This is a genomic window from Nocardia sp. NPDC055050 (genome assembly GCF_053608345.1).
On the sequence record NZ_JBSGVG010000001.1, the window covers coordinates 287,218 to 338,634 of the forward strand.

The following is a 51,417-nucleotide window of genomic DNA, read 5'->3' on the forward strand; positions in this document are numbered from 1 at the left end:
TCCATTGACCACACCGAATCAGTCGAACGACGATCGGAACCAGACCAACGGCGTCACCGAGCGGATCGCCACGTCTCCGATCCCGCCGCGGCCGATCCCACGCCAGGGCGGTCCGGCCGAGGGCGCGGCGCCGGAATCCGGTGCGGCCGGGACCGATTCGTTCGACGGCAAGGGCAGCAAATCCTCGCCCTACCAGGACGGGTGGGCTCAGCTTCCGCAGCGTGAACCGCAGTCGAACCTGTACCGGCCCGGCGAATCGCCGAGTCAGGGGCGGCCTTCGTCCGGGGCACCGGGCGGCGGCGGTCTCAAGGGCAGTGGGGCGTCCAACGCCCGCACCACTGCCGACCTGGCGGCCAAGGCGGCTCGCAAGGAAGCGGCGATGGTGAAGTCCGTCGGGATCGACGGGCCGACCCGCAGCATCGCGCGTCCGGAGCTGGTCAAGGACATGCCAGACCTGTCCGACGTGCGCCACCCGGCACCCGAGGCGCCGGTGGCGCCGCCCGGGCTGCCGATGGCGCCGCAGCCCCAGCACAACATGGGGCCGAGCGCGCGGGCAGCCGCGGCGGGCAGCGTCTCGCCCGCGGTGCCGGTGGCCATCGCGGCTGCCGCGTCGGGTGAGCCACTACGCGCGACCGTGCAGATCCGCCGGATCGACCCGTGGTCGACCCTGAAGATCACCCTGGTGATCAGTGTCGCGCTGTTCTTCGTGTGGATGCTGGCCGTCGGCCTGCTCTACATCGTGCTGGCGGGCATGGGCGTGTGGGACAACCTGGACAACTCGCTGGGCGAGATGCTGAACCAGGAGGGCAGCTCGTCGAGCCTGATCGACGCAGGCACGGTGTTCGGCTACGCGGGTGTGATCGGCCTGATCAACGTGGTGCTGTTCACCGCGCTGGCCACGGTCGGCGTGTTCATCTACAACCAGTGCTGCGATCTGGTCGGCGGCATCCAGATAACCCTGGCCGATCCCGACTAGGAGCAGGTTTCCGGTACGGCCGGTCGGTCCCAGGAAACTGGGTCTGACCGGCCGTTTTGGTTATCGGCAGGCAGGTAAGGTAACCTCGTTTCTCGTTGCGGTTCACTGCTCCGGCGGGGATCGAAACGAGTTCGGGCCTATAGCTCAGGCGGTTAGAGCGCTTCGCTGATAACGAAGAGGTCGGAGGTTCAAGTCCTCCTAGGCCCACTCCCGAACAGCACAGTAGGGTGGGAATCATGAAGATTGTCCTCATGGTCGGTGTTGTGATCGCCGTTCTCATCGGTGTCAACAAATTCCGCAAGCGCGACGACGCAGACCTCTGGCGCGAGGTCACCACCCGCTGATTTCGGGTTGCCAACCGGTCGATGACCGGTAAGGGGCCTTAGCTCAATTGGCAGAGCACTGCCTTTGCAAGGCAGGGGTTAGGGGTTCGATTCCCCTAGGCTCCACAGGATTCGCGCAGGTCAGAGTATGTTTTCTCGGAAATGACCCGCCCGTCCACAGAACGCGGTCCACATCCACATGAATCTGAGGAGATTCGGTGCAACCGATCGAGAGATTGAGTTGCCATGTCTATCCGTGTCCGCACCCGCAAGGACGGCTCCCACTACTGCCAGGTCCGCTACCGCATCAGCCGCGGTGACCGTGACGTCGAAACCTCGCAGAGCTTCAACACCTGGGACGCCGCCGACCGATTCGAGAAGCTCGTCGCCCAGCTCGGCGCCGCCGAAGCCGAAGTCGTTCTGGGGATGCAGCGCGAAGCCGCTACCCGAGTAGTCCCCACCGTGGGCCAGGTGGTCCGCGCCCACATCGAAACCCTCACCAACACTGAGGAAGAAACCCGCCGCAAGTACGGCCGGATGGTCGACCTCGACATCGATCCGTTCTTCGGCGACCGGCCGTGCGACTCCGTCACTCGTGAGACCGACACCGCGTGGGTGGTGTGGCTCCAGGAGGTCCACGGCAACGGCCCGAAGACCGTGAAGAACAAACACGGCCTGCTGTCCGCCGCGATGGCCGATGCCGCCGCGCAGCAACCGAAGCCGCTGATTCCGTACAACCCCTGCGTCGGTACTCGGCTGCCGAAGCTGGAGCCGCGCGAGTTCGACTACCTCACTCCGGACGAGTACGAACTGATGCTCGCCGTCACGAGTGCCCGCTGGCATCCGATGATGGAGTTCGCCGTGATGTCGATGGCGCGGCCGTCGGAGATCGCCGCACTCAATGTCGCCGACATCGACCCGAAGGAAGGCGGCGTCCGGATCACCAAGGCGTTCAAGGACGCCAACGGCAAACTCAAGCTCGGCGCTCCGAAGTCCCGCCGAGGCACCCGCACCACATTCGTTCCGGGCGAGACCATCTCGCGCCTGGACCTGTCACGTCACCGCACTGATCCGCTGTTCCACACCTCCACGGGCCGCGTGGTCGATGTCCGCTACTGGTACGACAAGTGCTGGGTACCCGCGCGCAAGCGCCTGGAAGGCCTCGCAGCGGGCGACTACAGCGGATTCCGACCGGAGCCCACGAAGTGGCGTGGCGATCGCCCAGAGGTCATTCTGGACCGTTTCGGGCATCTCCTCGAGGGTGTTCTGGAAAAGCAGCTGAGCCCGTACATCTTGAGGCATACCGGAATCTCGTGGCGACTGCAGGACGGCGTGCCGATCTGGGTGGTCAGCCGCGACGCCGGGCACGAGAGCATCGTCACGACGGACAAGCAGTACGGCCACATCTCCTCGACGGCGAGCCAGGCCGCCGCGGCGACAGTGTCGGACCGGCTGCCCGCGCTCCGGAGCTCGATCGTGCGTATCGAGGACGCCGCCCGCCGACGCCTGGTGCGCCAGGGCCTGCTCGGCGAGATCGACCGCGTCGAGGACGGCTTCGAGGGCGTCTGGATGGACGCCGACGGCAACATCGAGTCCCGTGTTTTCAAGACCTTTGAGGGTGCCGTCTCCCATGTCGCCCTGCACGAAGCTGGCGACGTAGCGACCGAAAATGTCGCCTGACCTGCCCTGATTTTTAATTCACCCCTGCCGCGAACAGGACGAATTTCATGACAACTGTTGTTGCAAAATGCCCGATGCCCGTCGGCGACACCGTGTGCGGCGAACCCGTGCACGGTCAGCGAGGGCCTGGCCGGCCTCGCGTCTACTGCGCGAATCCGGACCACAACTCCACTGCTCGACGTCGCGCCGAAGACCGCGCGGCGCACCCGTCCGATTCACCGGTGGCCCGTGTGATGGCGATGCTGGACCGGGCGCTCGCCGCGGCTGCCCGGATCCACCGCGAGGCATATGCGGCCGTGTGGCTGTCGGAGACGCGCGCCATGGCAGCTGAGCGGGACGCACTGGCGGCCAGGCGGGAGCGTGACGCCGCGCTGGCGCTGAGGGACCTCGCAGTGCAGGAGGCGCGCGAACTCCGCGCAGCGATGGCGCGGGACCGGTGGAGGGTGGTGGCTTAGGAGGAGGTGCGCTTGCGCGGCCACAGGATCACTGTGGCCGCCACAGCGAGCAGCAGCAGAGCGGGTGCGGTCAGTGCCTGCACCAGTGGGAAGAAGCTGACACGAAGCTGGTCGGGATTGACCACCAGCAGCGTGCCGCTGATGGTGGCGAGCCCGGCGCCGCACAGCGCCGAGGCCGCCATCACGGCCAGCCAGAATCGCGGTGCGCCGTCTTCGTGCCATGCGGCAGCGCAGGCCGTCAGTCCGAGTAGCGATGTCATCGCGAGCATCGAGAGGTAGGCAGCGCCCAGAACGGTCGTGGCCGCATCGCTCTGTTCGAACATGTGGAGCACTTCGTGGCGCGACATCGCCCCGGACCTCCACGTCACCACTGCGACGCACAGAGCGATGGCAGCAACCCAAGTCCAGGCCCGTACGGCCCGTGCATAGCGTCCTCGGCGAGAGGACCGGTACGGGTCGTACGGGCCTTTTGCGCGTGGGTGCCGGCGGATGACACGCAGCCATACGATGCCTGCTAGCCACCAAGCGGTCACGATGAGTACCACGTGTGCGAGGTCCGAAACATTCGCGTATCCGAATGGTTGACGCTGATCGATTGCCTGGTCGACGATTGGTGCACCGAATGTGTACGCCACTGATGTCATCAGCATCGCGGCCGTGAGTAGTCGACTCCTAGGCCAGGCAGCGAGCCTGATTAGCGAGACAACGGCGAACACGGGTAACGCGATGAGCATGCTCGGATAGTAGGAGCATGGTCTGACAACACGCAGCAAATTTCAATCCATACCCAGAATCCCCCTCCACTCTTCTCCGCTGGTCGGCCGATGAAAGTTGCCCTCTTCCAAGCGGTTTAGTACAGCGTCGAACAGTTCCCGAGGGGTTGTATCCAGTGCAATCGCGACTTCTATCAGGTCAGCCAGGTAAGGCTCTCTTGCTCCGCTCTCCGTGCGTTTGTAGGTGTTCTTCTTCCAGTCGAGTAGTGACCACATCGTTTCCTGAAGTAGTCCGGCGAGTCTTCGGCGAACAAGCAGCTCCTCGCCAAAAGCTGCGGTTAGTGAGCCCCGATCCATGCCGCAAGGCTACGTCCCCGTATCACGGCCCCGTATCCATATCGTGACCTTCGAGGGCCTGCAGGACCCAAATTTGGGCCCTACATTGTGAGTACCCGGTAATTTGCCGGATAGCCGTACAAAGTAGTGCGGCTGCAGGGTTTGAGGGGTGTTGCGCGTGCAAACAGCAGGGGTGTTGCCAGATGACTGGTTCGACTACGTCGGCACGCGAGGGCACGACCTAGGCCACCTATCGGTGATCGACGTACTGATCGAGGCTCGACGGCGGGGCGTCGACGGCCACGCTCTACTCAACGCGGACTATCTCGCCAACGCGGGCTAGTCCGCGATCTCGTCTACAGCCTTCGTGAGGACTGCCGGCAGGATGCCGAGCGCTTTAGAAATCCGATGGAGCTGCACGATTGTCGCTGCGCGTTCGCCGCGCTCTAGCCGCCCGATCGTCTTCGGATCGTAACCGGACGCTTTGGCGAGTTGGGCCTGGCTCCACCTCTTGCGAGTGCGTTCCAGCACGAGCGTGTCGCCGAACGCCTTCATCATCGCAATCTCGACCCGGTCGGGGCCATCGCCATCGCCAGGTCTGACCTGTCTGCTGGCGTCTTCGGGCTGCCCGGTGCCCGGGTCCGCTGTGGGGTTCATGTGCCCAGTTTGAGGGCATAACGGGGCTTTTTGCAACCTATTCGGGGTCTGTTTTGGTCAATCGAACAACTGTTCGAAGATAGCTGGGTGATGACCGAAACGGGTTCGATTAGGACCGAAAGAGGTTGCTTGGGGACCGAAAAGGGTTTAATGTCCTTCTCATGGACCCGATCAACGCGGTAGCTGCTCAGGTGGTCCGGGACGCAATTCACGACGCCCGCTTGACACAGCGCAGCGTCCTGCAGGGCGCCCGCATCGCCCCCACTACCTGGCAACACCGGATGCGTGGCGACCGACCCTTCACCCTCCCCGAACTGGCACGCATCGCGAAGCAGCTCGGACTCCCCGGCAGCCGCCTCGCCACCGAGATCCTGGAGCGCGCCGCATGAGCGCCGAACCGGAACTCACGACCCACCCCCTTTCGTACGTCGTCCAGGCGGCAAACGTGCCGTCCGAGGACTGGCTGCGCCGTCGCCTCAACCGCGGCGAAATTCGCGGACGCCGTGCTGGCAAGAAATGGTCCATGACCACGTCCGACATCGCCGCGCTCATCGACTACATGGCCAAGGGCCCCGAGGTCGAGGCCGCCGCGCTGATCGACGACCTGACCCCCACATCCCGGCGCCGACTCAAGAGCGCCTGAAACCTCCCCGGCCAGGCGAGCACCGACGCCGAGCCGAGGACCGCGCCGCCCACGGGATGGACCGCCGAGGTGACCTCCTCACACCTCAGATCCCCACCGGCAGCGCAACCGTCACCAAACCGTCAGACCTCCAACCAGGGAGAACACCATGATGATCACGCCCGACGAAAAGGATTGTGTAGCGCGAGCATTCGGATTCAGCGGCGGCTGGGCCGCGCTGGAAAAGGCCTGCCGCGAAGGCGACCAGCGACGCAAGCTGCGCAAGCAGTATCCGACCGCGGATCCCGCGCTCGTGGCCACCGCGGCCGCCGAAGCTGACGCCGAAGAGCGCGCGATGGCCCTCACGATCGAGCAGCAGCACGCGGCGAAGGCGAAGCGCGACGCGGACCGCAAGGAGATCCAGCGCGCAGCTGGGCTCAAGGGCGTCAAGACCCGGCGCGCGAACGCCGCAGCTCGCGAGTCGGCCGGAGTCGACGCGTGATCACTGTCGTGTGGCTGCTGGTGTGGATCTGCGTAGCCATGATCGCGCTGCCGCACATCGCCAAGTTCTTCACCCGCGACTCCGAAGCGCTCAGCGTCATGGCCGAATTCGCGTTCCTCGCACTGATCGTGCTCGTCGCGATCCTGCTCGGCGTCGCCGCTACCGGGACCGCCCCCATTGCCTGAAACCGTCGACGCCCGGCGGACCAAAGGTCACACCGGGCGTCGTGCCAAACCGTCATCCGACCGAGCAGGCCGCGAACCCGCTCACCAGACAACGAAGGAAATGATACCGATGCCTTCTCTCACTGACCACCAAGCCCTCGCGGGCGTGCAGATCCGGGACGAGTCCATCGCCGAGCTGCGCCAGCTCGCCACCGAATACACGTGGGTCGGCGACCGCAAGCTGTCTGAACAGCTCACCCAGATCGCCGATGAGCTGGAGACCGCCGCTGGGCTGCTGGCCGGTGCGCGATGAGCACGTACATCACCACCTGGGTCCGCAACGACCCTGTCGCCACCTATGACGCGCATGTCGACAGGGTCTCGATCGGCGCCGATTCGGAGGGCGCGACCGTGGGTTTGCTGCTCGATCTGCCAGAGGCGATCGCGTTGCGCGACCAGATGACTGCCGCGATCGAGTTGGCACAGGAGGCCAAGGCCAGGTCAGCGCCGATTGCCGAACTCGGCGATCTGGAGCGACAGTTGCTGGGCGGTGTGCGATGACCGCGCTGAACACGGACGCCGTCGAGACCCTCGCATCTGCGGGACTCACCGTCACCGACTGGGCTCGCCACAACCACATGACCGGTGAGTGGATCGGCGACGCGTGCGGCTGCCCGGATAGCCGGTGCATCGGATTCCATCACGATGGACCCGACGATTGCGCCTGCCTGCCAGCACTTCTCAAAGACGCGGTAGTCACCCCGGCGCCTGCCGTCGAGGCCGGTCAGATCTGGCATGACACGCGAGATCGTTGGCTGCGCGTCGACGAGATCGTCAACGGCAAGGCGGTGATGGTCGTTGTCGCACAGAAGGTCGGCGACCGGGTCATGGCGCCGATGCGTGGTGTGTCTGTCGACGCGGCGAAGGTGCCGAAGCGGATGGTCCTCGTAGACGCGGCGCCCACTCCGACCGGTCCCGACCTCGCGAATCTGACGATCGACTACCGGGACCAGACGATCGTCCTCGGCAACGGGCCGGTGCCGTACTACGTCGGATCCTCCGGGCTCGTGACCGTCACGTTCTACGCCGGAGCAGTTCGCACCATCTACGGCGGTGCGTGATGACAACGACTGTGCCCACACCGACGTTCGTCGAATGCCAGCGCCAGGCCGACGAGATCGCCCGCCTGCGCAAACTGCTCAACAAAGCGAACGCCAAGCTCCGGGCCGCCGAGAGCGCTACCCGGAACGCCCGCGCGCGGGGCGAACGGATCGCGACCGAGCGTGACGAGCTCCGCGAGCAGCTCCACGGAAAGCGGGGTGCCTGATGTCGTGGGATTACTACGGCCAGGTCGTCGGCACCGAGTCGCGCACAATGCGGCTCGGCTACGACGAGGGAGTCCCCTTGGAAGCGCTGCGCGCCTTCGTTTCGGTGTGCGAGGGACTGCCGGGCGCGGCCGACATCAAGGTCGAGATCACGGACGCGCATGTGCGGCTGACCGCCGAGGTCCGCACCTCGCAGGGAATCCCGGTCGACGGGCCGCGGTTGTGCTCGGACTGCGACGGCAGCGGGCTCGCCGCGCACGCCGACGACCCGTGCCCGACCTGCGCGGGCACGGGGGGCCCGTTGCCCGCCGGCGACCCCAGCGACTACCCGACGGCGCGACTGCCGATCATCCCCTCGACCACGGGAGGCCCTCGTGGCTGACACCAAGATGCCCGAACTGGACCATGAGGCCTACTGCCAGAGCCTCGCGTCCGAAGCGGTGGAAATCGCCATTGCGCTGCGCGAAGTCGACCCGAACCGTACCGCGGCGCACCTGACCGCGATCTGTGCTCGTCACCCGCAGCGCGCTGCTCATCTGCTGATGACGCTCGCTGCGTGGGTCGACGTCGAGGGCTCCACGTCCGTGCTCAGCGAGCGGGCGGCGGGAATCGCCGAGGGCCACATCCAGGCGACGGCCCGCCGGTCCGTCCTCGGTACGGCGGTGGCGTGATGGAGGTCGGCACCGCCTTCGACAACCACCGCGGCCAGGTCCCCCTCGATGATCGGGAGAAAGCGCGCCGGACCATCGCCCGACACGCCACCGACGCTGCGGACGCGACCGTGCTGCTCGCGATGCTCGGCCTCGACTCCGACCCGGAGCCCGAAGTGATCGAGACGGGCGACGGACACGCCGGATCACCGTGCATCGACTGCGGCCAACCCACCGTCAGCGCCGCGAATTACGACCCTGAGGGCCCCGCGGCGAAGTACGGCGCCCTCGGCCGGTGCGTGGCCTGCTACAGCGCCCACCGACGCGGCAAGAAGAAGGGCGCATGACCGCGCCGACCGAGCCCGGCGTCTACGCGGGGGTACCCGAGTCGGTGTACCACGGCGATCGAGCCAGCATCTCCTCGTCGCAGGCGCGTCGCCTGCTCGAGGTGACCCCGCATCGGTGGAAGTGGGAGCGCGACAACCCGAAACCGGCGTCCGCCGCGTTCGATCTCGGGACCACCGTCCACACGATCGTCCTCGGTGTCGGCGCGCAACCGGTCGACACCGGTTACGACAGGTGGCAGTCCAACGACGCCAAGGCCGAAGTGAAGAGGATCCGCGACGAGGGCGGCATTCCGCTGCACCCGAAGGACTTCGACGCTGCGCACCAGGCCGCCGCGAACGTTCTCGCACACGAGGGTGCCGCGCAGATCCTCGCCGAGGGTGAGCCGGAACTCTCGGCGTGGGTCCGCGATCCGGAGACAGGCGTGATGCTGCGCTCACGCCCGGACTGGACACGCTGGCTCGACCCGGTCACCGCGATCTGCGACGACTTCAAGACGTCGAGCGAGCCCGGCCCGGACGAGTTCCTGTGGAGCGCGGCGAAGTACGGCTACCACCGGCAGCAGGCGTGGATCAAGCGCGTGATGCGGCTGCTCGGCATCAAGGTCATCGACTTCCGATTCCTCGTCGTGTGCACCGACCCGCCCTACGAGCCCTACATCGTCGACCTTCCCCAGCGCGCCGAAGACCTCGGCGACCGCGACAACCGGCGCGCCATCGACCTCTACGCCGAGTGCCTGCTCACCGACATCTGGCCGACGCACGCCGACGGCATCCACCACATCGACCTGCCCGAGAAGACATACCGCCAAGAGGAATGGATCTCATGACCACCGAAACCGCCATCGCGATGCTCGACGACGGCCCGGCCGCCCTCACGCTCGGCACCGTCGACCCGCTCGACAACCTCATGCGCTACGCCAACGCCATCGAGGTGTCGTACGGATTCGCCGAGAAGATCTGCCGCACGACGATCGTCCCGAAGATCTACCAGGGAAAACCCCAGGACGCCGCGGTCGCGATCCTGCACGGCGCCGAGCTGGGCCTGAATCCGTTGGCCGCGTTGCAGAACGTGTTCCCGGTGCATGGAATGCCGTCCATCTACGCCAAGACCATGGTCGCGCTGCTCAAGTCGAAGGGCTACAAGTTCAAGACCGTCGAGGCAGGACCGGAGAAGGTGACATTCACCGGCTGGTGGCCCGGCGAGGATCCCGAGAAGAGCACGTGGACCATCGAGCGCGCCACCAAGGCCGGGTTCGTGCCCACGATCGACGAGAAGACCGGCGAGTTCGCCCGCAACAAGTGGGACAAGCTCATCGGCAACGAGAAATACTTGCTCCAGCCGGAAGAAATGCTGTGGGCGAAGGCTGCCGCCACGGTCTGTAAGCGTCTCGCCCCGCATATCCTGCTCGGCCTCGCTGTCGCCGAGGACCAGGAGGACCGCGCCGACGAGCCCGAGCCGGTGCGCGTCACCTCCGAGCGGGTTACGCCGGTCGCCTCCGCGACCGCAGTGGCCGCAGGGCCGCCCGTCCAACAATGGCAGCCGCCCGCCGAGGAGCAGACGGCCGACGAATCGGCCTCGCAAGAGGGCGCAAAACCGGACACCGCGCAGGTAGACGAACCGCCCGCCAAGCCCGCGAAGGCATCGACCGGCATCCAGCAGAAGAAGGTCGCGAGGCTGCTCGACGAACGCGGCATCACCGAGGGCCCCGCCAAGCTGGCCACCCTCGGCCTGTTCTTCGAGCGCCCGTTCGCCTCGTCGGCCGAGATGACATGGGACGAGGCCATCCGCCTGCTCGCCCATTTCGACGGCGACCCGATCGCTACGGCCGAGCAGGTCGCCCGGCTCGGCGCGCTGCTCGACGAGAACGGATTGTCCGAGGATGGCGCGGCCGACGAGCGCGCCGAATTCCTCCACGCCAACGTCGACCGTCCGATCGGCAATCTCGGTCACCTCACCGGCCGCGAGGTCGAGGCCATCGAGGCACTCATCCGCAAAACGGGCGACGGTGCGGCCGCCGGTGATGCCCAGTGACCAGCCCGATCGACAACGAGGCGATCCGCGCGGCCTCGGTGCTGTGGGAGACCGGATTCGGGTACCTCACCGACTCCAGCCGGGAGAACACCACCTTTGCCCAGCAGGTCGACGCAGCGCAGCGAGCGGCCGGCCTGTCATCGCCGCCCAGGCGCAGGCATTGATCGGCATCGAGAAGCGCTTCGCCGAGTTCAACGACCTCCAGCGCCAGGCCCTCGCGGTCGCCGCGCTCGGCACCACCGGTGCGATCCGCGGCGAAGCCGAATGGCTCGCCGCCCGCGACATCGTCCAGTCCCTGCTCAACCTCACCCCTGAAACCCCGAAGGAGACATCTTGACCACCCCCGACACCGGTGACGACACAGTCGCCCGGCCGTTCATCGACCTGCTCGCCGAGGTGAAGCGCGGCGCGGTCGCCGCCGAGCTGACGACGAAGCTGCACGACCTGATCGCCGCCGTCACCGCGACCGGGAAGAAAGGCACGCTCACCCTCCAGATCGCGGTCAGCGTGCAGGCGAAGACGGACATGTTGGTCATCGCCGACAACGTCTCCGTCAAGATGCCCGCCCTGGAGCGCGCCCAGTCCCTGTGGTTCGTCGACAAGCAGGGCAACCCGACCAGGCGCGATCCCTCGCAGCTCGAGTTCGAGGGCATCCGCGTCGTTCCCAACACCACCCCCACCGCCGGAGAGGCCAAGAACGCATGAGCACCAACACCACCGAAGCCGCAGCGCTCGCCGATATCGCCCGCGACACCATCCGTTACGGCTCCCACGTCGAGCCGGTCGATGGCCGCGTGTACGTCACCGTCCTGCGTGACGACGAGAACCTCGACGCGCGGTCGCACGAGAAGTTCGCCGAGCTCCCGTACCGTCCGCGTGGCACCTCCCGCGTCACCGACATCGACAGCTTCGTTCGCCTGCTCGCCCGGCCGACCCATGATCCGTCGGTCATCTTCGCCCACGAATCCGCTGCGTCCCTGACCGCGGTTCTGAACTACGACGGCTGGCGCGACCACCGCATCGAGCTGGTGCTGTCCACCTCTGACCAGCTGCAGCGGTGGACCCAGCGCGACGGTCAGCTGTTCCCTCAGAGCACCTTCGCTGAGCTGATCGAGGACGGCCTGGCCGACATCATCGATCCGACCGCCGCCGAAATGCTGGAACTGGCGCAGACCTTCCACGCCACAAAGTCGGTCGCCTTCGAGTCCGGCGTCCGGATCGCCACCGGCGCAGTCCGATTCCAGTACCACGAAGAGATCGACGCGAAGGCCGGGCGAGGCGGCGAGCTGCAGGTGCCGTCCTCGTTCCTGCTCGGTATCCCGATCTACCGGGGCGGCGACCGCATCGAGGTCCGCGCGAACCTGCGCTACCGGATCGGCCGCGATGGACTCCAGCTCGGCTTCAAGCTCGTCGCCCTCGACGACATCATGCGCGCCTCCTTCACCGCCGTCGTCAACGAGGTCACCGGGCGCCTGACCGATACCGATCACGAGGTGGTGGTCGGCCCACAACCTGCGGTCATCTCGCCCCTGCCCTGACGTTCGACCCCGGGTGGGCACCGCGCTGGTGCCCACCCCGTAGTTCCACCCACACCACCGAGAAGGAGGCGGCGCGCACATGGTCCTCGACCCGCGGCTCCACATCCGCGTAACAGCCTCGATGCCAGAGCATCCGAAGGTGGAGACGTTGGGCGACAAGGCATTCCGATGCCTGATAGAGGCATGGTGCTACTGCCGCCGGTCCGGAAACGACGGTTTGATCCCGATGCGCGCGTGGAAGAAGAACTGGACGCCGAAGGCCCGCAACGAAGTGATTGCCGCAGGGCTGGCGCACGTCGAGGGCGACGTGGTCCGGATGCACGACTACCTCGACCATCAGCCGACAGCGGCGGCGCTGAACAGCAAGCTCGCTGCGCGCGCTGAGGCTGGCCGCAGGGGTGGGCAGAAGTCGGGCGAGTCCCGACGCGCGGCAGCTGCTGCGCGCGCGGCCGCGAAAGGCGAACCCCCAGCACCGGATCCGGCCGCGCCGGGCCCGGTGCCGGACGGGCCGCTTAGTCCGGCCGTCGAACCGAGCGCGTGGCGGATGGTGAAAGCCTCGCTCGGCGCTGGCCACAGCCAGGCCGTGATTACGGACCTGTCGCTGCGAGCAGGCGCACTCCTCAAGGAAGGCGTGCCCGAAGTCGATGTCCGTGCGGCGCTGGACATGTGGGCCGCGAAGTCAGGAATCGGCCCTGGCCTGCTGCCCTCCCTCGTCAGCGACGTCGTCAAAGCCCGCGCCCGACCCGCCCAACAGACCGGAAATTCCGGACGGTTGAGCGCTCGCGAGCAGCGCCTGGTCGACGCCGAGCTCCTCAAGGACAGCCCCGATCCCGCGATCCTGCGCAGCGCAGGAATCGAACCCCAACCCCATCTACGTGCCATTCCTGGAGGTGCACCGTGAGCATGACCCGCGACGACATCATCACCGTGCTCCAGACCGCCGGCGCCTACGACAACCGCAAGATCGACCGCGTCATGATCGCCGCCTGGTCCGAGTCCGCGCGCCGCGCAGGCTGGTCCGTAGGCGACGCCGTCGACGCCGTTCACGAGCACTTCGCCAACACCACCGCGTACCTGATGCCCGGACACATCACCGAACGGATCCGCGCCGAGCGTCGCCACGCCCCGCCGATCGCCGAGGTGCGCGCCATCGACCCGCCGCCCCCGGCGAGCGAGGAGAAGCGCGCCGCGGTGATGGAGATGGTGCGCAAGCTCGCCGACAAGAAAGCCGTCTGATGTCTGACGCCGAGGTGATCCCGCTGCGCGGCCGCGGCCCGCGCCCGATCCTGCTCAGCCAGGACGAGTCCGCGATCCGCACCCACGCACTCACCGCGGTCCCGTGCACCTGGTGCGACGCCGGGCCTGGCGAACCCTGCACCCGCACAGACCAACTCGGCAACGTCCACGAAACCCGACTACTCCACCAATGCCGCGTGACCACCGCCCGAAAAGACCTGGAGAACACCTGATGAGCCTCTCGCCACCGCCGTTCGCGCGCCGCAAATGGATCGACGGACGCCCCATCGCCACCGTGCACCTGCCCGACGATGGCACTACCGACCAGGCAGCCCGCATCACCGCCCTGCACGCTGCGGTCACCGGCATCACCGAGGACCGTGACAAGTTCCGTCTCCTCTACGGCAAGGCGGTGTTCGAGAAAGGACTCCTTGAGCGCCGCGAGGTCACCGACCTCGCCGAGCTTGATGCGTTGCCGCGCGGTTCTGCTGTACTCACGCCCAACGGGCGCGTCTGGCAGAAAGCCGTCACCGCGCCGACAGCATGGTGGCCTGCGCTGGGCGGCTGGGAACGGGCAGTCACGTCGGAGCAGCTGCTCGGACTGGGCATCGTCATCGTGCTGCACATCCCGGCAGACGACTGGCTGAGCTTCGCCCCCGCGCTGGCCACCACCTCCGAGGTGTCCGATGGCGAGTGACCGCGACACCCTGACCGACCTGATCTTCTGGGAGTTCGACGGCGGCGAGACCGAGCCCTACGAGCTCGCCGGCGCGCTGCTCGCGAAGGGCGTGCGAGTTCCCGCCCGCGTGGTCACCGATCCCACCGAGATGGACACCTGGCCACTCGGTGCAGTGGTCCGGGGCTACGGCGTCGCCCACCAGAACGTCCCCGGCTACATGCCTGGCGATGTCCCGTTGTGGCTCAAGCCGACCGGCCACCCGCAGACCAGCGCCGAACTGCTCGCCGACTGCCGGGGCGCGGGCGTCACCATCCTGTACCTGCCCGAGGAAGAGGCCGATGATGCAGACCAGTGACCGAGACGCCCTGTGGGATCTGATCGATGATCTGCTGCCCGAACGCGAAGTCAAGATGGTCGACACCGCCGGGCGGATGGTCGACGCCATCGAGGCCGAGGGCTGGCGTCCACCACTTGACGTGATTGACGATCCTGCCGTTCTGGACGCGCTGCCGGGCCGGTCGATCGTCGTCGGCCGAAACGAGGAGGCGTGGCAGCTCACCTCCCACAACGTGATCCCGCACCCCGGCGCGAACTGGGGGAGCCCTTACCTCTTCTCGGACCGGCTGACCTCGCGTCAGCTGCTCGACCATGTCGGCCCCGTAACCGTCGTATTCACCCCCACGAAGGAGGCCGATCGTGGCTGAACACACCGCCGCCGAACAGCTCGCCGCGATCGACATCGTCGCCGCGCTGCTCGATACCGGAGGCACTCACAACGCGCGGGTTGCCGCGAGCCTGAGCACGATTCGCAGACGCATCGAGCAGCGCAGCGAACAGGACCGCGCGGTTGGCGCAGCGTTCAACCCCGAACGATTCGTCGGCACGCCGCCCGAGACGATCGGCGCGGCCATCCGCGCAGCCGTCGAAAAGACCGGCGCAATCATCACCGAGCCGATCGTCGACGCCGAGCTCGCCGAGGATGCCCCCTCATGATCGACGTATTGATCCTGCCCGGAACGGGATTCCCGCGAGGTGACGGCGTCTCGACCGCGTTCGCCGACGCCCTCGACCCGTCCCGCTTCAATCCCCTGATCGTGACGTACCCGGCCGAGTACGGCACCCCGCGGTCGTATGCCGAGTCGCGGCGGATCGGTCGCCGAGCACTGCTCGCCGCGCGCCCGGTCCGCCGACCTTTCGTCCTCGCCGGATACTCGCAAGGCGCTGGGATCGCGGGTGACCTCGCTCGCGAGATCGTCGAGCACATGCCCGGCGCCGTCGCTGACCATCTCGTCGGCTGTGCGCTCATCGCCGACCCGCTGCGCCCGATCACCGGCGGGCAGCCTCACCGGACCCTGGCGGGCGGGTACGGCATCGCGGGGGAGCGACCCATCTACGGCGTGCCGACATGGTGGGCCGCCGCACCCGGCGACCCGATCACCGCGCTGCCCGTCGGCAACCCGCTGCGCAGCATCGCCGACCTGTCCGAGTGGTGGAGCCTCGCCGGGCCCGACGAGATCGCCCGATGGGGCGCTGATCTCGTCGAGAAGTGCCGCGCCGGTACCTATCAGCGGTGGTGGTCACTCGACAACTGGCGGACATGGGCGGGCGCGATGGCCTACGCCCGCGGATACCTGTGGGACGGCCGCCACACCACCGACTACCTCGTGCACGGGCACGTCCAGGCCCTCGCCGACACCGTCAACCGGGAGGTTGGCCGTGGCTGATCCCATCGAGCCTGGCCTGTTCCTGCAGTCCGGGATCTGCAGGGCCTGCGGTGCGTATGTCGCACTGACCGACGTCCACCAGCGATGGCACGAGGACCTGGCGAAGACCTTCGGGACCCATGTGAAGACCTTCGAAAAGATCATCGAGGCTGCCGGACTGCGACCGCGCCGATCGTCGAACCGTGCCGCGACCAAGGCGGCAGACGGTGGGTAGCCCAATCGATCCCGGCCTGTTCGACCCGCCCGAAGGTTGGACACCACCAGAAGACCGAGTGCCCGAAGCCATCTCGCGCGGCGAGAAGCGGCAACGCCTGGTGGAGCGGCGCATTCGCGACGGCATCCACCCGCTCGGCTACATCTCCCTGCACCCACACGCCGCCCGCGAACGCGAAGGCGAAGGCCTGCGCTGCGGCACCTGCCAGTTCCGCCAGCAGCAGGAACACCACAACCGCACCTACCCGAAATGCCTGTACGGCAACGGCAAACGCGTATCCGGGTGCGACTCGTCCGATATCCGCGCGTGGTGGCCCGCCTGCCGCGACTACCAGCCCACCAAGGAGAAGACCAATGCCTGACACCCTGCACACCCTCACGATCTACGGCGCATCAGACGACCTGCTGGAGCTGGAGGGCTACATCAACGAGGAGTACGGCGCCTACCGACGGGCCACGCTCGTACTCAGGGCACCGACCGGCGCCCAGCTCGCGATCACCGCTGAGTTCGAAGGCGCGACACCGATCCCCAGGGAGGGGTGGGTGCTGTCGATCCTGCACTCCGACCCTCAGTGGACCTGGCCGGTACGCCTCGCCGAGCGACCTGACGGCCCTGGCGATCCCGCGATCGTCCTGGAAGTGCCCGAGGGCACCACCATCGAGGAGACCACCCGCGATGCCTGAAACCCGATACACCGATGCCCAGCTGGCGAAGCTGGCCGAGACCCCGTTCACCGGGGGCAGGGGATTGGCAGGCGACCTCGCCGCCGAAATCCTGGAACTGCGCGCGTCCCTGGCTGCGATCAAGGCGGCCGACCCCGACCTGTTCGACCCCACCGGCGGCACCGACCGCGGCGCGGCACACGAGACCTACGGGTCGGCAGGTCACAACCTGCGCGAGAAGTACCTGGCTGCGATCGGGGTGGACCTCGACGCCATCGACGACGAGGAGAAGACCGATGCCTGACCTGATCCGACGTATCCAGGCCATCCGAGCGCGCAGATACCCCTGGTACGACTGGGGTCACCGGCTGATGATCCTCGTTGCACGCGAGGGCGACGACGGGCTGTTCGACGGCATACCGAGGGTGCGCGACCTGTGGTTCCACCAGCCGGACGACAGCCGCCATCTCGTCACCACCCGCGACTACGCGGACGTCCGCGCCAACCCGCGCGCGGCCTGGCGCGTGTTCGATTCGCAGAACGACGGACACGAGATCGTCATAGGCTGGTGGCCGACCGAGTCCGGCAACATCAGCCGAGATGGTCTCGACGGCCGGGCCGAACAGCGACTGTTCGCGCGCTGGTGGATCTGGGACGGCTGGGTCAAGGCCGAATGGTTCGGGCTGCGGCGGTGGCTCTACTTCAAGGCGCTGCACGCCGTCGTTCACGAGCGAATCCCGTTCACCTGCCAGGTGACTCCAGACCGGGACTCCGGCGGGTACGACCATTGGCACTGCCAGCTTCATCGTCGGCATGGCGGCGGCCACCGGTACCGGAACTACACATGGGAGGGACCAGGCACGAAGGTCTTTCACTCGCCCGTGGATTCGAGGGCCACCCGATGACCGACAACTGCGTGTTCTGCCAGATCGTCGCCGGTACGTCCCCGGCCACGATCGTCGCCGAATGGGATGACGCCATCGCGCTGGTCCCGCTCGGCCCGGTAGTCGACGGGCATGTCCTGGTGATCCCACGCCGGCACGTCCAGGATTTCACGTCCTCGCCAACGATCACCGCCGCGGTGATGCACCGTGCCGCCGAGTATGCCGAACATCTCGCCCGCCCAGCGAACGTCATCACCAGCAAAGGCCACGAGGCGACACAGAGCGTGTTCCACCTGCACGTGCATGTTGTCCCGCGTTCAGCCGACGACGGTCTGATGGTGCCGTGGGGGACCATCTACGGCGACGACCCCCAGGCCCCGCATTGGTGCCGAGTGGCGGCGGCCCAGGCTGACCGCATCGCCGAGCTGGAGAACGCGCCGCTCACGAAGCGACTCACGACGTCCGAGCTGGAGAAGGTCGGAGAGCTGGCGCTAGCGAGACTATCTGCTGAGCGTGAGCGCGACGAGGCTCGCACCCGACTCGCCGCGTTAGACGACTCTCGTTGTCAGGCGACAACGGTCGATCCGACCAACGTGTTCCGGCCCAGCTGCGCGTGGTGCGTACTCCCGGCCGGGCACCAAGGAATGCACCGCGCCGAACTGACGCAGGACGCGAAGCCCGCAACCCTCGAATGGCTCGACAGCGCGCCCGGCGCCAGCGAGGTGACCGATCGTGGCTGACGAGATCACCACCCCGACCGAGTTGGACGCGCTCCGCTCCGATTTGATCGCGCAGGCTACGGCCGCGATCGTCACACCCCAACCACCGGAACCACCAGAGCCGATTCCGGTGCGCTGGTGCCCGAATGCGTACACCTCGATCCTGGGCCACATCACGTTCAGCGAGGAGGTTCGCGACGGCGACATAACCCGCTACTCGATCAGCTTCACCGCGGGCCCGCTCCACGGCGAACCGCCGCGCTACGTCATCCGCCTCGACTTCCCGGAGAACGCCCATGCACAACGCAGCTGATTGCAGGCCGGACTTCGTCATCCTCGGCGCCCCCCATCCCGAAGGCGGCGTCATCGTGCTGGCATCGAAAGAGCTCACCCAGGCCGAGCTCAGAACCGAACTGAACGAAGACGAGCTGTTCGGCGGGTATGGATACGACCGGCGGATCGGGTCGGTGCTGCGGGACTACCGCACCACGTTGTCCACCGAACTGCGCGGCTACACCATGGTGCTCGCCGACACCTACGGGCAGGCCATGGCCAACCTGTTTGAGCAGTGGACACCACCGGAACCCGCTGGGCGCCAGTCGATCGGCGCCGCGGTGCGCCAGCTCGACGGCGAGCGCCTGGCCCTCGAAGGAGGCATCGAATGATCGCCCTCACCAGCTGGAACGACCGGCCGATCTACGTGGACCCCCACGAAATCGCCATCATCGAACCCGCCTCATCAGACCCCGTGTTCATCGCCAGCCCCGTGGAATTCCCCCTCGACGGATCGGTCATTACGTTCGCCGCGGGCAGGACCGTGATCGTCAAGGAGGAGACCGACGCGATCTACGCCCTGATCAGGCCAGTGATCGAGGCTTCCCCCGACCGCACTGGCAAGGCGTGACCAGCCGCAACTCTGCCGTTCCACCGCCGAGAATGCTCGGCCGCGAGATCGTCGATGTGGTCGCCGCCTTCGGCCGCCAGTTCCCCGACGTTTCCCTCCCGCTGTTCCACGCCGCAGACGTTCTGCCGCTACTCGCCGCCGATGACCGCGCCTTCGCCGCGGCGTCCGCGCTGCTCGACGCCGAACGCGTCTACTACCCGGAAGGAACACCGGAGTGATCCTGCCCCTGCCCTGGTCCTGCCCGCCGCTGTCAATGAACCAGCGTGGTGCGTCTCGCGGGGCAGCGTTCGCGCGCGCCCAGAAGATCCGCGAAGTCCGTGCCACCACAGTGCAGCTCGCCCGCGCCGCCCACCTCCCGAAGGACCTCGCCCACGTCACGGTCCAGCTGCACTACCGGCCACGCGACCGCGGCCGCCGCGACACCGACAACCTGATCGCGACGCTCAAACCGATCTGTGACGCCCTCACCCCTGGACGGCCCGCGCGGCTCACCCGCGCGGGCAAGCCCGCGCCCGCGCTGATCGGCTACGGCCTGGTGCCCGACGACACCCCGCAGTACATGGCGAAACCGGAGCCGATCATCCACCCCGCCGAAAAGGGCATACCCGGCTCGATGTGGATCGAACTCACATGGACAGGAGCCTGATCTGTGCCTACCGCACCCTGCTCGCGCTGCGCCCGCCCCGTCAGCGACGGCCTGGCACTGTGCACCGAATGCGTCGCCCAGCTCGTCGACGCGCTCAACTCAGTCCCCGCGCTCGTAGCCGAACTCGGCATCACGCGCGCCGGCCTTTCCCGTAGCAGCGCGGCCCGCGCCGGTGGACGCTCCAGCGAGACACCGATCCCGGTGCGCGCCAACCGGCGCGGCCGCGGCATCCACATCGCCGGAGACCGCGTCCTGGCCGCGCTCGACCTCGTCCTGATCGGGTGGGCCCGCGTACTTGCCGAAGACCTCGCCGTGTCCCCAGCGGTGCATGGCCCGCACCTGGTGCAGCTCGTCCAGGACCACCGCAAGGCCGCACCGGGTGATCCAACCGCCCTCGGCGATCCCGCCACCATCGGCGAGCAATGCGCGATCTGGCTCGCCCAACATCGCAGGCAGCTGCGCACCCACGCCGCCGTCGGAGACTTGCTCGACGAGCTCGAGGACGCGATGGGCCAAATACGCGCCATCATCGACCCGGGCCCGCGGCGACCGGTCGGATCCTGCACCGCCGAGATCAACGGTGTCGTCTGCGCTGCCGAACTATTCGCGAGCGAGGACAGCAACTGGATCCGGTGCCCGCAGTGCCGAACCCAGCACGACGTCCACGACATCGAACGGGCCGCGAAAGAGGGCGCCCAGGACATGCGATACACCCTCTACGAAGCCGTCCGCGTCACCGCCGAACTCGGCACCCCCATCGCGCAGTCCACGCTGTACCGGTGGGCAGCCGAAGGCCGCATCCGGCCCGGCGGATACCAGCACGTCGCCGAGACCGGTATCCGGATCACCGACCACAAGATCCACCCCGCCGACCGGCCCGTCTACCGGCTCGGCGACATCACCGCGGTCGCCGCAGCCGCGAAGCAACAGCAGAAGGAAGGATCGACAGCATGAGGAACCGAATCGGCGCGACCATGCGCCGGTGGGCAGACCGAATCGACCCCGACGGAGCACCGCGGTCAATCGGCTGGTCGTTCACCTTCGAAACGGGCAAAGGCCTCGTTTGGCGCGAAACCCGAAACCAGGGCTGTCCTGTGTGGGTCCTCGGCATGCGCGACTACGACCGTGCGCACGACGAAGCTGACTCGGCCGCCGAAGAGGAAGCGCAGCAGCGCCGTCGCGCACTACTCCACATCGCGATGACAGAACCCGATCCCCACGTGGCGGGCGCGGCCGCCGCCGAACTCCGAGCGGGGTGGACCCTGTGAACATCGAGGAGTTCATCGAGGCAACCATGCCCCCGGCATGACCCACCTGTGACAACACGTAGCACCGTTCTGTGACCGTAGGCACTGACAAGCACTATTCAGCACTGCTAGCCTGTTCCCAGGAGTTCCCACCCAGGAATCCGACTAGCCTTCGACCCCGCCCCGGCGGGGTCGTCGTGCATCTAGGGTCGCCACAAGTAGCGCGAGTACGTCAACGGCTGCACCGTGTCCCACAGCATCTCATTGGCCTTCTTGGCCCGCTCATCGGTGATCGGTACCCGGTTCATCCGATAGTGCAGGTACGACACCAGGTCGGCGGCCTGAACCAATCGGCTATCGCACGACGGCGCGAAGTGGATCGTGTCCGCTACGTGCGTCAGCTTCTTGCCCCAGTACCCGCCGGTGCCGAGGTGCTGGTACTCCCACAGGCTCTTGCGGTGCGTGTCCTGCCCACTCACCTCGTCCGCGATCACCATGACGGGTTTGCCCTGCTGCCCGGCGTAGGTGTTGATGCGCTGCAGGATGTGCTCCAGCACGACGGTGTGGGGATGGTTCGGGCTCGTGTATCGCCCCTCCAGCCGCTTGCGGTCGACTCCCTGATAGAAGGTCTTCACCCCCGGGGTCGCGGCAATCGCCTGCAACGACTGGTGATAGACGCCGATCCGAGCACGGATCATTGGCTTCATCCCGGACCAGCCGCGTTCTCCGTGAACCAGCTCCTTCCCATGCAATTCGGCGCGCGCGTCCACGGGATAGGCGGCGGCGGCATCGGACACCACAGCGTCTAGCGCGGCACCTAACTGCAGCAGCCCTTCGGATGGGCAGACCACAGCGGATATCCAGTATTGGTCCTTGTCATAGGACTCATCGAGGTATGCCAACAGCACTCGTCGAGTATCCCCCACGGTTCCGACCGAATTCCAACCTGCCATTGTGAATAGGCGGGTTTCCAAAGCCTTGTCTCGGCGTCGTTGACGTGTCGTACCGTCGGCGTACCCTGCCGCTGGGCAGGCTCATCGGTCTGAGGCTCCAGAGCACACTCTGTTAGGTCAGGGCCTGGAGAACGGTGGTTCGATTCCACCCCCGCCCCGGCGTACTTCCCACGCCGATACTGTGCCCGCCCCGGGTGTGATCGGGGCGGGCACAGTGCGTTTCAGCGTCCCTTCGGCTGGACCGCGCTGTGCGATTCCGTGCGAATTCTGATCGAAAACGGCACGATTTTTGTGCGACGATCCGCGCGCGAACCATCGCACGAAAAACGTGCAGAAATCGACCTGTTTCGAGCCGTCTGGATCGCTCCGGACGCGCCCGCCGGCGCTCATCCGAAACGCTCTGAGCTGCACTGATACTCCATTGGTACCCGTGACTGACCCACTTCAGACCCCGGTCACACGCGAACCAATTGCTTCGCCCTTTGCTTCGGTTTTGCTCAAGCAAAACGCGAACTCAAACGAACCAGACTAAGACTAAGAGATATACGTGCCCCGCCTATGGGGGCAGCTCACCTACGTAACGCGTGCGCGCGAACCGCGCCGTCGGACACGGTGGGCCACTAGCACTTCCAGGCCAGAACGTGGACGTCCGACACGAACCTAGTGGCTTCAACAGACCACCTGGTCGGTGTATGGTGGGAATACCTACCGCTGCTGACGACCCGACCCCAAAACCGGGAATCGCAGCGGTTTTCTTATGCCCGAGACCATTCCGGGCCCACCGACTCGCAGCGCGTCAAACCGGCGTCAGGTCCGGCAAGCCAGCCAAGATCCCGAACTCGCGCCGTCCTGCGGTCGACGCGAACCGGGGGAGTGATGCTGCGCGCTGCGTCTATCCACAAACCATCCCCAACCTCAACCGAAGTTGGGGATAACTCCCAAGGAGCCCACCATGATCAGCGTCATCCTCGACACCCTGTCCGCTGCTGCCAACGAAATCGACCTGGAGCGCCTCGCCCTGGCCGCCGTCGACGTCGTCGGCGCCATCGTCAGCGTCCTGCTGTGAACACCATCGTCGACGTCGTGGTCAACGCCATGGAGCAGCTGTGCCTGATGCTGGGAATCGGCCTCGATCGAGCCGCCATCGACAAACTCCTTGAGCCGCTGGCCGACGACATCCAGCTCGCCTACACCCACTGGGTGGCGTTCTCATGATCGAACTCCTCGTCCTGTTCTTCGGGTGCGGGCACCTCCAGCTCCGAACCCTTGAACTGCCGATGACCGTGCCGACGGGTCACTGGCCCCTCTAACCCACCAAGACACCCACCGCAGTGGGTCTGTGGCATCGGGGCACTGCGGAAGGCCCCGATGTCCGAACACCTGGAGGCCGGCGCATGGCGCACACACCCGACACCATCAAGGTCGACATCCTCATGCGCGCCCATGGTGGAGATCAGGTCCATCACCTTGCCACCGTCGACCTACCGGTCCAGATCGTCCACACAGGCCTAGGCCCGGTACGCGCATACGATCCCAGCCCCATCGGCGACGCAGGCAGGGCAATAGCCGAAGCCCTGCGCAAGCTGTCCGATGAACCTGCCTGACTGGCTCGACGAGCTCTTCGTCAAGACCATCCACTGGGTCATCGAGAAGACCGGAATAGGCCAACACTGGCCATGACCACCAGGGGTGAGCCCAATGCCTGCATGGGGCACTGAACGAGGCTCAGGACACCGCGCATGGGTGCGTGCAGTGCTCAAACGCGACGGCCACCAATGCGTCCAATGCCACTTCCAAGGCATCCCAGGACGCAAACAGGTCCACGCCGACCACATCATCCCGCTCTACCTCGACGGCAAAACCGTCCTCGAGAACGGCCAAACGCTCTGTGTGGACTGCCACGACCGCAAATCACGCGCCGAGGCAGCCGACGCACGCCGTCGGCGAGCCGCCCGCGGCCGCATCCCAGCCGAGAAGCATCCAGGCCTGATCTGAGCCCCCAGGGGGAGCCCCCTCCCCGGGGCCTGCGCCCCACCCAAGGGCATACGCGCTCAGGCTGGCTACGGGTCTGGGGCTCGAAACGCCCAGGTCAGGACATAGGCCCGATCGGACCGATCGGGCCTGGTTTGTATCGACCGATGAGCGCGATGCATTAGCCCAGTTAGAGGGCGAATAACGTAACGAATCGGGTATGCTGGTGGCATGCCTAGTCAGTGCGCCCGCTGCGGATCCCCGCTCGACCCGACCCGGTCGAAGCGCCCCGCCGTCTACTGCACCTCCGCCTGCCGTCAGGCCGCCTACCGCGCGCGAGCAACTCGTCGGCCGCCGGCCGCGCCTTCCCTGCCCGCTGAGCTGCTCGAGCTGGACCGCTGGGTGACGTGGATGCCGGTGTTGCGCAAGGACCGCTGGACCAAGATGCCGCTGTCGGCCCGCACGGGTCGCGCTGCCTCGTCCACCAACCCGGCCACCTGGTCCTCGCACGCGGACGTGAAGCAGTTCCTGCGTCGCGGTTTCGTCGTCGGCGAGGGCATCGGATGCATCGACCTTGACCACTGCCTTGTCGACGGCGTACCGACCTCGGCGGCCGCCGCGTACCTGGCGAAGCTGCCCGCCACCTACATCGAGGTGTCGCCGTCGGGCGATGGCTTGCATGTGTGGGGCCTGATGCCCGAACAGCACGGCCGCCGTCGTGTTCTCGACGGCCTGTCGGTGGAGACCTATAGCCGCGAGCGGTACATCACCGTGACCGGCAAGCCGTTCGCCGGTGCCGTCGCGCACCTGGCTGACCTGAGCGAGTTCGCAGCCTGACCACCGTTCTCCGGCGGGCTGCCGGAGGAGGTGGTCGGTGTGGCTGGTCGTGGCCCTGCTCCGAAGGACCCGAATCGTCGGGCGCGCACGAACAAGGACCCGGTTGCGCTGCGTGTGATCACCGCGGAGCCGGTGCCGCAGCCGGAGCTGCCGGAGTTCGACTTGCAGGTCAACGTCGACGGCAAGATGGTCTCCCAGCGGTTCGAATGGCCGGCGCGCACGCGCGACTGGTGGCAGATGTGGGCGGAGTCCCCGTTGTCTGCGGAGTTCACCAGCACTGACTGGTCTGAGCTTCTCGATACCGCGGTTCTGCACGCGCGCTACTGGAGTGGCGATGTGAAGCTCGCGGCCGAGATCCGGCTGCGCACGGCGAAGTTCGGCGCGACTCCTGAGGACCGCGCCCGGCTTCGGATCCAGTTCGCTGCGGCGGAAGAGGCCGAGGACAAGCGTGGCCGACCGCCGGGTGGGTCGGCGCGCGATCGCCGGGGACCGCTCAAGGCGCTGTAGTGCCGTGGAAACCGTCCACTGCTGGTGAGGTCCCGACGCTGGGGTACCAGGCGATCGACTGGATGGTCGAGAACCTGGCCGCCCCCGGCAAGGCTGACTACGAGCCGTTCACTCCGTACCTGGAGCAGGAAGACTTCATCCTGCGGTGGTACGAGATCGACCCGGTAACGGGACGATTTCGGCATCATCGAGGGCTGCTCGGCCGCCCGCGCGGGTGGGGCAAGTCCCCGCTGCTCGCGTCGCTGGCGATCTTCGAGGCGCTCGGCGATTGCCTGTTCGACGGGTGGGACGCCGACGGGCAGCCGGTGGGCCGCCCGTGGTCGACGATCCGGACACCGCTGGTCCACATCGCCGCGGTCAGCGAGGAGCAGACGAAGAACACCTGGCAGCCGCTGCTGGAGATGCTGCGCGAAGGCCCGGTGCTTGACAACTACGGCGTGGACGCACTGGACACGGTCGTGTTCCTGCCGCGCGGGAAGATCGAGCAGATCACCGCGAGCGCGCGCAGTACGAAGGGCGCGCCGATCGTGTTCGCGACGTTGGACCAGACCGAGGAATGGGTGCCGTCGAACGGTGGCCCGAAGCTCGCGCAGGCGATCCGGACGAACGCCGCCAAGAACGGCGGCCGCACGCTGGAGTCGCCGAACGCGTTCATTCCAGGCGAGATGTCGGTAGCCGAGTCCTCGGCCGCATACGCCTCGGCGATCCGAGAAGGCCGCTCGCGCAGCAAGGGCTTGCTGTGGGACCACCGCGAAGCTGCACCCGACACCGACATGTCCGACCGTGACTCGCTCGTCGCAGGCCTGCGCATGGCCTACGGCGACAGCTCCGGACACCCAGACGGGTGCGTCATCCACGATCCACCGTGCCCACCAGGGCACTCCGACCTCGACGCGCTGGTCGACCAGGTATGGGATCCGGCGTCCGATGTGCAGCAGCTGCGTAGCGACCTGCTGAACCAAATCACACACGCCAGCGACTCGTGGCTGACTCAGCCGCAGCTCAAGGCCTGCGAATCCACCGAATCGCCGCTGGTCGCCGGTGACACGATCGTGCTCGGCTTCGACGGCTCGATGGGTCGCAAGAAGGGCAAGGCCGACGCGACCGCGCTGATCGGTGTTCGGGTCCACGACGGACACATGTTCGAAGTGATCATCGAAGAAGCTGGGCCGACCGATGGCCAGTCCTGGACGCCGAGCACCGCGAAGGTCGACGCCGCGGTGCACGCCACCTTCGCCCACTTCCGGGTGATCGGCTTCTACGCGGACCCGACTGGCTGGACCGAATGGACCACGCAGTGGGCTGCCCGGTACAAACGCCGACTCAAGGTCAAGGGGTCGGGCACGAACCCGATCCATGCGTGGCCGCGAGGCAAGGACAGCCGCATCGAGCACTACGTGGAGCAGCTGCGCCTGGCCGTCGTCAATCGAGAGATGACCCACAACGGCTCGCCTGGGTTGTTTCGGCACATGCTCAACGCCCGGCGGCGGCCCACGAAGACCGGCTACCTGCTGTTCAAGCAGTACCCGGACAGCCCGAACAAGATCGACGGCGCATACGCGGGAACGCTCGCCTGGAAAGCCCGATCCGACGCTGTCGCACAAGGTTTCGGCAGACGCCGCCGTACCGCCAAGAAGGGGGTGATCGCGTGACCGCACCCGTGGCCGTGTCGTTGACCAAACTGACGCTGACCGACGACGAGCAGCGCGAGGTCGGCAAGCTGCGCGCCCAGCTCGCGAAGTACGAGAAGGTCAACGCCCTCAAATCGGCGTACTACGAAGGCGAATACCAGCCGCGGCAGTTGAACATCTCGGTGCCGCCGTCGCTGGCCGATATCGAGATCGCAAACGGCTGGCCGCAGGTGGTGGTCGACGCCAACGCCGAGCTGCACGCCTGCCACGGGTGGACGGCGGCGAAAAAGGACGACCTGATGGGCCTCGACGAGGTCTTCGAGGACGCCCAGCTCGAGTCCGAGCAGTCGATGACGGCCACCGAGTCGATCCTGACCGGTGTCGGCTGGAACATCGTCGGCCGTGGCGAAGACGACGAGCCCGACATCATCGTGACCTCGGAATCGTCGATGGACACCACTGGTGTCTGGGACCGGCGTCGGCGCCGGTGCTCCTCGGCGTACTCGCGCACCGTCGAGGACGGGAAGGTCGTCCTGGAGACTCTCTACCTCCCTGGTTCGACAATCTCGTTCGCAAAGTCGGCGCGTGGGGGCATGACGGTCGTCGACCGCGACGACCATGGTCTTGGTCGCGTGCCTGTCATCCGATTCCCGAACAGATCTCGCCCGTCTGATGTGCACGGGAAGTCCGAGATCACCAGAGCAGTCCGGTATTTGACCGATGCCGCCCTGCGCACCCTGCTCGGCATGGAGATCAACCGCGAGTTCTACACCGCGCCCTCGCGCGCGGTGCTCGGCGCTGACCCGGAGCAGCTGGGCTTCGACGACGACATGAACCGCGAGGAGCGCGTGCGCGCTGGCTGGTCGGTCATGATGGGCCGGCTGAATATCATCCCGCGCGACGATGACGGCGAGATCGCAACGCTCCACGAATACAAGCCCGCGCCGCCGACGCCATACGTCGAGCAGATGCGCGGGTACGCGCTCGCGTTGTCGACCGCAACCGCGATCCCTGCTGCCTCGCTGGGTGTGCACACCGACAATCCCGCGGCTGCGGACGCGATCGCGCGCGAGGAGAAGCGTCTGGTCGGCCGCGCTGAGCTGCGTAACCGGCAGTGGACGCGCGACATGATGGAGCTCGCCTATGTCGCGCTGCTGTGGCGTGACCAGAAGGTCGACACCGATCGCCTGCGCCGCGTAACAGTGGATTGGGCGAACCCAGCGACCCCGACGCGCTCGGCCGAAGCCGACTACGCCTCGAAGCTCGTGTCGACCAAGGTGCTGCCGCCCGATTCGTCGGTGACCTACAAGCGAATCGGCCTGTCCAAGGCCGAGATCGAGCAGATTACCGAGGACAAGCGCCGCGGTGGAATGTCTGAACTGCTGGCGCGCCTGCCTGGTAGCGCTGGTGCCGAGCAGTAGCGAAACCCGTGCGCTGCAGCAGATCCTGCAGGATCTGCGCGCCGCGGCGACGGGCGATCTGACGGCACTGTGGCGGTTGATGGTCGGAAAGGGCCCGATCGAGGCCGCTGAACTGATGGTTGAAGCGTTCGTGCAGATCATCGGCCAGTTCATGAGTTCAGCGGCTCAGGTCTCAGCCGTCTGGTACGACGACCTGTCGCCGGAATCTGAATACCGGGCGCGCCCGTCGACGGCTATCAGTGAAGAGCAACTGCGACGCAGTGCCCGGTGGGCGATGTCGCCGATGTTCACCCGCGCACCTCAACCTTCCGATGCCTTCGAGCGTGCCTTCGCCGCGGCTGAGGAATTCGAGCGTGGTGTCGCCGAATCCAGAGCCCGACAGGTGCAGGAAGCCGCCGATGCCGTCGACGCTGCCGTTGCCGAGCGGGCAGCGCGGGCCGCTGAGGCGTCCGAACAGGAGACCTTCGAGCCTGCATTCGCACCTGGCGACGAAGGCACCGGGTCGCCGCTGGAACGCTTGATCGGCGCGGGTGAACGGCACATCAACAACGCTTCTCGGCAGACGATCACGGAAAACGCTGACGAGGAAGGCGTCCGTTGGGCACGTCACGCCGAGCCGGACGCATGCGCGTTCTGCCGGATGCTGGCGACTCGCGGCGCAATCTACCTATCGGAGGCAGACGCCAGCCGGGTAACCGGTGGTGCCGATCAACGTGTGCGTGGAAATCAGAAACTGGGCGAGGCGTATCACGACCGCTGCAACTGTATGGCCGTGCCCGATCGTCCAGGCAGCCCATACGTGCCGCCGGACTACGTCGACGGCTGGATCGACGAGTACGAGCAGGCCGCGTCGTCGACCAACGGCACCACCGAAGCGATCCTGCGCGAGATGCGTCGCAATGACGTGGCGCGCAATGCCAACGACACAACCGAAGATGACGTGGAAACGCCTATCGAACCGGCCGTCGAAGACTCGGCGCCGAACGCCGACGTTGAGATCGACAACCAGGCTCCTGTGCCCGTCGATCCGTTTGACGGTCTGGCGTTCCCGAACATCTACTACTTCCCCAGCCAGGACAACTCGCTATTGTCCGACGAGGAACGGCGCGCTCTGTGGAGCTACGCATCCGGAGGGCATCGCCGTACCAACGAAGTGATGCGCGGAAACGCGGACGCGGCCGAGAACATCGAAGAGCACATCGGCCTCATCGACTCCGCGATGCAGCGGTACACCCTGCCCCAGACCTACCGTGTGACACGGTCTGTAGAAGCGTCAGACATCGGCCTGTCATCCTCGGCCGATGCGGAAAGTCTTCTGCAGGAATACCTTCACGACCGGGCATTTCTGTCGACCAGCGGATTCCGGAACCCGCCGTTCATCGCCCAGCGCAGCGACCCCGTTGTGCTGGACATCATCGTTCCTGAGGGGTCTCACGCCATCCTCATGAACGAAGGGCTGTCACCGGTCTTCGAACAGGAACGCGAACTGCTCTTACCAGGTCGGAGCCGCCTGCAGGTCATCGGAGTCCGATATGATGACTCTGACGGCGTCAAGGCATGGCGCCTGGCAGCGATCGTTCGGGCCGCAAGCGAGGACGAGGATGGTGACAATGGGCGCGCTACGTGACGGAGTGCAGATGACCCGCACCCCCGTTCCACCGCTGGAGATGACCGAAGGGCGCCGCGAAGCCGCCAAGCTGGCCGGCGTCAAGATCCCGCCTTCGGCGAAAGAGATCGACGCCTACAAGGCCGCGGGCCTGGAACCTCCGACCGAATAGATAAGACCACTACCGAAACCCCAAGTCCACGGCTTGGGGTTTCGTCGTATCTGGGCCCGCTGATCGGGCACTGAATCGTCCCGTCCACACAGTGGCGGGGTCGCGCCCACGTCCGGCGCTCAACGGACGGATGCCGACGGGCTACGGGAGAAAACCATGCAAGACACCACGATTCTGCCTGTCCACCCAGTCACCAGGCTGCAGGCAATCGGAATGACGCGCCGCGGGCCGATCTGGCCGGTATGGGGCGGATCCGGCGAAGGCGACAAGCCGCCGTCGGGAGACGACTCCGGAAAGACATTCACCCAGGCCGATCTCGATCGGATCGTGGGGGAACGGCTCACCCGGCAGAAGGAAACGCTGACTGCCGACTTCGCGGACTTCGACACCTACAAGGCGGCTGCCGAAGAGCTCTCGAAGCTCAAGGATGCCGAGAAGTCCGAGCTGGATCGTGCGAACGGCAAGGCCGACGAGCTCACCGGCCAGCTCACCCAGAAGGACGCCGAACTGGTTGCCGCGAATCTGCGTCTGCGCCAGCTCGACATCGCCGCCGAGGAACAGCTGACCGATCCGAAGCTCATCAAGCGGATCAAGGGCGGCACCGACGACGAGATCCGCGCCGACGTCAAGGAGCTCAAGGAGCTGCAAGACGCCGCCGGACCCGGACCTCGCGTGCCGCGCCCGAACGGTCAGCAGGGCACCACCTCCACGGGGACGCCCTCATCGATGGCCGCCGGTCGCGAGCGCTACGAAGCGCGCCACAACAAGAAGTAACCGCGCAGGCAGTTGCCTGCGCCGACACAAAGGAGATGACCATGCAGCTTTCGCCGCGGGTCGAAACCTGGAGCGCAGGCAATCTGTCCTGGCTCGGGTCCGCGCACGGCACCGATGCCGCGCGCACCATCACGATCAACGTCACGGCCGCCGCCGCGAAGATCGTCAACGGCTACATCAAGTCCGGTGAACCGCTGGCGATCGTGTCCGGCCTGGCTGTGCCGTACAACTCGGGCGGCTCGGGCGGCACGGAAATCCTCGCGGGCTTCCTGCTCAACGACGTCCCGGTGGTCGCCGGTGCGGGCAACGCCGTCGGCGCGCTGCAGGATCACGGCCGAATTGTCCTGTCCAAGCTGCCGTCGGCTGTCCTCGCTACCGCGACGACCACCGGCCAGTTCGTGTTCGTCTGAGAGGGGCTGACCAATGGCACTGTGGACTGATCTCATCACCCCCGCCGAGCTGACCGGCTACGCCCGTGCGTCGCTGGAAGCCTACGAGCGGGCCAAGGGCGGGTCGCTGGCACGCTGGCTGCCCAACCGCACCACGCCCGACATCGTCGTGCGCCTGGTCGTCGGCCAGGAAGGTCTCGTGCCTGCGGCCGAGTACCGCAGCTACGACGCCGAGACCCCGATCGGCGACCTGCCCGGCGGGCAGCGCAAGACCGTCGAGCTTCCCCCGCTCGGTCGCAAGATCCGCATCGGCGAGTACGAGCAGCTGCGTGCGCGCGGCAACGCCGACGCTCAGATGATCATCTCGGCCGAACGGGTCACCGACCGCGTGGTCAAGGCGGTCGCGAACCGGCTCGAGGTGGCTCGTGGGCAGGCGATCGAGACTGCCGCGCTGTCGATCTCGGAGAACGGGTTCGTGCAGACCGGCAGCTGGGCGCGCAGCGGTTCGCATACCGCGACGGCTGCGGTCCTGTGGTCGGTGTCGGCGACGGCCAAGCCGCTCGATGACCTGCTGGCCTACCGGTCTACCTACGTCGACTCCACTGGCGAGGAGCCGGGCGCCATCGCGATGAGTTCTCGCGTGATCGCTGCCCTGCAGCGCACCGCGGAGTTCCGCGCACTGGCGGCGTCGATCGCGGGCACCCCCAGCATCGTCTCCCTGGACGCGGTGCAGCAGGTGCTGCAGGTGCACAACCTGCCGCCGATCTACCCGTACGACCGGAAGATCAACGTTGCTGGCACTCCCACCAAGGTGCTGTCGGACAACAAGATCTTCCTGCTTCCCGCGCCGGTCGATCCCGACGACGCCGAGGGCACTGACCTCGGGTCCACCGTCTGGGGCCAGACCCTGGAGTCCTCGGAGCCCGGCTGGGACATCGCCGAGGAAGACCGTCCCGGCATCGTGGTCGGCCTGACCAAGACCGACGACCCGATCGCCGCGTGGGTTCGCTCGGCCGCGATCGGCCTGCCGGTCCTGGCCAACGCCGACCTGTCGTTCGTGGGCACGGTGCTCTGATGGCAGCGACTCCGCAGCGGATCCGCAGGGATCTCGAAGGTGTTGTGTACCTGCAGCATCGCGGTAAGACCGTGATGCTGCAGGCGGGTGACCGCGTGCCCACTGGCGCGCAGGTGGGCGACCACCTGATCGACACCGGCAAGACCGAACCGGTCCAGCCGAACGGTGATCAGGGGGTCGGTGACCAGAGCGATCTGGGCACTGGTGACCAGGGCACTGGCGACTCGGGCGATCAGGGCACCGGCAGCCCCGACACGGCTGCCGTAGTCACGGCCAAGAAGTAGGCCACGGTGACGTACGCGCAGCAAGACGACGTCAAGAAGAGACTTCGTCGTGAGCTCACAGAAGACGAAATCCTCTGGCTGCCAGGGCTGCTCGAGGAGGCCGACGAGCTGATCGACGCCTACCTCGAAGAGCGCGGTGGCGCCGTACCCGACCCGGTCCCCACCGGTGTGGTGCTGGTGGCGTCGCGAATGGCTGCGCGTGTACTCCAGGCCGGGGATTCCGTTCCCGGCCTGGAGTCGTCCACCATGACCGCGGGCCCGTACGCGCGGACACACGCGTACAGCGCCGGTACCACCGAAGGCGGGCCTTGGCTGTCGAAAAACGATAAGGCGCTGCTGGATCGGTATTGCAAGGTCAACCGCCGCATCGTCAATGTGGCGATGATCTGATGGGCTTTCCGACCCCGTACACCGTCGGCTGGCATGCCCGTATCTCCGGTGGTGCGGATCCGTTCATGGATCCGCCGACTTTCACCCCGCCGAAGGACGAGCCGGGCACCGCGGTGCCGGTGCACGGCTGGCACGTTCCCTCCACGGCAGCCAATGCCGAGCCGAAGATGGCCGGCCACCCCGAACGAGTCGTTGTCGACATCGAACTGTTCGCCCCGGTGGTCTTTCAGCCCGGCCCGCACGACCTGGTCGACCTGCCGACCGGGCAGTACGAGGTCCTCGGCGAAACCGAAAGCTATGCCACGGGCCCGTGGGAATGGGCTGCGGGCGTGGTGATCAACCTCCGAAAGGTAGATGGCTGATGGCTCCCCGAATCGCATGGCGTCCCGGTGTTTTCGCTGAGATCCGGCGCCTCGAATCTCTCAAGCAGCTGGAGTACGACTACGCGAAGAAGGGCGCCAACGCTGCGGGTGATGGTTTCCTCGCCCGTGCGGCAGACCGCCCGACTCGCGCCCGTGCCGCGGTCATCGCTGCGACCATGCGGGCCCGCCATCGCAACGCCCGTGACCACACCCTGATGGGCCCGGTCATCGACGCAATGCGGGCACCGTGAGGTTCACCAAACCGGTCGCGTTCGCTCCGGTCGAGGTCCACCTGGCGCCGAAGCTGGCGACAGCGTTGACCGCTCGCGGCATCACGATTCCCGTGGTGCTGGCAGTCCCCGCGACCCGGCCGCCGAAGTTCGTGCGGTTGGTTCGCGTCGGCGGCGAAACGCTCAGCGCGGTAACCGATCGCGCCCGCATCGTCGCTGAATGCTGGGACACCTCCGGTCTGGGCGCGGCGAACCTGGCCGCGCTGGTTCGTGCGGAGATCGGTGCGACGGCTCAGACCAAGGTCGGCCCTGCATGGGTCGATCGCGTGGTGGATGTGGGGTTGGCGTTCATCCCTGACCCCGGCACCAACCTGCCCCGCTACATCGTCACCGCCGAGCTGTACGTCCGCGGCGACGAGCTGGCTTAACCCACAACTTCATACCTCCCCAGGGCCTGCGCAAATCCCAAGGGAGACAACATCATGGCACTGCCATCCACCCTCAAGGTCAGCGCAGGCACGTTCAATGCCGCGACCGGCGGCGTCCTCGCCGCACCGTTGGGCACCACGCTGCCGACCACCGCTGCGGGCACCATCGGCGCCGCGTTTAAGCCTCTCGGCTACGTGTCCGAAGACGGCCTGGAGGCTCAGGGCGAGCGGTCGGTGAACGCGATCAAGGACTGGAACGGCGACATCATCGCCCAGCTCCAGACCGAGCACTCCGTGCGGTTCGCACTCACCCTGTACGCGGCCTACGACGCTGACACCCTCGCCGAGGTCTTCGGCACGGGCAACGTCACCATCACCGCACCGACCGTGTCGACCGGCACGCTGATCAAGGTCACCGAGACCGGTGCTGTGCTGCCCACACGCGCCTACATCTTCGACATGCTCAACGACGTGCGGAAGCTGCGCATCGTGCTGCCTGTCGCCAAGATCTCCGAGGTCTCGGAGAACGCGTTCGTCGCCGGTGAGCTCATGGGTTTCCAGGTCACCGTCGAAGCGTTCAAGGACGCGACCGGCGTGAAGGCCTACCGCTACTACGACGACGGAGTCTTCTCCGCCTAACAGACTCGGTGGCCGGTCCGACCCGCGCAGGCCCGCCGGCCACCGGGCCCTTCGGGGCCGAACCCTCTGCCTGCGCAAACCCCCATGAAAGAGAGGCCTGCGCCATGCCCCCTCGTGCGCGTCAAATCGCTACCACCGACACCGATTCGAAGGTCGTCAAGGACGACTTCACTCGGGAGGTCGACGGCGTCGAGATCATCTTGCCGTCGCTGACGTATCTCAAGCCCGGCCTGATTCGTAAGGTCCGCCGCCTCGGCGACGTCGACGCGATGTACACCCTTCTCGAGCTGACGCTGTCGCCCGCCCAGCTGGCGGCCATCGACGACATGGACCCCGACGAGTACTCGAAGCTGCTCGAGGATTGGCGCGATCACTCCGGTGTTTCGCTGGGGGAATCCGACGCCTCGACGAGCTGATCGAGGCGTACCCCACCGCTATCGCCGCAGACCTGATCGAACGCGGTCTGCGGCTGCGGGACCTCGGGACTGACGATCTCACCTGGGGCGACCTCGCCGCCATCATCGAGCACCTGCCGATGGGGTCTGCGTTCGACCGGACCGTGCGCGGTGCCGACGCGAGCTGGCAGCTCTCGGAGCTGCTGCTCGCCGCGGCGGTGGACAGCTTGCACTGGCTGGTGTGGTCGAAGACCAAGGGCGCCAAGCGCGGAACCGGACAGCCCGACCCCATTCCCCGCCCGGGCGTGAAGGCGCGGCGCGAACGGATCGGCACCCCCGCCTCGATCGACAAGATCGACCAACTCCTGGGATGGAGGTGACCTTGTGGCCGAACCCGGACCAGGTGACGCGATAGAGCTTGCTGTCACGTACATCAGCATTGTCGGCGAGACCAGCAAGATCCCGCGCGCCGTCAAGAACGCGATGCTGGAGTCGCAGCTCTACGTCAACCGCAACCCGCTCACCATCACCGCGCGGGTGGACGTCCAGAACCTGACCGGCCACACCATCCAGGCCGACGTCGTGCCCGATTTCGAGCACTTCGCCGACCGGATGCGGTTGGGCCTGGCCATGGAAATGGCGCGGCACAACTGGTCCATTCCGGTCGGTGTCGACATCGACGCAGCCAGTGCGATGGCCGCATTCGAGGCGCTGCACTCGGCATTGCAGGCCGCGGCAACGCCGATCACCCAGCGCGTCGATGTCGACGTGGACCGCAACGCCTCCGGGTCGATCACCTCGGTCAGCAGCGCAATCGGGTCGCTGACCAAGGGTGTCGCCTACGCATCGGCAGGAGCCGCGGCGATCTCGGCGATCACCGGCGCGGCAGGCGCGGCGGCGGGCGCGGTCGGGGTGCTCGGCGTCGGCCTGGCCGCGCTCGGCCCCGCGGCCGCCGCTGCTGGTGCCACCGTCGCGGTCGGCCTGTCTGGAATCAAGGACACCTTCTCGGCGCTCAAGTCCGCGCAGGATTCCGCCGGCGCGGACAGTAAGGCGCAGGCGTCGGCGATCGCGGCCGCGCAGAAGCAGGTCGAGTCCGCGATGAAGGGCGTCGAGTCCGCGAGCAAGGATCTCGAGGACGCGAACAAGGACCTGGAGGATTCGCAGAAGGATCTGAACTCGTCCTACAAGGACGCCGCCGACAACCTCGAAGACCTCAAGATGGCCGCGGCCGACGCGGCGCTGTCGGAGAAGGAGGCCGCGCAGGCGCTCAAAGAGGCCAATCAGGATCTGGCGGACGCGAAGACGCCGAAGGAGCGCGAGAAGGCGCTACTGCGGATCGAGCGTGCTCAGCTGAACCTGGCCAAGGCGCAGGAAGCGAACCGCGACGCCCAAGACGAGAACCGCGAGGCCGAAGAGAAAGGCATCGAGAACTCCGATGCCGTCACGTCCGCGAAGGACAAGGTCGCCTCCGCGACCGACCGCGTATCCCAGGCCGAGCAGAAACTCAGCGACGCGCACTCGACCGTCACCGAAGCGCAGAAGGCGCTCCAGGACGCCACGAACAAGACCTCGGCCGCGCAGGACAAGGCAGCCAAGGCACTCGCCGCGCTGTCGCCGAACGCACGCGAATGGGTGCTGGCGATCCAGAGCATGGCTCCCGCCTGGAAAGAGGTGAAGACCGCCACCCAAGACGCGCTATTCGCTGACTCTGCCACGGGCATCAAGGACCTCGCCAAAGCAGCGCTGCCGACGCTCAAGGCGGGACTGGTCGACGTCGCAGGCTCGATGAACGGCCTGACCAAGCAGTTCGCCGCGTTCTGGTCCGCGCCACAGAACCTCGCTGGTGTCGAGGCGATCTTCAAGGGCACCGCAGACTTCATCGACGGCATGGGTCCTGGCCTGCAGCAGATGACCCAGGGCTTTTTGTCGATCGGTACCGCGTTCGCGCCGGTCGCCAATCAGGTCGGCGCGCAGTTCGCCGGCATGCTCGGCCAGATCGGTCAGGCGTTCACCGACACGATGAACAACGGGCAACTGACCCAGCTGTTCTCCACCTTCGGTGATGTCCTTGCTGGCCTCGGCGCAGGTCTGAACCCGTTGATCCAGGGCCTCATTCAGATCGGCAATATTGTCGGGCCGACCCTCGGCCCGCTGTTCCAGTCCCTTGGCGAAGCCATCAAATCCATGGCGCCCGCGCTGGGCCAGATCGGCGCCGTTTTCGCGGAAACGCTGACCGCGATCATGCCGCAGCTCGCTGACTTCATCTCCCAGCTCGCCATCGGCCTGGCGCCGGTACTGCCGGTCATCGGAACTCTGCTGTCGTCGATGATGGACGCGCTGACCCCGATGATCGGTCCGCTTTCGCAGATCGCACAGGTCGTTGGAAACACTCTGGCGCAGGCCTTTACAGCGCTGCAGCCTGCGATCGGGCCGCTCTCGACGGCGATCGTTTCGCTGATCACCGCCATCGCCCCGATCATCCCGGTCGTCGCCGAAGTCGTGGCCGGCCTGATCACCGCGCTCGCGCCCGCCCTGACGACGATCTTCGACGCACTGTCGCCGGTGATCAAGCAGATCGCGGACTCGATGATGCCCGTCTTCAAGCAGCTCCAGCCGATCCTGGCCGACGTTGCCACCAAGATCGGCAACGCCCTGGCGAAAGCTCTGGAGCAGATCGCGCCGTACATCCCGCAGATGGCGCAGGCCTTCGGCGATCTGGTGCTCGCGATCGCGCCGATGATCCCGCAGCTCGTAGAGATCGCGCTCAGCTTGCTGCCGCCGTTCCTCGATGTCGTGATCGCGATCCTGCCGCAGGTCTTGAAGTTCATTGAGGTGCTGACCTGGTTGATCGAGAAGGTCGTTATCCCGCTGGTCATTCCGTACATCAAGCAAATGACCGACGGAATCAAGACCGGCCTGGAGACGGTCGCCACGGTCATCACCACAGTGCGCGAAAAGATCGGCACCGCGATCGACCGGATGAAGAACTTCTTCGGAGACCTCAGCAAGACGGTCGACGAAAAATGGGATGGCATCGTCAAGAAGATCGCCGGATCGGTCAAGAAGATCGGCGAGCTTCTCAAGAAGGTCCCCTCCATTCCGGGAATCAGTTCGGGCATCGCCGAGACGGGCAAGGAACTGATCCGGTGGGCTGAGGCGAACGGTGCGGCTCGTGGCGGATTCGCCACCGGGACGGGAGTGGCGCGCCCACAGGGCGGCGGCCGCAAGGTAGTCGGCCCCGGCACTGGCACATCGGATTCGGTGCTGGCGATGCTCGGCGGCAAGCCGATTGCACTGTCCAACGGCGAGTTCATCTCGACCGAGCAGGCGTACCAGAACGGCGCGCCGCTGCTGTGGGCGCTGAATCAGGGCTGGGTGCCTTCGCCAGAGTTCCTGTCCGCCATGGTCGGCGGGGTACCCGGCTTTGCCAAGGGCGGCGTCCCGGGCAAGGCGTTCGCCGAGTCGATGGATCCCGCCAGCTACCTGATGGGTGGATTCTCGCGGTCCTCGATCGACTGCTCCGGCATGGTCTCGGCCGTCGTCAATGACGCACTGGGTTTGGACGCATTCGATTCGCGCATGTCGACGGTCTCGGAGGGATCCTGGCTCAAGAACAAGGGCGCAAAGTCCGGCCTCGGCGGCGCGGGCGACATCAGCATCGGCTGGTACGACCAGGGCGGCGGGGCGAACGGCCACACCGCGATGACGCTGGGCGACGGCACCAACGTCGAAAGCCGCGGTACTGACGGCGTCGTGGTCGGCGCGAACGCGCGCGGAGCCGCTGACTCCATGTTCGATCACTTCATGCACCTGCCCGAAGCTCTGCTCCAGGGTGGCGACGGAGGCAAGAAGGGAGCGACCAGCGGCGGCCGACCCGCGAAGCTGGGCGGCAGCAACGGATCCGGCGGAACTGGTGGCAGTTCCGGCGGATCTGGAGGCTCCGGCGGGACGGGTGGTACGGGCGGCAACAGTTCGGCGGGCAGCGACGCGATCAACGCGTTCATCACGAACTGGCCCGCCGAATTCGGCGTCGGCACCGGTGGTCCGGCAGCGACGTCGACAACCGGACTGACGACGAGTCCGAACAGCGACGTGGACGTCTCACAAATCCCGGTGACGACGACCCCACAAAGCACGCTCACCGCCGACACGAGCACTCACCCGCTCTCTGGAGCGCCGCTTACCGGTGAGCTGTTCAACGGGTCCAGCCCTTGGTACATGGCGAGTTCACCCGAGCAGGCATTCACCAACCTGCAGAGCCAGGCGACCACGCAGCTGGAATCGACTGTCTCCGACGTGCAGTCGTTCTTTACCGACAACTGGCAAGAAATGGTCGAGACCGGGGCCGGTGTCCTCGGTATGGGTGCGATGAGCGGTGGCACCACGGTGAACGTCACCAACAACGGCATGTCGCCCGAAGGTGCGGCGCGCGCGGTCGAGCGGCAGATGCGACGCACGAACCTGGCGACGATGCGATCGGGAGGTTTCGGTCGATGAACCCACTGCTGATGCACGAATCCACGAAGACCATCGGCTGGGATATCCACGGCCGGTGCTGGCACCTGCACGGTGCTGGCGCCGGCCGCGAGGGTGTTCGCATCACCGCGCAGACCGGGCACATGTTCGCGCCGACCTCGCTACTCGTCTCCGAGGGCGCCCGCCAGGACGGCGCCACCTTCCTGCGATCTGTGCGCTCGAAAAAGGAATGGGACTTCAACATCTTCCTCCAGGCCGATACAGTGCGCGGATTTCACGCCGTGCACGACGCTTGGTTCCGCGGCTGGTCCACGGACAAGCCGTTCAAAGTCGGCACTTTCACCCGGCACCAGGGCTGGCGCTACCAGCTCTGGCAGCTCGACGGCCCGCCAGAGCCGCTCGGCGACATCGACCCCACGGTCAACGCTGCCATCGCGTATCAGATGTCGGCCGTAGCGATGGACCCGCTGGAGTACCACCTCGAGGAGTCTCAGACCTGGGTCAACGGCAACGCTTTCGGAGAAGGCGTGCTGATGGCGCGCAATGCCGCCGACCAACCCGCGTGGCCCCGCTACACCATGAACGGGCCAGGGCGCTGGCGCATCGGCGACCCGTTGACCAGTGACCCGACCCGCATTGTGGAGACGCCGATCATCGAGGCGGGGGAGACGCTCCGGATCGACTCGCACCCCCGCCATCGAACGGCCCGCGTCTACTCCGGCGCCGAGCCGTCTGGGCGCAACGTCTGGGGCCAGCTGGCTGGCCGCCGTTGGTTCCGGAGCGTGGATCCGTGGTCGGCCCTGCCGATCACCGTGGTCGTGTCCGACGGCGGCACAACTGAATCGGAGATCACCGTGTCGGTTACCCCTCGATCCTCGCGGCCGTTCTGATGACGTGGGATTCAGCGGTCGAGGTCCGGCGGATGGACCTGGCCGAGCGCCAGGACCAGGAGTACCGCGCCGACCAGAGCGTCACGGTCAGGTACTGGGACCGGTTCATGCAGGAGGTGGGGGAGGAGGGCCGCTATCTCGACCTGCAGTTCACCTACTCTCGCAACGCTGCGGGCGGACTGAAAATGCGGGTTGCCCGTGACACCGTCCACTTCGACCATCTGTTCCGCGTCGATGAGGACGGCATCCGGCCCGAGAATCGGACTGCGCCGATCACCGTGGACACCAAGGCGTTTCGATGGGATGGGTACATCACGCGGTGCGCGATCGTGCGCGAGGACGACGGCACCGAGTACATCGACATCGAGGCCATTCACTGCTGGCAGCACATCGCCACCACCGCGCTGTGGGCCAGCCCGTTCGCGCCGATCTTGGCGCAGTGGCCCAGGCACATGGTCCTTTTCGGCCCGACGGAGTCTCTGATCGGGATCTACATGTCCTGCAACCTGATCCGGCAACAGTCCTCGGCCTACCCGGGCCAATGGTCGGACGCGCCGGAATGGGTACGCGCTGGCGATTCCCTGTGGCCGATCGCCATGGTGCCCGTCTGGATCCTCACCGACACCTCGAAATGGGCTGCGGGCACAGCGCGGTTCGACATGGCAGACGCGTTCTTCTCGAACTGGCTCGACGACTCCGGCGTGATCCTGGAGGCGAAGTTCTTCATCCCCGGCGAGGACGAACAGCCCGCACCGGAGTGGTTCTACCTCGACAAACCGACCGTCGTGCTGTGGACCACCGACAAGTCCGGTGTCACCGGCCCGACCGGCACACTCATCGACGGGCTCGTCAGCTGGTTCGAGGACTTTGTCGACGACACGACCCCGGTCCGATACCCGAATTTCAACGCTCAGAGCGAATACGAATCGGTCTACGCGAACAGCGGCCCTTTCGGCTCGATCCGGAATTTGCCGCATGTCTGGTACCTCGAAGGCGAGTACTCCGGCATCGGCGCATCCGAAGTAGCCGTACACAAACCGCTCGCGACCTCGGTGATCGTCGGCGGCAAGAGCCCGGGGTGGGTCAACGCGGGCATCGAGATCGCGATGAAAAATCTGTTGTCGTGGGTCGGCTTGCTGATCGGCGTTCCCGGTCTGGACTCGCTGTATCAAGGCCAACTCGATGATGTCTTCCTGGCCTGGATGTCCTACAGCAATAGCGAAAGGACTAGGGAGGCAGGCCCTTTCGCTTTCAAAGAGCACGTGGTGGCGAACAGCACCAAGGCCTTCACTCTCGACGGTGTGATGGCGGGTCGCGCGGGCCTGTATCAAACCCGGGGCTACACCTCGAAGAAGGTCAGCGTCGGCGACGGTGCCCCGTACCTGCTCGGCCGCGACTTCACCCTCGGCGACCAGATCGGCTTCGGCCTCGGCGACCAGATCTTCACGGACTTCGTCCACGAAATGGCCTTCACCGACACCCGTGACGCCGGTGCCCGTTGGGAACTCACGATCGGCGACGGAGCCGACGAACAGGACACCGTCACCAAGGCGTGGTCGCGGCTCGGCCAGCTCGCCACCGCGGTGCAGTCCATCGCGACCGACGTCGGTGCCGACCTCGACCTGATCATCTTCTAGGAGGCACCGATGCCCGATATTCAGATCTCCGCGCGCCTGGTCGTCACCGAAGAAGTCGACCTCGACGGGCTGCCGATCCTCACCGCGACGGTTACCCCGACAGAGGAAGCGGCCGCACTGCCGTTGCCTCCAGGCCCGACCGGTCTGCCGGGCCCGCGCGGTGCACCGCAGACGACCTTCGCCAAGCAGGGCACCATCGCGAACGCTGGCGCGCGCCCGGTCGGCCTCGGCCTGGCCGACCGCGGCCAGTGGTGGCATCGCCTCGACACCGATGGCATGGACTTCTGGGACGGGTCGGTGTGGATTCACTCGCCCGGTGCCGTCGGTGCCCAGGGCTCGGTTGCCCCCGGCAATTCCGTCACGGTGACAACCACGCACGATCCGGCGCTCGTCGGCGCCGCGCTGCGGATCACCGGATCGACTGCAGCGCAGGCAGTACAAGCCACCGTGCCAGCGGGCTTACCCGGTCCGCCCGGTCCGGCCGGCGCATCCGGAGCGATCACCGCGGCCACCGACTGGGACACCACCGTGGGCCCGGTGAACCGCAGTTCCTTCGCGCTGACTTCGTCCGGCCGTCGGTGGCAGGCCACCCAGCCGCCCAACGGGTTCGGGCCCTGGGGGTGGTGGGACGCCGAGTTCTCCGCCGATCACGAGGAGGCGATCCCCGCGTACACCGCGGCGGTCTTCACCGTTCCCGCGCTGCCGTTTCAGTGGCGCCCGATGTGCTGGGGGAACATGCACGCCTACATGGAGCAGGGCAGCGAGGCCCGCGTGGAGCTGCGTATCCGGCTCAATTCGGCGAACGGTGTGATGGTCGCGAGCGGCGCCGGCCACCGCATCAGCACCGCGACGGCTCACCTGCCGCTCTCCTGGTCGCCCGCCTACGGCGACGAGGGCACCAAGGCGTTGTCGCCGTCGAGCACATACGCGACCGTCCCCGCCGGGCAGTCGGCAACGCTGCACGTTTGCGTGGAGCGCGTCGGCAACGGCACCGGCTACAAAATCGGACATTCCAAAGTCGGCGCAGCCCTGACGGTGTGGGCCCAACCAGTTCCAGAGGCGGTGTCGTAATGCCCACAGTCGGCGAGTACTTCGAGCAGACCCAGATCCGAGGAATCAACGAAGGCATCGGCGAACCCAGTGTCGTGCAGTCCTTCGGTGGTACCCCGCGCAACGGCACGCTGGAACTGCCCACCGGTTCACCGGGCGCGACCGGACCGCAGGGCCCGCCCGCGCACCGATTCCGGTGGGAAGGCGACATCAGCGACCCCACCGCGCTGGCCGCGCTCTCCGAGACCCTCGGCCCTGCGCACGCGGGCCGGGCGTGGCGCGTGGAGTCGACCAACACGCTGATGTACTGGAACGGAGCATCTTTCGATTCCTTCGCGGAGGCCTTCGGCGGGCACGGCCCGACCGGTGAGCTCAACGAGCTGGCGATCGGCACGGTTACTACCGGCGCGGTGGGTAGCGATCTGGAGATCACGATCACCGGCACCCCGCCGAACCAGACGCTGAACATCGTGGTGCCGCGTGGCGTGGCTGGTGTGCAGGGCCCGATCGGTTCACCGGGCCCGCTGCGCGAAGCCACCGACTACGACGACACCACCCCGCCCGTCAACGGTGCTGTGCCGCTGTGGTCCTCGGCGACGAGCAAGTGGACACCCACCCCCTGGCCCGGATGGCGTGGACCATGGACCGTTCACGAGGACCAGGCATGGGACGGCGCCGCAGGTTTCGCGGCGACCCAGAGCGGAGTGTCGACCACCCCGAACACGGTGTGCAACATCAACATCCCGGCGCAGGACGTCGCGTGGCGCCCGCTCGTCTTCGGCGGCATCTTCCTGCGCCCGGCAGACGGCACCCGCATGGACGTGGAGGCCCGGATCACCAACGCATCCGGTCAGGTCGTCGGCTACGGCCCGGGAACGCAATTCGCGCTCGACTCCTTCACCGAGCTGTACCCGCAGTTCAACACGGCCTCGATGACCCCGGCGTCATCGGTCGGCGTGATCGCTGCAGGAGTGCCCGCCGTGATCGCGATCGTGCTCCGCCGCAATTTCGGCTCCGGCACCTACATCTACAACCGCGGCACCGCACACGCCACCGTGTGGGCGGTCCCAGTGACGGGAGCGCCATGACCGTCGTCTTCGACGCCGACATCACGCTCACTCTGCGCGGGGTCACCGACCCCGTCGGTCTTCCCTACACGGTGAACCCGCTCGAGCTGGTGGACCGCGAGGGATTGCTGGAGATCCGCGAGGGTGCCACCGGCGGTCCGGGCCCGCAGGGCGATCCGGAATGGCCATGGCAGTGGATGGGCGACATCGCCGATCTCGCCACGCTGCAGGCCCTCGGCCTGGGGGAGGCGCAAGCTCGACGCGCCTGGCGAGTGCTCGACGAGAACTCGGTGATCCTGTGGACCGGCATGAACTTCGTGCGCTTCGAGATTGCGTTCCAGCACGCCGGACGCCAAGGGCCTCCGACCGTTCTGTCTGGTGTGGCGACGATCGGCGCGGCAGGCAGCTCGGCAACGGCGGCGATCACCGGCACTCCGCCCACCCAGGTCCTCGAAGTCCAGTTCCCCCGCGGTGCCACCGGCGCCGCAGGGGACCCCGGCGAGGCCGGCGCGATCTCGGACGCCGAGGACGTCGGTGACCTGACCACCGCTCGCCAGGGCGCGGTCCTCGCGTGGAGCACCGCGACGTCGGAGTGGCTGCCGATCCCCGCGCCACGTCTCGGTGGTCCGTGGGCGATCGCCGGATCCCAGTTCACCGGCGGATCGAACCTCTCACAGTCGCCGAAAACGATCGCGACCATGACGATCCCGGCGCAGCCGATCCCATGGCGGCCGATCGTCCTCAGCGGGTCGATCGGCCTGCAGGCCCATGTGTCGACCGTCAATGAGTCTCGGCCCGACGTCGAGATCCGACTGGGTGCCGCTGACGGCCCGCTGATTGGTTTCGGAGGCGGGGCACCGGCCGCGAACCACACGCAGGCCCAGTTCATTCCGAGGTGGGAGGCCCCCATTGGGCCGTCGTCCACGCACGCCACCGTCGCAGCGAATCAGACCGCGCAGATCTACGTCATCGTCCGCCGAGCGACCGGCACCAAGAACTATTCCGTGATCACCACCGGCGCGCAGCTGATCATCGGCGCCCAACCCCTGGAGGGCCAACCGTGAGCGACATCGTCGAAGAGGTCACGACCCCGGCGGGACGTGACCAGGAAGAGCTTCGCTACCACGCCACCGGCAAGGAAGGCGTGCAGGTCACGGAGAAGATGCGCCAGTTCCTCGGCCACATGGTCAACGGCACCCTGCCGACCATGGACGTGCCCGAGGTAGCGCCCGAGGTTCGCGAACTCGCCGAGGAGCTGGCGGTGCTGCACCTGCCGGAGTGGAAGAACCCGGCCGGAAGAAAGCTCGCCGAACCGGCTGCGATCCAGGTTGCGCAGGCGCCGCGCATCGCCGACTACCTCATCCAGCGCGGATGGCGGCGAGACCCCGAGCTTGAGGTGGTGCGCTGGTCGCCCACCCCGGGCGGCCTGCCCGGACCGTACGACACCGGCCTGCACTACGGGCGCGACGAGAACGGCGAATGGCCGGAGGATCCCGATCCGGAGCGGTTCTGGGATGTCGACGATGTCACCACCGCACAGCTGCCCGACGGCACCTGGAAAGCCGAGCACCCGCGTGGTGTGGCCTTTCAAGCTGCGACGAAATCCGACGCGCTCGCTGGGGTCATCGACACCATCCGCGAGCGCATCGCCGCGGCGAAGGAACAGGCCGAGTGACCGCGCCGCGGTGCTGGCCGCTCGGTGCTGGCCGTGACATCACCTCAGCGTTCGGCCAGCGCGCTGGAGAGTTCCACTGGGGCGTCGACTTCGGCCGCTCCGGCGGATCCGCCGGAATGCCGGTCCACGCAGTCCAAGGCGGCTTCGTCGACCGCGTCGGTTCAGCAACAGGATTCGGCCGATGGGTGTGCGTTGACCATCCCGATGCGGACGGCGGCGGATACAGCGTCTACGGCCACGTCATTCCCGAAGTGACATTGCATCAGCGCGTCGAGGCTGGCCAACGCATCGCCCGCATCGACCCGGACCCCTGGACCAACGGAAACGTGGCCCCGCACCTACACCTCGAAATCCATCGCAGCCTCTGGGCCCCTCCTGGGCCTGACCGGCTGGACCCACTTCTCTGGCTCGTCGATGCCCGCGAGCCGGACCACCTCGAAGAAGGAGAGCCGATGAGCTGGACCGGAGATCCCGTCTGGCTGGCTGACGTGCTGCGCGCCGCTGGCCTGCCCGTCATCGAGCACGAAGGTTGGCGCGATCGCGGTCACGGAGACTTCCGTGACGTGCGCGGCGTGCTCTGCCACCACACCGCCGGCGGCGGCGCGAACGACTGGCGCATCGTCCAGAACGGCCGCCCGGACCTGCCCGGCCCGCTCGCCCAGCTCGTCCTCGAGCGCGACGGCACGTTCCGCGTGATCGCGGTCGGTGTCTGCTGGCACGCGGGCCGCGGCTCGTGGCCAGGCTGGCCCACCGACAACGCGAACTACCACGTGATCGGCATCGAGGCCGTCAGCCGCGGCGACGGATCCGACTGGACCCCTGCACAACTCGACGCCTACAAGCGCGGCTGCGCGGCCATCCTGGCCCGCATCGGTCGCGATTCCCGCTCGTGCGTGGCACACCGCGAGTACAGCAGCGAGGGAAAGATCGACCCCGCTGGCATCGACATGGACGCATTCCGCCGGGACGTCCAGACCTTCATCGACCGCCCGCAGGCCGGGCCCAATCCAGGAGCGCCCATGAGCGACCAGCAGATCGCCGAAATTCACAACCAGGTAGGTGTGTCGCACTCTGTGCGGCAGGTTTTCCAGAAAACCTTCTACAACATCCGGGACGGCAAGTTCTGGACTCGCGCGGGGCTCGCCGACATCTGGAACGAAACGGTGTGGGACGGGTACGTCAACCCGATCGACCTGCTCGACGACAAGGAAGACCCCGACCTGCACCCGACGTCACCGAACCAGGCGCGCCGGTCGTCGCTGATCGGGTACGTGCTCGCAACCTATCGCGAAGCCACGCTCGCCCGGCGCAACACCGACAAGATCCTCGAGCTGCTCACCGAGGGCGGTGCGCGATGATCACGCGCCTGCTCCGGCTGGAGCCCGCTGTCGTTCGCGGTCTGCTGGTCGCGATCACCGCGATCATCGCAGCGGCCATCGGCCGTGAGGTCGACCCGGGGTGGGTCGACACCATCATGAGCGGCTACATGCTGGCGGCTCCGCTGATCGCTGGCCTGCTGATCCGTCGCAAGGTCACCTCGGTGGCACGCCTGCAGGACCTCGGCTTCGGGCTACCCCCGGTCGGCAAGCACTACGGGGAGAGTGCATGACCGCCGAGCAGATCAACGCAGTCGGCGGCATCATCGTCGCGATGCTGGGCGCCTGGACCGCCTGGCAGGGCAAGAAGGTCAGCGAGCTCCAGGCCCGTGTCGACAAGCTCGAAGATGAGCTCGCGCACTGGCAGACGCTCGGCATCGAGGCGATGAAGTACATCAGGCGTTTCTGGGTGTGGTCGGACCGTCGCGACCTGGCCCACGAGCGCGGCGAACCGCCACCCACCCAGCCCGAGCTGCCAGCCGTCCTCAAAGACCAGCTATGAACGGGAGCATCTGATGGCTGAGTTGCCACCGCTCAAATACGGCAAGGTCGTCGGCCGGTTCCTCGCCAATACCAGCGACGGCCCCGACATCGACCGGACCCCCGAGTTTTACCCGCTCACCGGCACGATCACGTTCGCTGCCGAGGCCCCGAAGATCCTGGTGGCCGAAGGCGTTCCGGCACCAGCCACCTACGTGCAGCTGCCGCAGCATTACATCGCGTCGCTCGATGAGTTCGGCTACCTGACGTGGCGCGGTGACCGCGGCATTTTCCTCGTCGCGCCGAGCGCGGACACCAACCCGTCCGAGTGGACCTGGCGGGTGTCGTTCGACCTGGAGTACGACGGCGACGCGGTGGTCATCGAGCCGTTCAGTTTCGACGTCCCCGAGTACCTGCCTGGTCCTGACGAGGAGGACCCCGACACCGGATCGACCGGCCTGGTCGACCTCACCGTGGTGTCGCCGGTCCCCGCGTCGTCCGGCAACGCGGTGGTCCGGGGCCCGCAGGGCGAGGGCATCCAGGTGGACCGCAGGGTCGCGACTTACGCCGCGCTGCCCGGCACCCCGCCCGAGGGCGACGGCGCGCAGTACGTCGTCGCTGCCGATGGGCTGCTGTACATCTACCGCACCGGCGATGGGTGGATGGCCAATGGCCAGGGCGTCGTCATCCGCGGACCGCAGGGCACTACCGGCGCGACTGGCGCAACTGGTCCGGCGAACTCGCTCACGATCGGTTCGGTCGTGACCGGCACCCCCGGCAGCTCGGCGGGCGCGCTGGTCACCGGCACTCCGCCCAATCAGGTCCTCGACCTGACGATCCCGCGCGGCGACACGGGCTCGCCGGGCCCGGCCGCTCCGGACGCGACCACCTCAGCGAAGGGCATCGTGCAGCTGGGCGGCGTGCTCGCAGGCACGGCTTCGTCGCCAGCGTTCAGCGCTTCGGCGTTCGGCACGTCCAGCTCGACGGCGTGCGTCGGCAACGACTCGCGGTTGTCCAACGCCCGCACACCCGCGGTTGGCACCACGCCCTACGACGTGTCCCTTCCGGCTTTCGGCAAGGACACTGTTCGCAGCACCTCGCCCGGCACCGGCGACTTCCCGTTCGGCATCAAGCTGCAGCGCGACGTCACCTTCACCTCGGTGACGTACCGCGGTGCGACGCCGGACGCGTCGGGCAACCTGGTCGTCGAGCTCCGCAAGAACGGCACGACGATGACGGGCAGTTCGGCCACGATCGCCGCGGGATCCCAGGTAGCGGGCGGCACGGCAACAGGCACCTACGCCTACAGCGCGGGGGACATTCTGACCGTGCAGGTGACCGGTGTTGGCACCACGCCGGGCAAGGGGCTGATCGCAGATATCCGGGGGCTGGCCTGATGCCGTGCATCGTGATCGCCCCGACTGCCAATCTGTTCCTGCCTTCCGGGATGTTCAAGAACGGCGACTCATCAGGCCTGACCACCACTTTCGCGCTGATTCCGACGTGGACCGCAGACACCACCCCCTACCCGGGCAGCACCGTGGTCAGCAACGGACTGATCGTCCAGAGCACGCGCGGCGGCGTCCTCATCGCCGCGAACATCCTGATGTCCAACGCCGCTGCGGGTGCCGTGACCGGCACTGTGCAGCTCAAGCAAGGCGCTACGGTCATCGCGACCAGCTCGCCGGTTTCCCTCGGCGCCTTCGGCGGCACGGGTACGGCAACCTGCTCGGCCACCGTCGACGTCACCGCTGGTGATTCGATCACCCTCGAAGCGCGGTGCAGCGGCGGCAGCGTCGTAGTGAAGTCAGGCACCGCGAACAGCTGGGTCCGCGTGACCGGCTGACAGCCAGAACACGAACGCGCCCCACCGGATTCTTCCGGTGGGGCGCGTTTCGTCGTTCCGGTCAGCTCTCGCCGATCCAGTTGTAGACCGTCTGCCGGGCGACGCCGGTTTCCATAATGATGGACTGCGGCGCGACCGGGCCGTCCTGCGCGGTGCCGCGGTGCGCGGCTGCACTGGCGGCTGCCATGTATCGCAGGATGTGCCGCTCAAGCTCGCGAGCGCCCCGCAGGTCGTCGGCGAGCAGCTGCAGAGTCATCAGGGCGTCGACTTCGGTTTCGAACTCGAACTGGGGATCAACTGTGTAGCCGACGCTTGCGGCGCCCTCGGTGTAGAGGTCTTCGGGGCCGGTGATGGTGCGCTGTTCCATGATGTTCCCTCCGAGTGACTGTCTAGTGATAGACACTCTACGACGCCACCACGCTATCTGTCTAGTGGTAGACACATATGGGACTATGGTCCAGGAGTCCACACCGCGCTATCGCGATCACCAGTGCAGACCAGGGTCTGACCGGATGGCGACTCGGCCACGCCATCGTCATAGCTGCACGGTGATCCCGGCTGCCGCGTGCCGATCAGCGGAGCGGAGTTCACCCACTTCGGTGTGGGCCCACCGGCATACGCGCATTTCAGCTGACCGCCGCTGGCGTCAATGCCCCAGTTGTCGACGCTCGGATCGCACGCCACACCAGCCGCGGGCGCTGCCTTCGGCGGTGCGGTCCGCGTTGGTGTGACCACCTGAGGGGAGGGCGTTTCGGCGGAAGTGGTGGCCGGCGCTGGTACTGCGATCGCATCCGCGGTCGGCAGGGGATTGGGCAGGGGGATCGTCGCAGACAGCGGTGCCGGTTTCACGAACTCCCAGTTCTGCAGGCTGGCGTTCTCGCTCGCGACGAGTGGTGTGTACTGCAGCGCAGTCGGATTCGGCTGGACTTGCAGGATCACCCACTGAATCGTCTTTCTGCCCACCGCGGCCGATGCGCCTTCCGGCCACTGCGGCTGACAGGCGCTGGTCACCACGCCATTCTCCGTCGGCTGCGTGACCCCGCCCGCGTCCAGCGTGGTGGTCGAATACATGTCCGGCGTGGACAGCGCCACCGTTCCAACGTTGTCGATCTCGACCTGAATCGCCAAGCCCTGCGTCCCCTGGACCGGGTCGATCATGCACTCGGTCGGCACCGTCACCGCGGCGCGCACTGCGATTGTGCCGATCTTGGCGCCGGTGTCAGACCGTTTGAACTCGATGTCGCCGCCGAATCCAACGGGTGCGGCTGTAGCTGTGGATGTCGTAGCCGCGGTGCTCGTGTCTCGGTCCGAGAGCATCATGGCGCCCAGCACTACGACACCGACGAGGGCCAGCACTCCGAGGATGACGACCGCCGCGATCCATAGGCCCCGGTGGGGGAGTTCGTTGGGCGGCTTGGCATGTGGCGGCTGTGTCACGGACGTCCCCTTCAACGATGCGGTATCTGCTCGCTGCTGAATCGGCGGGCGCACGCCGATTGATACAGAAGCGCCCCGCCGGAAGGGGATCGGCGGGGCGCTTCACAACGGTACTGCGGAGGTCAGCTGTTGCGCTGGTCGATCGCGCTGATGCCGGCACTCTTGGGGGAGCGCCAGCCGCCGG

At 66.8% G+C, this 51,417-nt stretch carries 82 protein-coding genes and 2 tRNA genes (1 of these 84 only partly in view); 77 read left to right on the plus strand and 7 right to left on the minus strand.

Annotated features, from left to right (window positions below):
• The first annotated feature begins 4 nt into the window (after positions 1 to 4).
• From ACWGCN_RS01280 to ACWGCN_RS01305, 6 genes are all read left to right on the plus strand, one after another.
• Positions 5 to 976 (plus strand): DUF3566 domain-containing protein, encoded by a 972-nt coding sequence (locus ACWGCN_RS01280; protein WP_378989380.1) that lies wholly within the window; start codon positions 5 to 7, stop codon positions 974 to 976.
• Between the two features lie 133 nt (positions 977 to 1,109).
• Positions 1,110 to 1,183, plus strand: a tRNA-Ile gene (locus tag ACWGCN_RS01285).
• 29 nt (positions 1,184 to 1,212) lie between these two features.
• Positions 1,213 to 1,320 carry a DLW-39 family protein gene (locus tag ACWGCN_RS01290; protein WP_214516728.1) on the plus strand — a complete coding sequence of 36 codons (108 nt, stop codon included), beginning with the start codon at positions 1,213 to 1,215 and terminating at the stop codon, positions 1,318 to 1,320.
• Between the two features lie 32 nt (positions 1,321 to 1,352).
• A tRNA-Ala gene (locus ACWGCN_RS01295) sits at positions 1,353 to 1,425 on the plus strand.
• A 120-nt stretch (positions 1,426 to 1,545) separates the two neighbouring features.
• Entirely contained in the window at positions 1,546 to 2,979 is a 1,434-nt protein-coding gene (locus ACWGCN_RS01300; RefSeq protein WP_452458537.1) for a tyrosine-type recombinase/integrase, read from the plus strand.
• A gap of 47 nt (positions 2,980 to 3,026) precedes the next feature.
• A complete protein-coding gene (locus tag ACWGCN_RS01305; protein WP_452458538.1) occupies positions 3,027 to 3,434 on the plus strand; it encodes a hypothetical protein in 408 nt (135 codons plus the stop codon).
• Here the strand turns inward: ACWGCN_RS01305 and ACWGCN_RS01310 are convergent.
• Both ACWGCN_RS01310 and ACWGCN_RS01315 read right to left on the minus strand, forming a co-directional pair.
• On the minus strand, positions 3,431 to 3,781 hold the full coding sequence (locus tag ACWGCN_RS01310) for a hypothetical protein (protein ID WP_452458539.1): 351 nt from the start codon (positions 3,779 to 3,781) through the stop codon (positions 3,431 to 3,433). The genes ACWGCN_RS01305 and ACWGCN_RS01310 overlap by 4 nt on opposite strands.
• Positions 3,782 to 4,210: 429 nt before the next feature.
• Positions 4,211 to 4,504, minus strand: a complete 294-nt coding sequence (locus ACWGCN_RS01315) for a helix-turn-helix domain-containing protein (RefSeq protein ID WP_452458540.1) — start codon at positions 4,502 to 4,504, stop codon at positions 4,211 to 4,213.
• A 157-nt stretch (positions 4,505 to 4,661) separates the two neighbouring features.
• Between ACWGCN_RS01315 and ACWGCN_RS01320 the strand changes: the two genes are divergently transcribed.
• Entirely contained in the window at positions 4,662 to 4,826 is a 165-nt protein-coding gene (locus tag ACWGCN_RS01320) for a hypothetical protein (protein ID WP_452528942.1), read from the plus strand.
• Here the strand turns inward: ACWGCN_RS01320 and ACWGCN_RS01325 are convergent.
• Positions 4,823 to 5,140: a helix-turn-helix transcriptional regulator gene (locus ACWGCN_RS01325; RefSeq protein ID WP_452458542.1), complete on the minus strand. Its 318-nt coding sequence runs from the start codon at positions 5,138 to 5,140 to the stop codon at positions 4,823 to 4,825. The two genes, ACWGCN_RS01320 and ACWGCN_RS01325, sit on opposite strands and share 4 nt — an antisense overlap.
• A 161-nt stretch (positions 5,141 to 5,301) precedes the next feature.
• Here ACWGCN_RS01325 and ACWGCN_RS01330 point away from each other — a divergent pair, with 161 nt between their 5' ends.
• From ACWGCN_RS01330 to ACWGCN_RS01515, 38 genes are all read left to right on the plus strand, one after another.
• Complete coding sequence (locus ACWGCN_RS01330) at positions 5,302 to 5,529, plus strand: hypothetical protein (RefSeq protein WP_452458543.1); 228 nt, start codon at positions 5,302 to 5,304, stop codon at positions 5,527 to 5,529.
• Positions 5,526 to 5,783, plus strand: a complete 258-nt coding sequence (locus tag ACWGCN_RS01335; protein WP_452458544.1) for a hypothetical protein — start codon at positions 5,526 to 5,528, stop codon at positions 5,781 to 5,783. The genes ACWGCN_RS01330 and ACWGCN_RS01335 overlap by 4 nt, the downstream gene beginning before the upstream one ends.
• A gap of 148 nt (positions 5,784 to 5,931) precedes the next feature.
• Positions 5,932 to 6,264 carry a hypothetical protein gene (locus ACWGCN_RS01340; RefSeq protein ID WP_452458545.1) on the plus strand — a complete coding sequence of 111 codons (333 nt, stop codon included), beginning with the start codon at positions 5,932 to 5,934 and terminating at the stop codon, positions 6,262 to 6,264.
• Positions 6,261 to 6,449: a hypothetical protein gene (locus ACWGCN_RS01345; protein WP_452458546.1), complete on the plus strand. Its 189-nt coding sequence runs from the start codon at positions 6,261 to 6,263 to the stop codon at positions 6,447 to 6,449. Before ACWGCN_RS01340 ends, ACWGCN_RS01345 begins: the two co-directional genes overlap by 4 nt.
• A 109-nt stretch (positions 6,450 to 6,558) precedes the next feature.
• Positions 6,559 to 6,741, plus strand: coding sequence for a hypothetical protein (locus tag ACWGCN_RS01350; protein ID WP_452458547.1), 183 nt, complete (start codon positions 6,559 to 6,561; stop codon positions 6,739 to 6,741).
• Complete coding sequence (locus ACWGCN_RS01355) at positions 6,738 to 6,989, plus strand: hypothetical protein (RefSeq protein WP_452458548.1); 252 nt, start codon at positions 6,738 to 6,740, stop codon at positions 6,987 to 6,989. Before ACWGCN_RS01350 ends, ACWGCN_RS01355 begins: the two co-directional genes overlap by 4 nt.
• Complete coding sequence (locus tag ACWGCN_RS01360; protein WP_452458549.1) at positions 6,986 to 7,549, plus strand: hypothetical protein; 564 nt, start codon at positions 6,986 to 6,988, stop codon at positions 7,547 to 7,549. Before ACWGCN_RS01355 ends, ACWGCN_RS01360 begins: the two co-directional genes overlap by 4 nt.
• Entirely contained in the window at positions 7,549 to 7,755 is a 207-nt protein-coding gene (locus ACWGCN_RS01365) for a hypothetical protein (protein WP_452458550.1), read from the plus strand. Before ACWGCN_RS01360 ends, ACWGCN_RS01365 begins: the two co-directional genes overlap by 1 nt.
• Positions 7,755 to 8,135: a hypothetical protein gene (locus ACWGCN_RS01370; protein WP_452458551.1), complete on the plus strand. Its 381-nt coding sequence runs from the start codon at positions 7,755 to 7,757 to the stop codon at positions 8,133 to 8,135. The genes ACWGCN_RS01365 and ACWGCN_RS01370 overlap by 1 nt, the downstream gene beginning before the upstream one ends.
• Entirely contained in the window at positions 8,128 to 8,424 is a 297-nt protein-coding gene (locus ACWGCN_RS01375; protein WP_452458552.1) for a hypothetical protein, read from the plus strand. The genes ACWGCN_RS01370 and ACWGCN_RS01375 overlap by 8 nt, the downstream gene beginning before the upstream one ends.
• A complete protein-coding gene (locus ACWGCN_RS01380; RefSeq protein ID WP_452458553.1) occupies positions 8,424 to 8,750 on the plus strand; it encodes a hypothetical protein in 327 nt (108 codons plus the stop codon). The genes ACWGCN_RS01375 and ACWGCN_RS01380 overlap by 1 nt, the downstream gene beginning before the upstream one ends.
• Complete coding sequence (locus tag ACWGCN_RS01385; protein WP_452458554.1) at positions 8,747 to 9,577, plus strand: PD-(D/E)XK nuclease-like domain-containing protein; 831 nt, start codon at positions 8,747 to 8,749, stop codon at positions 9,575 to 9,577. The genes ACWGCN_RS01380 and ACWGCN_RS01385 overlap by 4 nt, the downstream gene beginning before the upstream one ends.
• Positions 9,574 to 10,782 (plus strand): hypothetical protein, encoded by a 1,209-nt coding sequence (locus ACWGCN_RS01390; protein ID WP_452458555.1) that lies wholly within the window; start codon positions 9,574 to 9,576, stop codon positions 10,780 to 10,782. The genes ACWGCN_RS01385 and ACWGCN_RS01390 overlap by 4 nt, the downstream gene beginning before the upstream one ends.
• Positions 10,779 to 10,946: a hypothetical protein gene (locus tag ACWGCN_RS01395; protein WP_452458556.1), complete on the plus strand. Its 168-nt coding sequence runs from the start codon at positions 10,779 to 10,781 to the stop codon at positions 10,944 to 10,946. The genes ACWGCN_RS01390 and ACWGCN_RS01395 overlap by 4 nt, the downstream gene beginning before the upstream one ends.
• On the plus strand, positions 10,943 to 11,119 hold the full coding sequence (locus ACWGCN_RS01400; protein WP_452458557.1) for a hypothetical protein: 177 nt from the start codon (positions 10,943 to 10,945) through the stop codon (positions 11,117 to 11,119). Before ACWGCN_RS01395 ends, ACWGCN_RS01400 begins: the two co-directional genes overlap by 4 nt.
• Positions 11,116 to 11,487 (plus strand): hypothetical protein, encoded by a 372-nt coding sequence (locus tag ACWGCN_RS01405; protein ID WP_452458558.1) that lies wholly within the window; start codon positions 11,116 to 11,118, stop codon positions 11,485 to 11,487. The genes ACWGCN_RS01400 and ACWGCN_RS01405 overlap by 4 nt, the downstream gene beginning before the upstream one ends.
• On the plus strand, positions 11,484 to 12,320 hold the full coding sequence (locus tag ACWGCN_RS01410) for a DUF2303 family protein (protein ID WP_452458559.1): 837 nt from the start codon (positions 11,484 to 11,486) through the stop codon (positions 12,318 to 12,320). Before ACWGCN_RS01405 ends, ACWGCN_RS01410 begins: the two co-directional genes overlap by 4 nt.
• 79 nt (positions 12,321 to 12,399) lie before the next feature.
• The gene (locus tag ACWGCN_RS01415) at positions 12,400 to 13,221 is read left to right on the plus strand and encodes a hypothetical protein (RefSeq protein ID WP_452458560.1); all 822 of its coding nucleotides are present in this window, start codon (positions 12,400 to 12,402) and stop codon (positions 13,219 to 13,221) included.
• Entirely contained in the window at positions 13,218 to 13,556 is a 339-nt protein-coding gene (locus ACWGCN_RS01420) for a hypothetical protein (RefSeq protein WP_452528943.1), read from the plus strand. The genes ACWGCN_RS01415 and ACWGCN_RS01420 overlap by 4 nt, the downstream gene beginning before the upstream one ends.
• On the plus strand, positions 13,556 to 13,789 hold the full coding sequence (locus tag ACWGCN_RS01425; protein WP_452458562.1) for a zinc finger domain-containing protein: 234 nt from the start codon (positions 13,556 to 13,558) through the stop codon (positions 13,787 to 13,789). The genes ACWGCN_RS01420 and ACWGCN_RS01425 overlap by 1 nt, the downstream gene beginning before the upstream one ends.
• A complete protein-coding gene (locus ACWGCN_RS01430) occupies positions 13,789 to 14,253 on the plus strand; it encodes a hypothetical protein (protein ID WP_452458563.1) in 465 nt (154 codons plus the stop codon). Before ACWGCN_RS01425 ends, ACWGCN_RS01430 begins: the two co-directional genes overlap by 1 nt.
• Positions 14,243 to 14,590 carry a hypothetical protein gene (locus ACWGCN_RS01435; RefSeq protein WP_452458564.1) on the plus strand — a complete coding sequence of 116 codons (348 nt, stop codon included), beginning with the start codon at positions 14,243 to 14,245 and terminating at the stop codon, positions 14,588 to 14,590. The genes ACWGCN_RS01430 and ACWGCN_RS01435 overlap by 11 nt, the downstream gene beginning before the upstream one ends.
• Complete coding sequence (locus tag ACWGCN_RS01440) at positions 14,574 to 14,939, plus strand: hypothetical protein (protein WP_452458565.1); 366 nt, start codon at positions 14,574 to 14,576, stop codon at positions 14,937 to 14,939. Before ACWGCN_RS01435 ends, ACWGCN_RS01440 begins: the two co-directional genes overlap by 17 nt.
• Positions 14,932 to 15,228, plus strand: coding sequence for a hypothetical protein (locus tag ACWGCN_RS01445; protein WP_452458566.1), 297 nt, complete (start codon positions 14,932 to 14,934; stop codon positions 15,226 to 15,228). Before ACWGCN_RS01440 ends, ACWGCN_RS01445 begins: the two co-directional genes overlap by 8 nt.
• On the plus strand, positions 15,225 to 15,959 hold the full coding sequence (locus ACWGCN_RS01450) for a DUF3089 domain-containing protein (RefSeq protein WP_452458567.1): 735 nt from the start codon (positions 15,225 to 15,227) through the stop codon (positions 15,957 to 15,959). The genes ACWGCN_RS01445 and ACWGCN_RS01450 overlap by 4 nt, the downstream gene beginning before the upstream one ends.
• A complete protein-coding gene (locus ACWGCN_RS01455) occupies positions 15,952 to 16,173 on the plus strand; it encodes a hypothetical protein (RefSeq protein ID WP_452458568.1) in 222 nt (73 codons plus the stop codon). The genes ACWGCN_RS01450 and ACWGCN_RS01455 overlap by 8 nt, the downstream gene beginning before the upstream one ends.
• On the plus strand, positions 16,166 to 16,534 hold the full coding sequence (locus ACWGCN_RS01460; protein ID WP_452458569.1) for a hypothetical protein: 369 nt from the start codon (positions 16,166 to 16,168) through the stop codon (positions 16,532 to 16,534). Before ACWGCN_RS01455 ends, ACWGCN_RS01460 begins: the two co-directional genes overlap by 8 nt.
• Positions 16,527 to 16,856, plus strand: a complete 330-nt coding sequence (locus ACWGCN_RS01465; protein WP_452458570.1) for a hypothetical protein — start codon at positions 16,527 to 16,529, stop codon at positions 16,854 to 16,856. Before ACWGCN_RS01460 ends, ACWGCN_RS01465 begins: the two co-directional genes overlap by 8 nt.
• Positions 16,849 to 17,139: a hypothetical protein gene (locus ACWGCN_RS01470; protein ID WP_452458571.1), complete on the plus strand. Its 291-nt coding sequence runs from the start codon at positions 16,849 to 16,851 to the stop codon at positions 17,137 to 17,139. The genes ACWGCN_RS01465 and ACWGCN_RS01470 overlap by 8 nt, the downstream gene beginning before the upstream one ends.
• Complete coding sequence (locus ACWGCN_RS01475; protein ID WP_452458572.1) at positions 17,132 to 17,740, plus strand: hypothetical protein; 609 nt, start codon at positions 17,132 to 17,134, stop codon at positions 17,738 to 17,740. Before ACWGCN_RS01470 ends, ACWGCN_RS01475 begins: the two co-directional genes overlap by 8 nt.
• A complete protein-coding gene (locus ACWGCN_RS01480; RefSeq protein ID WP_452458573.1) occupies positions 17,737 to 18,459 on the plus strand; it encodes an HIT family protein in 723 nt (240 codons plus the stop codon). The genes ACWGCN_RS01475 and ACWGCN_RS01480 overlap by 4 nt, the downstream gene beginning before the upstream one ends.
• Positions 18,452 to 18,751 (plus strand): hypothetical protein, encoded by a 300-nt coding sequence (locus tag ACWGCN_RS01485; RefSeq protein ID WP_452458574.1) that lies wholly within the window; start codon positions 18,452 to 18,454, stop codon positions 18,749 to 18,751. The genes ACWGCN_RS01480 and ACWGCN_RS01485 overlap by 8 nt, the downstream gene beginning before the upstream one ends.
• Positions 18,735 to 19,103: a hypothetical protein gene (locus ACWGCN_RS01490; RefSeq protein WP_452458575.1), complete on the plus strand. Its 369-nt coding sequence runs from the start codon at positions 18,735 to 18,737 to the stop codon at positions 19,101 to 19,103. The genes ACWGCN_RS01485 and ACWGCN_RS01490 overlap by 17 nt, the downstream gene beginning before the upstream one ends.
• Positions 19,100 to 19,342 carry a hypothetical protein gene (locus ACWGCN_RS01495; RefSeq protein ID WP_452458576.1) on the plus strand — a complete coding sequence of 81 codons (243 nt, stop codon included), beginning with the start codon at positions 19,100 to 19,102 and terminating at the stop codon, positions 19,340 to 19,342. The genes ACWGCN_RS01490 and ACWGCN_RS01495 overlap by 4 nt, the downstream gene beginning before the upstream one ends.
• The gene (locus ACWGCN_RS01500) at positions 19,339 to 19,560 is read left to right on the plus strand and encodes a hypothetical protein (protein WP_452458577.1); all 222 of its coding nucleotides are present in this window, start codon (positions 19,339 to 19,341) and stop codon (positions 19,558 to 19,560) included. Before ACWGCN_RS01495 ends, ACWGCN_RS01500 begins: the two co-directional genes overlap by 4 nt.
• Positions 19,557 to 19,988: a hypothetical protein gene (locus tag ACWGCN_RS01505; protein ID WP_452458578.1), complete on the plus strand. Its 432-nt coding sequence runs from the start codon at positions 19,557 to 19,559 to the stop codon at positions 19,986 to 19,988. Before ACWGCN_RS01500 ends, ACWGCN_RS01505 begins: the two co-directional genes overlap by 4 nt.
• A gap of 3 nt (positions 19,989 to 19,991) precedes the next feature.
• Positions 19,992 to 20,942 (plus strand): hypothetical protein, encoded by a 951-nt coding sequence (locus ACWGCN_RS01510; RefSeq protein ID WP_452458579.1) that lies wholly within the window; start codon positions 19,992 to 19,994, stop codon positions 20,940 to 20,942.
• Entirely contained in the window at positions 20,939 to 21,256 is a 318-nt protein-coding gene (locus tag ACWGCN_RS01515) for a hypothetical protein (RefSeq protein ID WP_452458580.1), read from the plus strand. The genes ACWGCN_RS01510 and ACWGCN_RS01515 overlap by 4 nt, the downstream gene beginning before the upstream one ends.
• A 182-nt stretch (positions 21,257 to 21,438) precedes the next feature.
• Here the strand turns inward: ACWGCN_RS01515 and ACWGCN_RS01520 are convergent, their stop codons facing one another.
• The gene (locus tag ACWGCN_RS01520) at positions 21,439 to 22,143 is read right to left on the minus strand and encodes a DUF3800 domain-containing protein (RefSeq protein ID WP_452458581.1); all 705 of its coding nucleotides are present in this window, start codon (positions 22,141 to 22,143) and stop codon (positions 21,439 to 21,441) included.
• A gap of 1,107 nt (positions 22,144 to 23,250) precedes the next feature.
• Here ACWGCN_RS01520 and ACWGCN_RS01525 point away from each other — a divergent pair.
• From ACWGCN_RS01525 to ACWGCN_RS01680, 32 genes are all read left to right on the plus strand, one after another.
• Complete coding sequence (locus ACWGCN_RS01525; protein WP_452458582.1) at positions 23,251 to 23,403, plus strand: hypothetical protein; 153 nt, start codon at positions 23,251 to 23,253, stop codon at positions 23,401 to 23,403.
• Positions 23,404 to 23,582: 179 nt separating this feature from the next.
• Positions 23,583 to 23,792 (plus strand): hypothetical protein, encoded by a 210-nt coding sequence (locus tag ACWGCN_RS01530; RefSeq protein WP_452458583.1) that lies wholly within the window; start codon positions 23,583 to 23,585, stop codon positions 23,790 to 23,792.
• Positions 23,793 to 23,931: 139 nt separating this feature from the next.
• Positions 23,932 to 24,183 (plus strand): HNH endonuclease, encoded by a 252-nt coding sequence (locus tag ACWGCN_RS01535; protein ID WP_452458584.1) that lies wholly within the window; start codon positions 23,932 to 23,934, stop codon positions 24,181 to 24,183.
• A 207-nt stretch (positions 24,184 to 24,390) separates the two neighbouring features.
• Entirely contained in the window at positions 24,391 to 24,996 is a 606-nt protein-coding gene (locus ACWGCN_RS01540; RefSeq protein WP_452458585.1) for a hypothetical protein, read from the plus strand.
• A gap of 39 nt (positions 24,997 to 25,035) precedes the next feature.
• On the plus strand, positions 25,036 to 25,503 hold the full coding sequence (locus ACWGCN_RS01545) for a phage terminase small subunit (RefSeq protein ID WP_452458586.1): 468 nt from the start codon (positions 25,036 to 25,038) through the stop codon (positions 25,501 to 25,503).
• On the plus strand, positions 25,503 to 27,155 hold the full coding sequence (locus tag ACWGCN_RS01550; RefSeq protein WP_452458587.1) for a hypothetical protein: 1,653 nt from the start codon (positions 25,503 to 25,505) through the stop codon (positions 27,153 to 27,155). Before ACWGCN_RS01545 ends, ACWGCN_RS01550 begins: the two co-directional genes overlap by 1 nt.
• Positions 27,152 to 28,555, plus strand: coding sequence for a phage portal protein (locus ACWGCN_RS01555; RefSeq protein ID WP_452458588.1), 1,404 nt, complete (start codon positions 27,152 to 27,154; stop codon positions 28,553 to 28,555). Before ACWGCN_RS01550 ends, ACWGCN_RS01555 begins: the two co-directional genes overlap by 4 nt.
• Positions 28,500 to 30,182, plus strand: coding sequence for a VG15 protein (locus ACWGCN_RS01560; RefSeq protein WP_452458589.1), 1,683 nt, complete (start codon positions 28,500 to 28,502; stop codon positions 30,180 to 30,182). The genes ACWGCN_RS01555 and ACWGCN_RS01560 overlap by 56 nt, the downstream gene beginning before the upstream one ends.
• A gap of 10 nt (positions 30,183 to 30,192) precedes the next feature.
• Positions 30,193 to 30,333: a hypothetical protein gene (locus tag ACWGCN_RS01565; protein WP_452458590.1), complete on the plus strand. Its 141-nt coding sequence runs from the start codon at positions 30,193 to 30,195 to the stop codon at positions 30,331 to 30,333.
• 213 nt (positions 30,334 to 30,546) lie between these two features.
• The gene (locus ACWGCN_RS01570; RefSeq protein ID WP_452458591.1) at positions 30,547 to 31,107 is read left to right on the plus strand and encodes a hypothetical protein; all 561 of its coding nucleotides are present in this window, start codon (positions 30,547 to 30,549) and stop codon (positions 31,105 to 31,107) included.
• Positions 31,108 to 31,148: 41 nt separating this feature from the next.
• Complete coding sequence (locus tag ACWGCN_RS01575; protein WP_452458592.1) at positions 31,149 to 31,517, plus strand: potassium transporter; 369 nt, start codon at positions 31,149 to 31,151, stop codon at positions 31,515 to 31,517.
• 13 nt (positions 31,518 to 31,530) lie between these two features.
• The gene (locus ACWGCN_RS01580) at positions 31,531 to 32,571 is read left to right on the plus strand and encodes a major capsid protein (protein WP_452458593.1); all 1,041 of its coding nucleotides are present in this window, start codon (positions 31,531 to 31,533) and stop codon (positions 32,569 to 32,571) included.
• The gene (locus ACWGCN_RS01585; protein WP_452458594.1) at positions 32,571 to 32,855 is read left to right on the plus strand and encodes a hypothetical protein; all 285 of its coding nucleotides are present in this window, start codon (positions 32,571 to 32,573) and stop codon (positions 32,853 to 32,855) included. Before ACWGCN_RS01580 ends, ACWGCN_RS01585 begins: the two co-directional genes overlap by 1 nt.
• 6 nt (positions 32,856 to 32,861) lie before the next feature.
• Positions 32,862 to 33,245 (plus strand): hypothetical protein, encoded by a 384-nt coding sequence (locus ACWGCN_RS01590; protein ID WP_452458595.1) that lies wholly within the window; start codon positions 32,862 to 32,864, stop codon positions 33,243 to 33,245.
• A complete protein-coding gene (locus ACWGCN_RS01595; protein WP_452458596.1) occupies positions 33,245 to 33,607 on the plus strand; it encodes a hypothetical protein in 363 nt (120 codons plus the stop codon). The genes ACWGCN_RS01590 and ACWGCN_RS01595 overlap by 1 nt, the downstream gene beginning before the upstream one ends.
• The gene (locus tag ACWGCN_RS01600) at positions 33,607 to 33,858 is read left to right on the plus strand and encodes a hypothetical protein (RefSeq protein WP_452458597.1); all 252 of its coding nucleotides are present in this window, start codon (positions 33,607 to 33,609) and stop codon (positions 33,856 to 33,858) included. The genes ACWGCN_RS01595 and ACWGCN_RS01600 overlap by 1 nt, the downstream gene beginning before the upstream one ends.
• A complete protein-coding gene (locus tag ACWGCN_RS01605; protein WP_452458598.1) occupies positions 33,855 to 34,265 on the plus strand; it encodes a hypothetical protein in 411 nt (136 codons plus the stop codon). Before ACWGCN_RS01600 ends, ACWGCN_RS01605 begins: the two co-directional genes overlap by 4 nt.
• 54 nt (positions 34,266 to 34,319) lie before the next feature.
• Positions 34,320 to 34,904 carry a phage tail tube protein gene (locus tag ACWGCN_RS01610; RefSeq protein ID WP_452458599.1) on the plus strand — a complete coding sequence of 195 codons (585 nt, stop codon included), beginning with the start codon at positions 34,320 to 34,322 and terminating at the stop codon, positions 34,902 to 34,904.
• A gap of 104 nt (positions 34,905 to 35,008) precedes the next feature.
• Positions 35,009 to 35,320, plus strand: a complete 312-nt coding sequence (locus ACWGCN_RS01615; protein ID WP_452458600.1) for a hypothetical protein — start codon at positions 35,009 to 35,011, stop codon at positions 35,318 to 35,320.
• Positions 35,266 to 35,679: a DUF5361 domain-containing protein gene (locus tag ACWGCN_RS01620; protein WP_452458601.1), complete on the plus strand. Its 414-nt coding sequence runs from the start codon at positions 35,266 to 35,268 to the stop codon at positions 35,677 to 35,679. Before ACWGCN_RS01615 ends, ACWGCN_RS01620 begins: the two co-directional genes overlap by 55 nt.
• Before the next feature lie 4 nt (positions 35,680 to 35,683).
• Positions 35,684 to 39,796, plus strand: a complete 4,113-nt coding sequence (locus ACWGCN_RS01625; protein ID WP_452458602.1) for a hypothetical protein — start codon at positions 35,684 to 35,686, stop codon at positions 39,794 to 39,796.
• Positions 39,793 to 40,665 carry a phage tail protein gene (locus ACWGCN_RS01630; RefSeq protein ID WP_452458603.1) on the plus strand — a complete coding sequence of 291 codons (873 nt, stop codon included), beginning with the start codon at positions 39,793 to 39,795 and terminating at the stop codon, positions 40,663 to 40,665. Before ACWGCN_RS01625 ends, ACWGCN_RS01630 begins: the two co-directional genes overlap by 4 nt.
• A complete protein-coding gene (locus ACWGCN_RS01635; RefSeq protein WP_452458604.1) occupies positions 40,665 to 42,302 on the plus strand; it encodes a Gp37-like protein in 1,638 nt (545 codons plus the stop codon). The genes ACWGCN_RS01630 and ACWGCN_RS01635 overlap by 1 nt, the downstream gene beginning before the upstream one ends.
• A 9-nt stretch (positions 42,303 to 42,311) precedes the next feature.
• Complete coding sequence (locus ACWGCN_RS01640) at positions 42,312 to 43,373, plus strand: hypothetical protein (RefSeq protein ID WP_452458605.1); 1,062 nt, start codon at positions 42,312 to 42,314, stop codon at positions 43,371 to 43,373.
• The gene (locus ACWGCN_RS01645; RefSeq protein WP_452458606.1) at positions 43,373 to 44,440 is read left to right on the plus strand and encodes a hypothetical protein; all 1,068 of its coding nucleotides are present in this window, start codon (positions 43,373 to 43,375) and stop codon (positions 44,438 to 44,440) included. The genes ACWGCN_RS01640 and ACWGCN_RS01645 overlap by 1 nt, the downstream gene beginning before the upstream one ends.
• On the plus strand, positions 44,437 to 45,483 hold the full coding sequence (locus tag ACWGCN_RS01650) for a hypothetical protein (RefSeq protein WP_452458607.1): 1,047 nt from the start codon (positions 44,437 to 44,439) through the stop codon (positions 45,481 to 45,483). Before ACWGCN_RS01645 ends, ACWGCN_RS01650 begins: the two co-directional genes overlap by 4 nt.
• Positions 45,480 to 46,094, plus strand: a complete 615-nt coding sequence (locus tag ACWGCN_RS01655) for a hypothetical protein (RefSeq protein ID WP_452458608.1) — start codon at positions 45,480 to 45,482, stop codon at positions 46,092 to 46,094. Before ACWGCN_RS01650 ends, ACWGCN_RS01655 begins: the two co-directional genes overlap by 4 nt.
• Positions 46,091 to 47,452 (plus strand): N-acetylmuramoyl-L-alanine amidase, encoded by a 1,362-nt coding sequence (locus tag ACWGCN_RS01660; protein ID WP_452458609.1) that lies wholly within the window; start codon positions 46,091 to 46,093, stop codon positions 47,450 to 47,452. Before ACWGCN_RS01655 ends, ACWGCN_RS01660 begins: the two co-directional genes overlap by 4 nt.
• Positions 47,449 to 47,703 (plus strand): hypothetical protein, encoded by a 255-nt coding sequence (locus tag ACWGCN_RS01665; RefSeq protein WP_452458610.1) that lies wholly within the window; start codon positions 47,449 to 47,451, stop codon positions 47,701 to 47,703. The genes ACWGCN_RS01660 and ACWGCN_RS01665 overlap by 4 nt, the downstream gene beginning before the upstream one ends.
• Positions 47,700 to 47,972, plus strand: a complete 273-nt coding sequence (locus ACWGCN_RS01670) for a hypothetical protein (RefSeq protein WP_452458611.1) — start codon at positions 47,700 to 47,702, stop codon at positions 47,970 to 47,972. The genes ACWGCN_RS01665 and ACWGCN_RS01670 overlap by 4 nt, the downstream gene beginning before the upstream one ends.
• Positions 47,973 to 47,985: 13 nt before the next feature.
• On the plus strand, positions 47,986 to 49,347 hold the full coding sequence (locus tag ACWGCN_RS01675) for a hypothetical protein (protein ID WP_452458612.1): 1,362 nt from the start codon (positions 47,986 to 47,988) through the stop codon (positions 49,345 to 49,347).
• Between the two features lie 11 nt (positions 49,348 to 49,358).
• A complete protein-coding gene (locus ACWGCN_RS01680) occupies positions 49,359 to 49,796 on the plus strand; it encodes a hypothetical protein (RefSeq protein WP_452458613.1) in 438 nt (145 codons plus the stop codon).
• Between the two features lie 61 nt (positions 49,797 to 49,857).
• On the opposite strand, the gene ACWGCN_RS01685 is transcribed toward ACWGCN_RS01680, so the two are convergent.
• The 3 genes from ACWGCN_RS01685 to ACWGCN_RS01695 all read right to left on the minus strand — a co-directional run.
• Positions 49,858 to 50,163, minus strand: coding sequence for a hypothetical protein (locus ACWGCN_RS01685; protein ID WP_452458614.1), 306 nt, complete (start codon positions 50,161 to 50,163; stop codon positions 49,858 to 49,860).
• 83 nt (positions 50,164 to 50,246) lie between these two features.
• A complete protein-coding gene (locus ACWGCN_RS01690) occupies positions 50,247 to 51,152 on the minus strand; it encodes a hypothetical protein (protein ID WP_452458615.1) in 906 nt (301 codons plus the stop codon).
• 203 nt (positions 51,153 to 51,355) lie between these two features.
• Positions 51,356 to 51,417: the 3' portion of a hypothetical protein gene (locus ACWGCN_RS01695; RefSeq protein WP_452458616.1), read on the minus strand. 103 nt of this gene lie beyond the right edge of the window; the window shows 62 of its 165 coding nt (coding positions 104–165); the start codon falls outside the window, past its right edge; the stop codon is at positions 51,356 to 51,358.

Coding starts and splice junctions, on each gene's coding strand:
- ACWGCN_RS01440 (WP_452458565.1), top strand. CDS start 14,574: ATGATGCAGACCAGTGACCGAGACGCCCTGTGGGATCTGATCGATGAT.
- ACWGCN_RS01635 (WP_452458604.1), top strand. CDS start 40,665: ATGACGTGGGATTCAGCGGTCGAGGTCCGGCGGATGGACCTGGCCGAG.
- ACWGCN_RS01360 (WP_452458549.1), top strand. CDS start 6,986: ATGACCGCGCTGAACACGGACGCCGTCGAGACCCTCGCATCTGCGGGA.
- ACWGCN_RS01595 (WP_452458596.1), top strand. CDS start 33,245: ATGGGCTTTCCGACCCCGTACACCGTCGGCTGGCATGCCCGTATCTCC.
- ACWGCN_RS01665 (WP_452458610.1), top strand. CDS start 47,449: ATGATCACGCGCCTGCTCCGGCTGGAGCCCGCTGTCGTTCGCGGTCTG.
- ACWGCN_RS01490 (WP_452458575.1), top strand. CDS start 18,735: ATGCACAACGCAGCTGATTGCAGGCCGGACTTCGTCATCCTCGGCGCC.
- ACWGCN_RS01645 (WP_452458606.1), top strand. CDS start 43,373: ATGCCCACAGTCGGCGAGTACTTCGAGCAGACCCAGATCCGAGGAATC.
- ACWGCN_RS01385 (WP_452458554.1), top strand. CDS start 8,747: ATGACCGCGCCGACCGAGCCCGGCGTCTACGCGGGGGTACCCGAGTCG.
- ACWGCN_RS01390 (WP_452458555.1), top strand. CDS start 9,574: ATGACCACCGAAACCGCCATCGCGATGCTCGACGACGGCCCGGCCGCC.
- ACWGCN_RS01450 (WP_452458567.1), top strand. CDS start 15,225: ATGATCGACGTATTGATCCTGCCCGGAACGGGATTCCCGCGAGGTGAC.
- ACWGCN_RS01340 (WP_452458545.1), top strand. CDS start 5,932: ATGATGATCACGCCCGACGAAAAGGATTGTGTAGCGCGAGCATTCGGA.
- ACWGCN_RS01585 (WP_452458594.1), top strand. CDS start 32,571: ATGGCAGCGACTCCGCAGCGGATCCGCAGGGATCTCGAAGGTGTTGTG.
- ACWGCN_RS01415 (WP_452458560.1), top strand. CDS start 12,400: ATGGTCCTCGACCCGCGGCTCCACATCCGCGTAACAGCCTCGATGCCA.
- ACWGCN_RS01355 (WP_452458548.1), top strand. CDS start 6,738: ATGAGCACGTACATCACCACCTGGGTCCGCAACGACCCTGTCGCCACC.
- ACWGCN_RS01350 (WP_452458547.1), top strand. CDS start 6,559: ATGCCTTCTCTCACTGACCACCAAGCCCTCGCGGGCGTGCAGATCCGG.
- ACWGCN_RS01640 (WP_452458605.1), top strand. CDS start 42,312: ATGCCCGATATTCAGATCTCCGCGCGCCTGGTCGTCACCGAAGAAGTC.
- ACWGCN_RS01410 (WP_452458559.1), top strand. CDS start 11,484: ATGAGCACCAACACCACCGAAGCCGCAGCGCTCGCCGATATCGCCCGC.
- ACWGCN_RS01650 (WP_452458607.1), top strand. CDS start 44,437: ATGACCGTCGTCTTCGACGCCGACATCACGCTCACTCTGCGCGGGGTC.
- ACWGCN_RS01290 (WP_214516728.1), top strand. CDS start 1,213: ATGAAGATTGTCCTCATGGTCGGTGTTGTGATCGCCGTTCTCATCGGT.
- ACWGCN_RS01325 (WP_452458542.1), bottom strand. CDS start 5,140: ATGAACCCCACAGCGGACCCGGGCACCGGGCAGCCCGAAGACGCCAGC.
- ACWGCN_RS01570 (WP_452458591.1), top strand. CDS start 30,547: ATGACGCGCCGCGGGCCGATCTGGCCGGTATGGGGCGGATCCGGCGAA.
- ACWGCN_RS01300 (WP_452458537.1), top strand. CDS start 1,546: ATGTCTATCCGTGTCCGCACCCGCAAGGACGGCTCCCACTACTGCCAG.
- ACWGCN_RS01470 (WP_452458571.1), top strand. CDS start 16,849: ATGCCTGAAACCCGATACACCGATGCCCAGCTGGCGAAGCTGGCCGAG.
- ACWGCN_RS01565 (WP_452458590.1), top strand. CDS start 30,193: ATGACCCGCACCCCCGTTCCACCGCTGGAGATGACCGAAGGGCGCCGC.
- ACWGCN_RS01465 (WP_452458570.1), top strand. CDS start 16,527: ATGCCTGACACCCTGCACACCCTCACGATCTACGGCGCATCAGACGAC.
- ACWGCN_RS01430 (WP_452458563.1), top strand. CDS start 13,789: ATGAGCCTCTCGCCACCGCCGTTCGCGCGCCGCAAATGGATCGACGGA.
- ACWGCN_RS01305 (WP_452458538.1), top strand. CDS start 3,027: ATGACAACTGTTGTTGCAAAATGCCCGATGCCCGTCGGCGACACCGTG.
- ACWGCN_RS01580 (WP_452458593.1), top strand. CDS start 31,531: ATGGCACTGTGGACTGATCTCATCACCCCCGCCGAGCTGACCGGCTAC.
- ACWGCN_RS01380 (WP_452458553.1), top strand. CDS start 8,424: ATGGAGGTCGGCACCGCCTTCGACAACCACCGCGGCCAGGTCCCCCTC.
- ACWGCN_RS01315 (WP_452458540.1), bottom strand. CDS start 4,504: ATGGATCGGGGCTCACTAACCGCAGCTTTTGGCGAGGAGCTGCTTGTT.
- ACWGCN_RS01310 (WP_452458539.1), bottom strand. CDS start 3,781: ATGTCGCGCCACGAAGTGCTCCACATGTTCGAACAGAGCGATGCGGCC.
- ACWGCN_RS01685 (WP_452458614.1), bottom strand. CDS start 50,163: ATGGAACAGCGCACCATCACCGGCCCCGAAGACCTCTACACCGAGGGC.
- ACWGCN_RS01370 (WP_452458551.1), top strand. CDS start 7,755: ATGTCGTGGGATTACTACGGCCAGGTCGTCGGCACCGAGTCGCGCACA.
- ACWGCN_RS01425 (WP_452458562.1), top strand. CDS start 13,556: ATGTCTGACGCCGAGGTGATCCCGCTGCGCGGCCGCGGCCCGCGCCCG.
- ACWGCN_RS01480 (WP_452458573.1), top strand. CDS start 17,737: ATGACCGACAACTGCGTGTTCTGCCAGATCGTCGCCGGTACGTCCCCG.
- ACWGCN_RS01495 (WP_452458576.1), top strand. CDS start 19,100: ATGATCGCCCTCACCAGCTGGAACGACCGGCCGATCTACGTGGACCCC.
- ACWGCN_RS01670 (WP_452458611.1), top strand. CDS start 47,700: ATGACCGCCGAGCAGATCAACGCAGTCGGCGGCATCATCGTCGCGATG.
- ACWGCN_RS01365 (WP_452458550.1), top strand. CDS start 7,549: ATGACAACGACTGTGCCCACACCGACGTTCGTCGAATGCCAGCGCCAG.
- ACWGCN_RS01530 (WP_452458583.1), top strand. CDS start 23,583: ATGGCGCACACACCCGACACCATCAAGGTCGACATCCTCATGCGCGCC.
- ACWGCN_RS01610 (WP_452458599.1), top strand. CDS start 34,320: ATGGCACTGCCATCCACCCTCAAGGTCAGCGCAGGCACGTTCAATGCC.
- ACWGCN_RS01630 (WP_452458603.1), top strand. CDS start 39,793: ATGAACCCACTGCTGATGCACGAATCCACGAAGACCATCGGCTGGGAT.
- ACWGCN_RS01575 (WP_452458592.1), top strand. CDS start 31,149: ATGCAGCTTTCGCCGCGGGTCGAAACCTGGAGCGCAGGCAATCTGTCC.
- ACWGCN_RS01615 (WP_452458600.1), top strand. CDS start 35,009: ATGCCCCCTCGTGCGCGTCAAATCGCTACCACCGACACCGATTCGAAG.
- ACWGCN_RS01540 (WP_452458585.1), top strand. CDS start 24,391: ATGCCTAGTCAGTGCGCCCGCTGCGGATCCCCGCTCGACCCGACCCGG.
- ACWGCN_RS01515 (WP_452458580.1), top strand. CDS start 20,939: ATGAGGAACCGAATCGGCGCGACCATGCGCCGGTGGGCAGACCGAATC.
- ACWGCN_RS01475 (WP_452458572.1), top strand. CDS start 17,132: ATGCCTGACCTGATCCGACGTATCCAGGCCATCCGAGCGCGCAGATAC.
- ACWGCN_RS01335 (WP_452458544.1), top strand. CDS start 5,526: ATGAGCGCCGAACCGGAACTCACGACCCACCCCCTTTCGTACGTCGTC.
- ACWGCN_RS01330 (WP_452458543.1), top strand. CDS start 5,302: ATGGACCCGATCAACGCGGTAGCTGCTCAGGTGGTCCGGGACGCAATT.
- ACWGCN_RS01675 (WP_452458612.1), top strand. CDS start 47,986: ATGGCTGAGTTGCCACCGCTCAAATACGGCAAGGTCGTCGGCCGGTTC.
- ACWGCN_RS01600 (WP_452458597.1), top strand. CDS start 33,607: ATGGCTCCCCGAATCGCATGGCGTCCCGGTGTTTTCGCTGAGATCCGG.
- ACWGCN_RS01435 (WP_452458564.1), top strand. CDS start 14,243: ATGGCGAGTGACCGCGACACCCTGACCGACCTGATCTTCTGGGAGTTC.